Source organism: Weizmannia sp. FSL K6-3076 (assembly GCF_038007245.1).
GTDB lineage: Bacteria > Bacillota > Bacilli > Bacillales > Bacillaceae_C > Weizmannia > Weizmannia faecalis.
Genome location: NZ_JBBOWU010000001.1, coordinates 1,037,395 through 1,095,065 on the forward strand (window position 1 = coordinate 1,037,395; position 57,671 = coordinate 1,095,065).

The following is a 57,671-nucleotide window of genomic DNA, read 5'->3' on the forward strand; positions in this document are numbered from 1 at the left end:
AAATGCAGAAATGTCCTTCATCAGGGTAATGAAGGACAAAACCCAGGCCGAAAAACGCCAAACTGTCCTTCACCAGGTTGATGAAAGACAAAACAAGTGCCATGAAACATCAAACTGTCCTTCATCAAAGCACTGGCTGTAAATCAAGCTTGTGCACCGGGAAAATGCACTTTTTTGCAATGAAAAATTCCGGCTAACACGTTTTCAATTGAAAATCCACTTTTGTACTGTCAATCCGGCTTCTTTTTTCATACGATAAAACAGCTTGAAGAGAGGAGCGACGAAGGTGGATCATCAGTTTTTCAAGAATATCGAAAAGAAGACAGGCGTTAATATGAATGACATTTTCCAGCTTGCAAATTCCCTGCAGAACGCGAATTTTAAAGATGAAAATACCGTCCGTGGCATCATCCAGCGCGTCTCGCAAATTGCAAACAAACGGGTACCGAAAGAGCTGGAAGATAAAATTGTTGAATCAATTGTCAAAGATGGAAAAAAGCTCGATTTTAACACGATCAACAAAATGATGAACAACGGAAAGTAACCAAAGCGGGCTTGCAAATCAGATGCAAGTCCGCATTTTTCTGTTTAAAATGAAAGAAGAGAGGGAAAAGAATATAGAAATCATTTAAAGGGGTGACTGCCATGAGTTTGATCGCTCCAATTCCAGACTATCAGGCAAGCCAGTACCGGCTTTATGACGGAATGTCCTTACGCCAGCTTGAAGTGGAAAAAGCAGATGCCGTTTCGAGGGCTTATCCTGTTAAGCGGCAAAACGGCGTCACGGGCGGAACAGAATACCATTTTAAAGCAAATGAACAACCGGGAAGAAAACCGGCAAAAAGCCGGATCATCGCAAAAATCACCGGCCTGGGGCAATATATTGATCTTTCGGTTTAAATCTTTCCCGCTGAATTGTGGATTTTTTCACAAGATAAGCAGCAAGGTTGAAAAAGCGATTATATAAAATAAACAAAATTGGTGCAAAAAAATAAGGCCATTCTATAGACAAAGCGGCGAGACACAACTCCTTCTCGCCGCTTTGTCACGGATTCTGCAGCCCCAGTTTCCGGATGCTATTTGATCGTTTTCTCCATTGCTTTATGCGGAATGCCGGCATCGAGAAATTCACCGGAAACAACACGGTATCCGAGTTTTTCGTAAAAAGGAATCGCGTGTGTCTGTGCGTTTAATTTGCATTTTTGCACGCCTTGTTCTGCGGCATAATGTTCAATTGCCAGCATCAGTTCCCGGCCGGCCCCTTTCCCGCGCACGGACGGAAGGATGCAGATGCGTTCCACTTTCCCGTACCCGTCCACCATCCGAAAACGCCCGGCGCCTGAGGGTTTCCCTTCATCATCGTACAGCAGAAAATGCGTGCAGTCCTGTTCCAATGCGTCAATTTCTTCTTCAACCGGGACGTGCTGCTCTTCTACAAATACTTTTTTCCGGATTTGAAAAGCCGTCTCCAGTTGTTCTTCATTTTCTACAATTATTACGTCCACATTTGTTAGTCCTTTCCGAGATGATAGGTCTCATAAACGGTCCAAACCCCGTTTTCCAGCTGATATAAAAGATGGAACCGGTTTACCTTTTCTTCGTGGTCAATGCCAACCATTTCCAGCTGGCGGAACACATCGGCATGTTCCTCTTTAGACAACTCCTGGCCGATGGTAATATGCGGCACAAACGGGTACGGAGGCGGCCCGCCCGGCAGACGGTCCCTGAAATCTGCGAAAAGCCCTTCCAGTTCAGGCGTCGGTTCAACTTTAAAATAAATCGTATTGCTGACGGGTTCAAAAGATTTCACTTTTGTTACTTTCAACAAAAACGGGTTGTATTTTTTGGCAATTTCCTTCAGTTGCCCGCGAAAAACTTCCGCCTCTTCTTCGGATGCCTCGAACGCTGCTTTTAGCGTAATATGCGGCGGGATTAGCGCGTATTTCGGATCATAGCGCTTCCGGTAGGAGTTAACAAGGTCCTGAAGTTTTTTTGATGGAAAGACAACAAGCGCATAATTCATAAAATGGCCTCCTCTTTCTGGATATTAAGCCGTTATAATACAATTTTATCAGAAAAATTGCCGAAAATTAATCTTTTTTAAACAGGTACTTGAGGGCACGTGGCAAATCTTTTTGCCAGTACCTCCAAGAGTGATCACCGTCAAATTCGTCATAAAATCCGGGGACCCCTTTTTCTTCCAGAACTTGATGCAGGGTGCGGTTCGGTGTGATAAAATTCTGGATCTTGCCGTCAGTCGTTTTCACTTCCGTCTCGCCTTTTCCAGCAATATGGTAAATGTCCAGCAACTTTGGATCCGTACATTGTTTTGCGGCTTCCATCACTTTTTCATTCACGAGCGGCGACATTAATGCGGCTTTTCCAAATGTATGGGGGTACTTGAATGCCGCCATGAGCGAGACGGTTGCCGCCAGTGAGTCTCCCGCCAGTGCTCGGTCCGATGCCATTTGCGCAGTCGGAAACTCACGGTCAAGGAAAGGGACAAGTTCATGCGCCAAAAACCGGATATAAGCGCCATGTTGCTCGCCGTCAGGATGGTATTTCCGGCGCCTGTCCGGAATATCCGCATAAGGGATCCCGACAATAATCAAGTCTTCAATTTCGCCTTTTGCAAGCAGTTCATCCGCCGCACGTGCAATCCGGCCGAGCTGGAAGAAGTCTTTTCCGTCCTGGCATATGCATACGGCATATTTATAAAGCGGGGAAAAACGCGCCGGCAAGTATACCCAGAGATTGAGCGTTTCCCCGAGTTCCCTGCTTTCAAACGGGACATCTTTAATCGTGCCTCTTTCAATTTCCATATGTTGAAAACCTCCTTCTCAAGATGGGGGCTGCCTCGCCTTCCCGGAAAAAATGGCATTCAGGAAAAAATTTACACACCCCGCTGCCTGTAAATTCAGTTTACCAGCCCATGCGAAAAACATCCAGAATCCGGCAACGCTTGATATGGATAAACCAAGCACCTTTGATGAAGAGAGCTGATTACAGCATGGATAGATTTGGAAAAACGAAGACGTGAGGGAGATCCTAAATTTGAATGTGATATCCATCCGGATGGGAAAAACGGAGCTCATTTTATATGAAGAAAAATTCTCATTAATTTTTTGCCGAACCTGTCTGCATCCTTGCCAAATCTAGGAATTTTGCTTATTTAGCAAGCCCTACTTAAAAATTTTTATTGTTTTCCTTCATTCTCTTTTTCAACATTTCGCGTATAAGTCTTGTCGTTTCAATATCTTTCTGTCGTTCTTCTTCAGAAGCATAATGCTTAGTTCCGCTTACAATAGCAGTGAATTTACCATCGGATGTCATTCCTGGTGGTTCTGTCCATCGTTTGTCAGAAAATAGTTTTTTGCTGCTCATTTACATTTCCTCCAACTCAAACAAAATTTTACCGGATTGAAACTTTTGATTTAAGATTTTAAATTGACTCTCTTAAATAATACTTTGGCCTCCTGATCATTAATTCCTTTCAAATCTCTACCGATTGGGCAGCATCATTCTATCCTTCAAAGATATATATTCTTTAAAAGTAATTTTGGTTTTTAATATGTCGTTGGAATCCATGGAATGGATCATAATATTCCAACGACAAATTCTATTTATTGTTTTTATGGCGTTCTTTTAGCATTTTCAAAAATTCTTTTCGAATCTTCTTACCTTCTTCGATATCTCTTTGTCTTTCTTCTTCTGATGCATAATGTTTGGTTCCTATGGAAATAGCGCTGATTTCCCCATCTTCTGTTATTCCAATTGGATCCGTCCAACGACGGTCGGAATATGGTTTATTATTTTTATCCATAGGATTTCCTCCAATTCGAATATAACTCTACCATTCATAAATTGACTGGATAAGATTTTATAAGCTGTATTACGTTTAAATAATACTTCTTGCTCCTCGTCATTAAATCCTTCTAAATCATGACCATTTTTATAAGGTGAGATTGACCATTTACGTCGTGATCATTCTTCTGCTTTTTGGTTGCAGGTACCTTTTATCTCATGATTGTTTTTTAACGCTTTCAATCATAGGCAAAAGAAAAAGTACCCAGCACAAGGTACTTAAAAATTTTTATTGTTTTCCTCCATTCTTTATTTCAGCATTTCACGTATATATCTTGTCGTTTCGATATCTTTCTGTCGTTCTTCTTCTGTTTCATAGTGCTTTGTCCCACTACTAATTGCACTTGGAGATCCATCAGATTTTAGTCCTATAGGTTCAGTCCAACGAGGAGCAGAAAATAATTTTTCTTTTTTTCCCATATTAAAATGTCTCCATTTCAAAAATAATTTTTCTATCCTTAACAGTTTGGATCGAAATTTTAAATTTGGAATTCCTAACAAAAAATACTTCTTGCTCCTCGTCATTAAATCCTTCTAAATCATGACCATTTTTATAAGGTGAGATTGACCGATTACGTTATAATCATTCCTCTGCTTTTTGGTTGCAGCACCTTTTATTTCACGATTGTTTTTTAACGCCTTCAAACATAAAGACTCCTTTTAACGCCTTGCTCAGGGCGAGATAAAGAGAGTCCGCATCCCCATTCCGCCAAAATAAAAAGCAACCTGATTAGAGGAAATATCTTGCTGTCAATTCGGTTTATTTAGGGGACACATCAGTTATTTTTTCAATGTCACTTTTTCTAACGGGTATCGTCCATCATTTTCTGGTATTCCACCCTCAATAAGATAAAATCTTTTTGAGCCGTTTTTAAAAACTTCAAAAATCCATCTTTTAACCCCCACATCCAATTTTTGGGGGACTCATTTATCAACCCCCCTTGCTACAGCGACGTTAGGCATGGCTGCGGACACAATACAGGAGTTGTACACCCACTTGGTCCTATCAAATCCATAAAATGCAAATTCTAATTTGTTCAGCAAGCCCTTTTAGCTGCAGGAATATGTAATACCCGGCCGCATGCTGAGGAAAATCCAGCCGAAAGCCAGGGACGCTGTTTTCCACAAAAAATGGAAACGGCAATCCGGCGCGCTTTTTTTTCGGAAGCGGACGCATATTAAAAGAAAGGAGGCGATCCGTGTGAAATGGAATGAACAAGCGGCACCCAATAACCATCAGGCGTCCGCTGATTTGCTTGCGGCTCAAAGTGATGAGACAGAATTTCAATACGAAGAACTTTCAGACGGCGGTGAGCGGAATAAAGTGATACAAGAACAGAAAAAACGCCGTACGCACTTGTAATAGAGGTGGGGCTCCATGGAAATCAAAATCGGACAAGTATATAAAGAAAAGCAGCATGAAACACTTGCCATGGTGGTCGCAGTCCAAAACGAAAGCATTATGCTCGGCACCGGCAATCTGGTATCGCCGAAAACGATTGAAGACCGCTATGTTCTTGTCCGGGATGCCGAATAACGGTGCCCCGGACTATTTTTTTGCAGCAATCTTAAAAATATAGCCTACAATGGCATATCCGGCTAACAGACAAAATGAAAAAATCAGAATCGGGATAAAGATCGCACCAGCCCCTTCTTCTGGAAGATAGTAGGCAAATATGTGGGAGATCAATTGATTAATAAAATAAGCCAGTACGAGCTCCCTTCGTTTTATTTTATATTGCGGACATGAAGACAAGGTCATCCATTTGCATGATAATGAGCCGGCAACAAAGTAGCAAAAAATAAAAAAACCGGCAAAAGCCGGTTTTTAAGGGGGTATTGCTAGACAACAAAAAGGGGGGGTTGTCTAGTTGGTATAGGGTTTTGTAACTTGTCCTTGCTACAGGTATAATAGTACGGGTTTTTTCCTAAAAGATCATGAAAGAAAAATAAGTTTTTGATGAGAATTGTCGATTTTTGTTGAAATCTTATTCCTTGTCTTTGTGGGCCGCATCGTTGCTGTCGCCAGCCCGCGCCTTGTATTTTTCCACGATCTGCGCGATTTCTCCTTTATCTCCTTTTGCATTCATCATTTCAAACCATCCGTTTAACCCTTCAGAAATTCTTTTATCATCGTTTTTCATGGCTTGCCTTCTTTCCTCTTTTCCAAATATTTTTTGATTTCGGGCCGGCAAATCAGGGCTGCGATGGCGGGCGGCACAGCAAACATAAAAAATACAAAGTATAACGTGTTCATCACATGGAGATAAAACCAGGTTTCCAAATCGTCCACCCCCGGGTTTGCTTCTATGTATATTTTTTCGCCCGGCCTTTTTCTTATACCGTATAAATTGGTTTTAACCTGTAAATCCTATAAGGAAAAAGAAGGGAGACGCCACAAATGTTCAAGCGCCTGTTAGATTTGTTCAAACTGGACACAACAGGGGATTGGGAAGATTGGGACCTGGACGATGAAAATTTGGAAGACGACTGGGATGAAGAGGACGATGAGGAGATGTAAAGCAGACTTACGGGCCGGGGCATCAAGATTGCGCCGGCTTTAATGCGAAAAAAAACCGGCACAATGCCGGTTGGTAAGGGGAGTTTTTTCTAGACATTAAGGGGGGTATCTAGAAACTTAAGGGTTTGTTGCTTTTTCCTTGCTACACCTAAAATATAACCCTCTTACACTAAAAAGTCATGAAGAAAAAATGAGAAAAAAATGAGAAACAAATTTGTCACATTTTATGCGGGTTCCGATATATAAACACTTAACTCAATTGAAGAAAACGGTATACTAGAATGAGAGATATTTACCTCTCCATTATGAACGGAGAGGCCATTCAAACCAATTTTATTGAGGGGGAATCACCATGCTTTTTGGCGGAGTGGAAGCAGGCGGTACAAAATTTGTTTGTGCAACGGGAGATGAAACAGGGAAAATTCAGGAAAGGGTTGAGTTCCCGACGCGCGATCCGGAAGAAACGGTGAAAGATGTAATCGCGTTTTTTTCACAGTTCGAGACAAAAGCAATCGGCATTGCCTCATTTGGGCCGATTGACGTCAATCCGGAAAGTGATACATATGGATACATTACAACAACACCGAAAACGGCCTGGCAAAATTATCCCATTAAGCAAACGATAGAGAAAGCATTGGGCGTTCCGGCCGGTTTTACGACAGATGTGAACGGGGCGGCGCTCGGGGAGTCGGTGCTTGGCGCGGCCAAAGGGCTAGACAGCTGCCTGTACATCACGGTCGGTACCGGTATCGGAGCTGGAGCCGTTGTAAAAGGCAATCTCCTTGAAGGATGGTCGCACCCGGAAATGGGGCATATTCTTTTGCGCCGCCACCCGGATGATCATTTTGAAGGGGCATGCCCTTTCCATCATGACTGCCTCGAAGGACTCGCAGCCGGGCCGGCAATCGAAGCGCGGTGGGGGCAGAAAGGAAAAGAACTCTCGGACCGTCCGGAAGTCTGGGAAATGGAGGCAGATTATCTGGCACAGGCGCTCATGCAATACATTCTAATTGTGTCGCCGAAAAAAATCATCATGGGCGGCGGCGTGATGCACCAACAGCAATTGTTCCCGCTGATACACAAAAAACTGACCGAGCTGATCAACGGTTATATCAAGCTGCCTGAACCGCTGTCCGAATATATTACGTCCCCGGGCCTTGGCAACGACGCCGGCATTACAGGGGCGATTTTGCTCGGAAAACAGGCATATGAAACAGGTAAATTATAAAACAAAATTTAGCTGAGTGCTGGCTGCTTCTCCGATTTTTCGATTTAAATCGGCATAAATCGAGGGAGTGGCTGGCGTTTTTTTATGTATATTTTCTTCATAAAGACGATGAAGTTTTATTTGGAGCCTGCATAAAGACTGAATCAAAAACTTTTGCCAGGTCCCTGTTCTGTTCGTGCCGCGCTACCAAAAAATAAATCTGAAAACCTAACAATACGGTGAGGTAGCTGAAACCTAGAGTTTCTCGACCGGAAAGAATGAATAAGTTATAATAAATATGATTCTGAATTTTCGTCTAATACAGGGGGAGTCTTTTTGATAAAGAAACGGAAATATGTGTTAACTTTTGTTTTACTGCTATTGCTGGCTGCAGGGATCTATGCCTTTGCTTTCCGGCAATCAGCAAAGTTTTTGGTTTTCCTATTCCTGTAAGCGCAAAGCTTGTAAAGGATAAACAGTCCGTAGAAATGTATAAATGGTGGGAAGCAAGTGAAGTGAACGGGCTCCCCTATGTTTATCGGAAGGAAATCCAGTGGTGCGGATGGAAGCAAATTGACCGGGAAGGTGCTATGACCATCTATGAAAAAAATGGGAAAAAAGTGTCTGTCATTTCATTTGATAATACTTTTTCTGTCGCAGAAGAAGACTAATCGAAGCTACCTTCTAGTCTTTCTGCAAGGCAAGAGAAGTACCTTGGTTCTTACCCGATATTACCCAAAGTTTGGGGGAATTTTTCAATTTTAACTTCTATTTAACTTTCACAACTTAGGTTCATCTTTAAAGTTGGAAGATGAATAGTGATAGGATATAATATTTGTGAGCGCATTCACGAATACTTGAAAGCGCATTCAGAAAGGAGAGGGGATTATGGCAAAACTGGATGGAAAAGTTGCGGTTGTAACAGGCGCTGCCTCTGGTATGGGCAAGGCGATTGCAGCGCTTTACGCAAAAGAAGGAGCAAAAGTGGTGGCATCCGACCTCAATTTGGAAGGTGTGCAGCAGACGGTTGCTGAAATAGAAGCTGCAGGAGGCAAAGCTCTGGCAGTCCAGGCCAATGTGGCGAGCGAAGAAGATGTGCAACATTTGATTGATACCGCCGTGAAAGAGTATGGAACACTCGATATTCTTGTCAATAATGCGGGGATCATGGATAATATGGTGCCGGCTGGGGATCTGACAGACGCCCTGTGGGAAAAAGTGTTTGCTGTCAACACAACCGGGCCGATGCGCACGATCCGGAAGTCACTCCCGATCTTTATTGAAAAAGGAAACGGCGTCATTGTCAATGTTGCTTCTGTCGGCGGGCTGAACGGATCGCGGGCTGGCGCCGCTTATACGGCGTCCAAACATGCGGTGATCGGGTTGACAAAAAACGTCGGTTTTCAATATGCACTGAAAGGCATCCGCTGCAATGCGATTGCGCCAGGCGGGGTGGAAACGAATATCGGCACAACCATGAGCGAGCCAAATGCTTTCGGGCTTGAGCGGGCAATGTCCGGGTCGGCAATCAACCCGAGGAGCGGAAAACCCGAAGAAATTGCGACTATCGCCCTGTTCCTTGCTTCAGACGATGCTTCCTTCGTAAATGGTGCCGTGATTACGGCAGATGCTGGGTGGACGGCTTATTAATTTCAAAAAAGCGGCGGGAAAATATAGAAAAACCCGCTGCTTTTTTTGAAAACACTGTTTGGCAAATGTACAAAGCCAGCTATATAAAAATGAACTTAAATTTTTCGCACCAAAATCAGCTGAACATTGCTTCTGGCTATACATAAAGAAGTAGTAATATTAGTTCAACTTATATATAAAATGAACTTCAGTTTGCATCAAGCCCGGGCACCAATTTGCATGATGATGAGCGGTAATTTTTCTTTATATGACTGAAAATTTATAAAAACTCATCCATCAAATGGGTAGTAACAAGTCATTGAAAAAGCTGCTTTTTTAAAATGTATGGATCATCAGGGGAAATTTCCTGCAGACTTTTGAAACTTTTCCTGCCGGTTTGCGTAAGTACGAACAAAGGAGGGGAAATCATGTCCTTGGTGTTGGAACATGTGACGAAAAAATTTGGCGCGTTTACAGCGGTAAACGATTTGTCGTTAATGATCCCGGAAAAGGAGCTGTTCGGGTTTTTAGGGGCAAACGGAGCAGGAAAAACGACGACTTTCCGGATGATCCTTGGTCTATTAAAGCCGAATGAAGGAAACATCTCCTGGAACGGGCGCAAAATGGATTACACATTGAGCCCAGAAATCGGGTATCTGCCGGAAGAACGCGGGCTGTATCCAAAATTAAAAGTAAAAGACCAGCTTGTTTATCTTGCACGGCTGCGCGGGATGGGCAAGCAGGATGCGGTGAAAGAACTAAAATACTGGCTTGGCCGTTTTCATGTCGAAGAATATTTGGATAAACGGGTGGAAGAACTGTCAAAAGGAAACCAGCAGAAGATCCAGTTTATCGCTGCTGTTCTACATAAGCCGAAGCTGCTGATTTTAGATGAGCCCTTCAGCGGCCTTGACCCGGTCAATGTGGAAACGTTAAAAACAGCGGTCGCAGAACTGCGGGATCAGGGCGCGACCATTGTGTTTTCAAGCCACCGGATGGAACATGTTGAAGAACTTTGTGAGCATTTGTGCATTATGCATCATGGCAGCCCGGTTGTGCATGGTGAACTGAGAGCGGTCAAACGTGCATTTGGGAAACAAAATGTCGTGATCCATGCTGATTTTGATCTGGCATTTTTACGTGCCTTCCCGGGGGTCGTCCGATTTAAGAAAACGGCGCTCGGGGCAGAGCTGCAAATTGACCGGATGGAAGCGGCGCAAAAAATTTTAGATGAAATCAACGGAAAAGGTTTCATCCGCAAGTTTGCGCTTGAAGAACCATCTCTAAACGATATTTTCATAGAAAAGGTGGGGGCTTCCTATGAATAGGTTCGGCATTTTAATCGGTCATGCCTACATGTCAAAACTAAAAACAAAATCCTTTGTGATCACGACGGCTATTTTGCTTGTTGCTGTCCTGCTGATGGGAAACATAAACCGGATGATCGATATGTTTGCCGGCAGCAAGCAGAAAAAGGTTGCGGTTTTGGATGAGACGAACACGCTGTACGGGCCGCTTAAGCAGCAATTAAAAACCGTTGATAAAGATATCCGGCTTGTGCAGGCCGAAAAAAGCGAAAGTGCGTTGCGGAAAGAAGTATTAAAGGAAAAATATGAAGGGTATGTTGTTTTATCGCTTGACGCAGCTGGCATGCCGAAAGCAGTCTATAAAGCCCCGAATCTTGCCGATACCGGGACTACGGACAGTTTGGAGCAGGCGCTGCAGGCTGTAAAAAGCAATATGGCGGCAGGAAAACTGAAGCTTTCTTCTGCAGAGCTTTCACTTTTAAACAGCCCCGCATCCTTTAAGAGCATCAATCTGGAGCGGGATGCAAAATCCGAAGCAGAACTGGCGCAGGCGAGGGGGCTTGTCTATATTTTGCTGTTTGCGATTTATTTCGCGGTCATTTTTTACGCCAGTGCAGTCGGAATGGAAGTGGCGACTGAAAAAGCTTCACGGGTAATGGAAATCTTAATTTCGAGCGTCCCGCCAGTGCAGCAGATGTTTGCGAAAATCATCAGCGGCGCCCTGCTCGGTTTGACACAGATGGCGGTGCTCCTTGCCGCAGCATACGCGACCATCAAACAAAATATCAATCACTTGACGGGCGGCTTTTTTTCTGTATTTGGATTTTCGGATATAAAGATGTCAACGATTGTGTACGCTGTGGTGTTTTTCCTGCTCGGATATTTGCTGTATGCCACTTTGGCAGCTTTTCTCGGCTCGCTTGTCAGCCGGATTGAAGATGCCCAGCAGATGATGATGCCGATGACGTTTCTTGTCATGATCGGGTTCTTCCTTGCGATGGCCGGGCTTGGAAATCCTTCTGCCAGCTATATTACCGTTCTGTCGTACATTCCGTTTTTTACACCGATGCTGATGTTTTTGCGGGTGGGCATGCTCGACTTGCCGGTGTGGGCCGGGCTTTCGGGCGTTGCGGTCATGGTTGTCACGATTGTGTTCATGGCGATAGCAGGTGCGCGCATCTACCGCGGCGGCGTGCTGCTTTACGGCAAAAGCAATTCGTTGAAAAACATTCTGAAGGCGCTGCAAATGTCAAAAGAAGGCTAACCCTGCCGTTTGAATTCTCCCCTCGATGGGTAAACTGAATGTAACTGAAAGTCCGTGCAGAGGGGAGCGTTTTATTTTGAAATCAAAAAGAGTCGTCTTTGGTACCATTGTGCTTTTTCTTATCGTCGTGGTGCTTGCCGGTTACTTTATTTGGTTCAGCAAATAAAGCCGTATTACATAGATGAGCGATAAAGGTCCGGGCTGCCCAAAATTTTTTATGACTCGGCGGCAAGGATTGCGTGTTGAAAGACAAGATACGCACCGGAACGAACAGGCGCTTCTGCTTGTGCTAAGGCCCCATCCGGATGTGTATGCAACTCTTTAAAGACGTACGGAAACGTCCGTGAATTTGGGTGAATTTTCCGAAAACAGAACGCTCACAGCCATGCTGCGAAATAGGAAGACGGGAGCGGTTTATCTCTGCGAATGGCGATTTTGATGCAGCTGAATTTGCGTAAATCATTCCGACTGCCCCGGATGCTAAATTGAAGAAAGCGGATTTCCCATTTGCAGGAAGTCCGCTTTTGCCTGTTAAATGCTCTTTTTCATCCCGCATCTCCGGCATTCACGCAAAAACACGCCATGTTTGACCGATGACTTGAAGTGGCTGTAACCACAATTGTCACAGCGGCCCGGATGGACGTCGGGCATTTCTTTATAATCATAAACAATACTTGTATCATAACCTTTTGTTTTATAATCCTTTTCTTCACTCATCTGCCATCACCCCGTTTGAGTCTTTCTCGTAAAACAGCATACCATAATTTCGAAAAACGTGTGAAAGAAGCGGACGAAAAACCCTTCCTCACCGCACAGCGGAAATGCAAAGGAAAAATCACCGAACCGTGTCCCGTTTCAGAAAGGCATGCTTTTCCAAAACGCAAAATTGTCTTATCTGATTGAAAAAGGCGTATAATAAAAAAGAACTTAATGGAAAGGAAGATTTAAATGGCAAAAGACATTACACGGGAAATGGCGGAGCGGTTTTCCCGACAAATCCGCGAACTGCCGCAAAACAAAGTGATTCAAAATGCAATGATGAAAAACGGGATAAAGGCCGCGGCAATCAACAATGATGCTGTTGTTTCTATGAATCACGTATTCTCCCACGAAATTGAAACGGGGAAAGTATCAAACCAGAAACAAAGCGGGCGCTGCTGGATGTTTGCCGCCTTAAACACGTTTACGCATAAGTTGAATGCCAAATTCAGATTGAAAGACTTTGAGCTTTCACAAAACTATACGTTTTTCTGGGACAAATTTGAAAAAGCCAATTACTTCCTGGAAACAATGATGGAAACCGCAGACGAACCTGTGGAAGGACGGCTCATTTCCTGGCTGCTTGAAACCCCGCAGCAGGACGGCGGACAGTGGGATATGCTCGTCGCGCTCATTAAAAAATACGGCGTTGTGCCGAAACAGGTCATGCCGGAAACGTATAACAGCAGCAGCTCACGCGAACTTAATTCGCTTTTGAATGCCAAACTCCGCGAAAACGCGGTGAAACTGAGAAAATTGCACGCAGCAGGGCAGCCGGAAGAAGAATTGCGGCAGGCGAAAGAAGGCATGCTTGCAGAAGTTTACAAATTGCTGGCCTTTGCACTCGGTGAGCCGCCGAAGACGTTTGATTTTGAATTCCGCGATACCGACAAACTGTTCCATCGCGAGCAAAACATTACACCACAGGCATTTTTTGAGAAATACGTCGGATTTGATCTCGACCAATACATCAGCATTATCAATGCGCCAACAAGCGACAAACCGTACGGCAAAACGTATACGGTGCAGTATTTGGGCAATGTGGTTGGCGGCAAACCGGTCAAATATTTAAATGTTGATATCGAAACCTTTAAATCGCTGGCCGTAAAACAGCTGAAGGATAACCGTAGCGTCTGGTTCGGCTGTGATGTTGCCGCGTCATCAGACCGGAATGAAGGCATCATGGATACCAGCCTTTTCGATTTGGAAAAAGCTTTCGGATTTTCGTTCAGCATGACCAAAGCGGAACGGCTCGATTATAAAGACAGCGTGATGACGCACGCAATGGTATTGACCGGTGTCAACCTCGTTGACGGCAAACCGGACAGATGGAAAGTGGAAAACAGCTGGGGTGAAAAAGTGGGCAAAGACGGTTATTTTGTCATGAGTGACGCCTGGATGGATGAATATACGTACCAAATCGTCATTGACAAAAAATATTTGCCAGAGGATTTGCAAAAAGCATGGGAACAAGATCCGATCGCCCTGAAACCTTGGGATCCGATGGGGTCTCTTGCCTGGATGCATTAAACAAAAGGCGCGGTTGATATAGCCGCGCCTTTTAAGTATGCAAATGCCCACTTGGCGTTTTAAAAATGCAAAACATTCCCCCAAAAAAAGATCCGGCCCTGAAATTTTTTACCGTGATTGTAAATATATTGGTATTTTGTGCGGTACCCTGTAAAATGGAAGAAAGAAAGGAGTTGCAAATATGAAATATAAGAATACTTGGGATCTGGATGCCGTTATTCCGGGCGGCACAAAATCGCCGGAATTGCAGGAAAAACTGCGCGGGCTGAAAGAAGAAATCGGGCAATACAAAAGCCGACTCGACGGATGGGCATTTTCGAAAGACCCGTCTCCGGAGCCGTTTAAAGCCATCCTGAAAAAACAGGAAGAGATCGAAAAAGGGCTCAGCCAGTCTGCGACATTTGTGCAAATGTGGCATGATGCCTATATGGATGATGACTATGCAAATGTCGTGATGGGCCAAATCATGGATTTGTACAGCGAGATGCAAAAGCTCGGGACCACTTTTCAGAAAAAACTGGTGGCCATTTCGGACGAAGACTGGAAAAAGTTTTTACAGGACAAGGAATTGAGCGAAGTCTCCTTTGCCCTCAATGAAACGCGCGATGAAGGAAAACGGCTCTTGTCGGAAGAAGAGGAAAAGCTGATTGCCGATCTCAACCAGGACGGGCTGGCCGGCTGGAGCAGATTGTATGACACAGCTGTTTCCGTTATGACAATCCCGTTTACGGACAAAGAAGGCAAGACGGTATCCTTATCCGTCGGCCAGGCGATGAACCGGATGTATGCCGACCCGGATCCGGAAGTGCGCAAACAGATGTTCGAAAACTGGGAAGCGGCATGGGAAAAATATGCGCCGGTTTTTGCCGATACGCTCAACCACCTGGACGGGTACCGGATTACGCTGCAAAAAGCCCATGGCAGGAAGTCTTTTCTCGAAGAGCCGCTTGAATACAACCGGATGTCTGAAGACACGCTTCATGCGATGTGGAAAGCCGTTTCTGAAAACAAGCAGCCGTTTGTCGACTTTCTCAACCAAAAAGCAAAAATTTTCGGGATGGAAAAACTCGGCTGGCAGGATGTTGATGCGCCGGTTGCACTCGGCGATATGAAACCGGCCCGATTTACATATGATGAAGCGTGCGATTTTGTCATCCAACATTTTGCTTCTTTCGGGCCGAAACTGTCTGCATTTGCGAAACACGCCCTTGAAAACCGCTGGGTAGAGGCGGAAGACCGGCCGAATAAACGCCCGGGCGGCTATTGTACCAGTCTGCCGGAGTTTGAAGAGTCGCGGATTTTTATGACATTTACCGGCTCCACAAATGATGCAAGCACGTTGGCGCACGAACTTGGCCACGCCTTCCACAGCCATGTCATGCGCGATTTGCCGCGTTTGAACCGCGAATACGCGATGAACGTGGCCGAAACGGCGAGCACCTTTGCAGAAACGATCATCGGCAATGCGACTGTCGCCAATGCAAAGTCAAAGGAAGAAAAAGTTTCTTTATTAAATGCAAAGCTTGAAAATGCAACGGCTATGTTTTTAAACATCCATGCCCGCTTCCTGTTTGAAAAAAGTTTTTACGAAGAGCGTTCAAAAGGCATTGTGTCCGAACAAAGGCTCAATGAACTGATGGAAAAGGCGCAAAAAGAAGCGTATGCCGGCAGCTTGTCCGGCTACCACCCGCATTTCTGGTGCAGCAAGCTCCACTTCTTTATTGACGATGTGCCGTTCTACAACTTTCCGTACACATTCGGTTATTTATTCAGCCTTGGCATTTACGCCGAATTTTTGAAGAATCCAGATGGCTTTGAAGACAAATATATTGCCCTTTTGCGCGATACCGGCCGGATGAAGGTGGAAGATCTTGCTAAAAAACATCTTGGCGTTGATCTGACAAAACCGGACTTCTGGGCAGCCGGCATTAACCTTATGGCAGAAGATGCCCGCGAATTTATCCGGCTTTCGGACGAATTGCTCGGCAAGTAAAGGCGCACGCCAAAAAAGCCGCACAGTTGGCAAAACTGTGCGGCTTTTCAATACGGGGCATGATGAATGTATTCAAAAATGCGGAGAGGATTTTTAAATATACAAATGAAAAGCGGAAGAACACAAAAATATTTTTGCTGCCGCCGCACGGGAATTGACGTGTGCCAAAAAGATATCGGCTATTTCAGTAAAACCGGGAGACATGATACAGAAATCAACCGGATTCTCAGCACCATTATAAAATAAAAAGCATCCGTCTGCGGCCGGGGAAAAAACATGTTTTTTCTAAAATCAGATGGGTACGATAAAAAAGAGGGAGGTGTTAACCATGGCTGTAATAATCGGTGTAGAAGAGGCTTTGACAAATGTCCAGGAAGCGCTGCGCGATAAAGGATATGAAGTGAAAACCATTAAGAACGAACAAGATGTACAAGGTTGTGACTGCTGTGTTGTAACCGGCAGCGAGATGAACGCAATGGGGATCAATGACACGATGACAAAGGCGCCTGTCATTGATGCAAAAGGCATGTCTGCTGAAGATATTGTAAAAGAAGTGGCGAGCAGAATGTAAAAGGCCGGGATACCCCCGGCCTTTTACATTTGCAAAAAGCGCCCATTTCCCGGCACTTTTTATTTTTTATTGTTTTGCGATCCGCCCGTCACATTGTTGACTGCATTTGAAGTTGCATCCACAGCGTTCATCGCCACATCTTCTGTCGTTTCCAGCCCTTTATGGACAGCATGAAAAGCGGCACCTGCCGTATTTTTTACATCTTCCGCAATGTTATTTTTGTTTTGCTGGTTGTTGTTCTTCTGATTTGCCATAAAATCACCTCCTGTACAGCCAATAGCATATGTATCCGGGAAGGTTTTATACAGCCGCTTGTCCAAATGGTGGCGGCCGACCTTTTTCTGTAAAAGGAAAAGCGAAGCGTCAAGAACATTGCCGTGTGCACCAAAACGAGACAAGAAGCGTACCGGGCTTTCTCCCATCTTCTTCAAACCGCCTTTTCATTCGTTGACGAAATATTTCATGTCTTGGTAAAATAGTAAAAGATAACGCTTACAAAATACATCACGCAGATGGGGAGGAACTCGAGTGAAGACGGTCACAGAAGGGGCATTATTATGGCAGCCGTCAAGGGAGCGGATTGAAAAAGCAGGGGTTACCCGTTACCGTAAATGGTTGGAAAAAGAATACGGTTTAACATTTCAGCACCACCAGGATCTTTGGAAATGGTCCGTGGATCAGCTGGAACCGTTTTGGAAAAGCATTTGGGAATACTGTGGTGTCATATCCCATACGCCGTATGAACAAGTCTTGAAATCGAGGACAATGCCTGGCGCCGAATGGTTCACCGGGTCTACGCTCAACTACGCCGAGCACGTTTTCCGAAACAGCAGAAAGCATAAGCCTGCGCTCATTTTCCAATCGGAAACCGTCCGCCAAAGGGAAGTCAGCTGGCAGGAACTGAAGGAAAAAACAGCAAAGACGGCGCAGTACCTGAAAAAACTTGGCGTCCAAAAAGGAGACCGGGTGGTGGCATATATGCCAAGTATGCCGGAAACGGTGATCGCTTTCCTAGCATGTGCCTCCATTGGCGCGGTCTGGTCATCGTGTTCCCCGGACTTTGGCAATGAGAGCGTCATTGAGCGGTTTAAACAAATCGAACCGGCTGTTTTATTCGCGGTTGATGGCTATTCCTATAACGGAAAAATTTTTGACAAACGAAAAAACATCACGGAACTTCAGGCGGCCCTTCCAACGTTAAAGAAAACAATCGTGGTGCCTTATATGGATTTTGGCGAGATAAAACCGGACAGCAGCACGATCTCCTTTAAGGAAGTGCTGAAAGAAGAAGCTGAACTCGCGTTTGAACCTGTACCGTTGGATCACCCGCTGTGGATTTTATTTTCATCCGGCACAACCGGCCTGCCGAAACCGATCGTCCAGGGACAGGGTGGCATCCTTTTGGAACACTTGAAAATTTTAAAAGTCGAACAAGGGGTGGAGCCGGATGATGTGTATTTTTGGTTCACCACAACCGGTTGGATGATGTGGAATCTTGTAATCGGCAACTTGCTGGCCGGGGCTACGGTTGTCCTGTACGATGGCAGCCCGGCATACCCGACTATGGATGCATTATGGGACTTGGCGGAAAAAACCGGCATGACCCACTTCGGTACAAGTGCCGGGTACATTAGTGTGTGCATGAAATCCGGCATCAAGCCGAAGGAAAAACACGATTTATCCCATCTCAAGGCAATTTTGTCAACGGGATCCCCGCTTACGGCGGAAGGTTTCATTTGGTGTTATGAAAATGTCAAAGAGGATTTATGGGTCGTTTCGACAAGCGGGGGGACGGACCTTTGCACCGCATTTGTCGGCGGCTCGCCTGTTTTGCCGGTTCATGCCGGCGAAATTCAGACGCGCGGGCTGGGTGCAAATATTCAGGCATTTGACGAGGAAGGCAAACCGGTTGTGAATGAAGTCGGGGAACTGGTAATTTGCGATCCGATGCCGTCAATGCCGCTGTATTTTTGGGGGGATGAAGGCAACAAACGTTACTTTGAAAGTTATTTTGATGTCTATCCTGGGGTATGGCGGCACGGGGACTGGATCAAAATCGACGAAAAAGGCAGATGTGTCATTTACGGCCGCTCCGATTCCACAATTAACCGCCAAGGCGTTCGCATGGGCACGAGCGAAATTTACCGGGCGGTCGAAGGCATTGATGAAATTATCGAGAGCCTTGTCATCGACCTTGAACATCTCGGCAGGCAATCGTTCATGCCGCTATTTGTCGTCCTGAAGCAAGGCCGGCATTTGGATGATACGTTAAAAAACCGCATCAAAACCGAAATCCGGGCGAAAGTTTCGCCACGCTTTGTCCCGGATGAAATTTATGAAGTTGAACAAATCCCAAAAACATTGAGCGGAAAGAAACTGGAAGTCCCGATCCGTAAAATTTTGCTCGGCTTCCCGGTCGATAAAGTGGTGAACAGGGGTTCAATGGCCAATCCAGAAGCACTTGACTTCTTTATTGAACTCGCCCAAACGCTAAACGATCAGAAAACTGAAACAAAGTAAAAACCAGGATGCCTGCTTCATCAGGCATCCTGGTTTTTTTGGCGCATCTTCTCCTTATCCCGTTACACAATATGCTGAAGCACGATGCCACCATAGAGAAATGCCGCGCAAATCACAAGGGCGGGGTGGATCTTCCGGATATGCATGGCCCAGAAAGCGACGACGGCGATGCCAAGCGACTGCCAGATGCCGATCTGGCCGAAGGAACTTTTTGCCATCTGCCATGTCAGCACAACCATCATGATGGTAATGACCGGCTGCACAAGCAGAGACATCCCTTTCACAACCGGAGACTGGCGGTATTTGTGCAATACTTTCAGCAACACAATCAATGCAACGGCAGACGGCAATATCGTTCCGGCAAGAGCCGCTAACAGTCCTGTCCACCCGCCCGCTCCATAGCCGACGAATGCGGCAATTTTTGTCGCGATCGGGCCTGGGAGTGCATTGCCGAGTGCCAGCATATTGGAAAATTCGCTGTCGTTCAGCCATCCGTAATGCGTCACAATTTCATGGTACATCAATGGAATGGAGGAAGGCCCCCCGCCGTAGCCAAGGATATTTGCAATGAAAAAACCGAGCATCAATTGGAACCAGATCATCCCGCTTCATCCCTTTTCTTCTTTTTTTCATCTCTCCTCCATTTTGCAACGAGTCGAAAGTGGATGCTTCCGTACGCAAGAAAAATCAGAATGACAATAGCCGGATGGAGATGGATCGTTTCAAGCAGGAGAAAGGAAATAACAAACATCGCGATTCCGAAAACCTTCCCAAGGCCCTTGACCGTTTTTTCCCCGAAATCGTAAGCCATCTGGCCAAGCATAACGGCAACAACCGGCATGACCCCTGCGATCATTCCGGCCACAATCTTTGAATGGCTTAATACCGATACAAGCGACAGCAACGCAATCATGGCGATGCTGCTCGGAAGAATATGGAATAAAATGGCGAACACGGCGCCGGTTGTCTTTTTCAATTTGTAACCGAGGTAAGCGGCCATTTTTGTTGCAAACGGGCCGGGGAGCGCGTTTGCGATTGCCAATGTTTCCCCGAATTCGTCGTCATCCAGCCATTTGTACCTTGTCACCGCCTCATACCGGAAAAGCGGCATGACAGACGGGCCGCCGCCATAGCCGAGAATGCCGGTCCTAAGCATCGCCATGGCAAGCTGGGCATAAGCATTTTGCTGTTTTTCCATAGTGCAACCCCCTTACAGTTTCATTCCTATTCGGCTTTTATAACGTTTGAGTAAAATCTGGCAATCGACGCTCATAATGCCAGGCAACGGATATAACCGTTCTTTAAGAAACAGTTCCATTTCCTCGTTGTCTTTAAATAAGCCGTGCATATGAAGTTTGCTGGGGCCTGACATATGATAAAGGCTTGAAACCGCCGGATCTTTGGCCAATGTTTCGGCCACTTTCTGTAAATGTTTCGGTTCTACTTCAACATTAAAAAAAGCGGACTGGTGAAGGCCGATTTTTTCAGGGTTCACGACAGCGGTAAAACATTCAATCACACCATTTTCAACGAGGGAATGGACGCGTGATTGAACAGCCACACGGGAAAGTTTGATTTCCTTTGCCAAATCTGTAAACGATATTCTGCCATTTCCGTTTAAAAGCTGGATAATTTGGCGGTCAATTTCATCCAGCTGAACGGCGGCACCATCATATTGCCTGGGCATAGACCCCTCTCCTTTATTTCAAAATGTAAGCCATTCTTATCTATAAGTATCTATATGTATTAATATACTGAAACTGCGAACGAAATACAATCCATTTTACAAAATGAATGACAAAATGAAAAAAGCCGTTTTGAAAGGGAGAAAATGTTCACTACGGCACTCCGGCCAATCCTGTTCTGAAAGATCGTATTCCCGGAGGATCATCCAGCGGTTCCGCAGCCGCTGCAGCAGCCGGGTGCACAGATTTTGCAATTGGGACAGACACAGGCGGGTCTGTTCGGATTCCTTCCGCCTATTGCGGATCTTTGGTTTTCGCCCCTCTCATGGTGTGATTAAAATGGAAGGCATTATTCCGCTTGATGCCGGCCTGTTCGGCAAACTTGCCGAGCCGTTTTCGGAAGTGATCGCGTGTAATCTGCTCGCCATAATTTGCAAGAAAAACGTATTCGCTTTCGAAGTCCGTTTCGTTTTCGGCTATCAGCTCCTTAATCAGCCGGCATGTGCGATGTTCTAACGGAATGGTTCGGGTTTTCCGGTTCTTGGCAACGGATGCCCGAATGGTTACCGTTTGACCCTTGTAATCGAAGTCAGATTTCCGCAGGTTGATCGCCTCACTAATCCGCATCATACCGTCAATAAGCAAGACCATCAGTACATAGTCGCGGAAGTCTGTGAATCTCCTTTTATTCGGAACGTCAAACGCTTCATTTCTTCCGGTGTTAAGATTGTGATTTTTTCCTGCGGCTCCGGTACGTTAGTAACGCCGTGGGTCGGGTTGGTGTCGAGTAAACCTTCGCTGACAAGGCAGCGGAAGAACACTCGAAGCGTTTTCAACCGTGTGTTTATCGAGCTAGGCGAAAGCCCTGCTGTTTGTTGTGCTTCCGTCTTGAACCGGTGGCCTTCGTATTTAATGACTTCCGTTTGCATGTAACGGATATAGTCGCGTATGGTATTACGGGTGATATCGGTAATGTTACGAGGAATACCGCGTTTGTCCAAAAAAACAGCAAAATATTGGTAATTCTCGCGGTATTGTTTTAATGTGCCAGGCGCGCGGCCTTCCGCAGTTTTAATCGTGTAGAAAATTTCGAACAGGTTATCGAGGTTTGTTGCCATCTTGCGATCATCTGTTTTGCGGTTATTTTTACGCATCAAAAACACGCCTCCTAAATGAAGCGTGTAACATACCGGGTGACGGTAACCGTAACCGTTCGGACAAGTCACCGACTATGTCAGCGGTCATGAAAAAAGCGCCAAACCGTTGATACGTACGGATTGACGCTAGCAGGATGATTCCGACTGGTCTCGAACCAGCGACCTCCACCCTGTCAAGGTGGCGCTCTCCCAGCTGAGCTACGGAATCGTATTCATCTCTGTCGGACAATACTTAGTATATAAGGAACGGGGTGCCTTGTCAATCAGTTTTTTTTAAAAAAAGAATAGAAATCCTATCTCGAAAAAATGGGATTCTCCTTCATGCCGCGCACGGTCATCCTTTCTTACGGGACATCGCCCTGTAGCTGGTCGGGGTGGTTTGGTAATACCTTTTGAACACTTTACTGAAATAACTGATCTCCCGAAAACCCAGGCTGTGCGCAATATAAGAAACCGGCAAGTCATCGTTGGCAAGCATGTCTTTTGCCAGATTCATTTTTTGACGGTTGACAAAAGAAACAAAAGTTTCGCCGGTTTCCTTTTTGAAAAGTTTGCTGAAATAATACGGACTTAAATACACATGGCCGGCGGCTTCTTCCAAAGTGACAGGCTGGTGAATGTGTTTCTGAATATATTTAAGGGCTTGTTTTATTTCTTTTTTGGAGCTGGCATGTTTTTTCACTTGAGCGGTTGATTCCTTCGCCGGTTTTGCTTCTTCATTTAAAACGGAAGACAAATAGTATTCTGACAAAGTACCCAGCACTTCGGCAGAAGCAGATAATTTTTCTAAAGAAAAAACCGGAAGTTTGTTATAGGCGGCCGCAAAATCACGGTGGGAAGACAGATCAAGCGGTTCTTGCTGCAAAAAATCTTTCACTTGAGTTTCATCGTCTTCCAGGCGCACCTGACCGCCAATGATAAAACCATAAAGCGTGTTTTCCCGGCTTTTTACCGGTACCGCAAAATCCGCGAGGCCAGCATGGCACCTGTAAATGCAGGGTTGCCCGTTTTTCATTGTTTCAAAACCGCCGAATTTCGCACATGTTTGGCAGTGTTTCCGGAGATGCGGAACTTGCCGGATGATTTGACAGACAGGCGGGAATTGATCATCATCAGAAATTTCTTTTCCGTCAATATCCACATAAACCGCTGTGAGCCCGGTCGCAGAAGAAAACATTTCCATTACTTTTTCAATTTGTTGTTTGTTTTCCATTTCACAAAGCCCCCGTTTTCAAAAAGCAATCGTTAAAGCGATTACAAAATCTTGTTCAAAGCTGAACAAAAAAAATACAAATGAATCTTTTACCATGCAAAAAGGCGGGAAAGCGCAAACATTGATTTCTAACCTCATTATAAATGAAAGCGCAACAAAAAAATATCATTTTCTCTATTTTTAGCTGAATTTGACGCCGGAATAGGCAAATTTGTTACAAAGCGTTTCTTTATACTTGTATTATAAGGAAATGCATATAGTTATTTGTGAAAGAGATCACATAAAATGTTGCGGATAAGATTGTTATCTTTCGGAGGGATATAAAATGAAAAAAATAATGGCCATTAATGCAGGCAGTTCTTCATTAAAATTTAAAGTTTTCAATATGCCGGATGAAAGTATTTTAATTGGAGGGGTGTTTGAACGAATCGGATTCGACGCCCCTGAAGTTTCATATAAAATCAACGGTTTCCGCCAAAAAGAAAAACCGCCGATTCACGATCACCGTGACGCTGCGGATTATTTGATTGAAATTCTTTTAAAAAACCATATTGTCGATGATTTAAATGAAATTTCAGCTGTCGGACATCGGATCACACATGGGGGTTCAGACTTTTCGGATTCTGCCGTACTCGACCGTATAGTGATTCAAAAAATTGAAAATTTATGCGAATTGGCGCCTTTGCATAATCCGGCTGGGTTACTCGGAATCAGGACTTTTATGAAAAGGCTTCCTAAAGCATGTGCTGTAGCCGTGTTCGATACCTCTTTCCATCAAACACTTGCACCTGAAACATATTTGTATCCGGTGCCTTTGAAATTATACAACCAATATCATATCCGGAAATACGGCTTCCATGGAACCAATCATCAGTATGTTGCCAGTGAAGCGGCCCTGCTTCTTGAAAAACCATTGAAAGATTTGAAAATCATTTCCTGCCATTTAGGGAACGGTTCCAGCATTTGCGCAATTCAAGGCGGAAAGTCTGTCAATACTTCAATGGGCTTTACCCCGCTGGCCGGATTGATGATGGGAACGCGTTCCGGCACGGTTGATCCTTCCATCATTCCATTTATCATGAAAAAAACAGGGCACACCATTGATGAAATGATGGATATGTTCAATAAAGAGTCCGGCTTGCTCGGCATTTCCGAGATTTCAAATGATTTCCGCGACGTGGAGCTGGCAGCAAAAGCCCATAATGAGCAGGCGGAATTGGCAATCAAAATGTTTGTGAATCGTGTGACAGAATGTGTCGGCGGTTATGTTGCATTGATGGGCGGTGTGGATGCCATTGTGTTCACGGCAGGGATCGGGGAACATTCTGCCTCCGTCCGGCAAGCAGTGGTGTCCAATTTAGCCTATCTTGGGGCAAAATTGGATTTCCAGTCAAACGAAGAAAACGGGCCGTATATTCATACCCCTGATTCAAAAGTGTCTTTACTGGTCATTCCGGCAAACGAAGAATTGATGATTGCACGGGATACCTGGCGCTTAAGTGAAGGGCAAGCCGCGCGTTTGTCCGAAAAACAAACAGTGAGGGTCTGAAAAAGCGGCAATTTAAAAAAGGACGATGCGGTAAAACGATCGGCGCATCGTCTTTTTTTGCTGGAAAACAAACGGGACTTGCCCGGCTATCCCCAAACTTCCCCGGCAATCTTTACCACGTGTGATAGTTTTGCCCATTGTTCTTCCTCAGTAAGCAGATTGCCTTCTTCTGTGGAAGCGAAACCGCATTGCGGACTGAGGCAAAGCTGTTCAAGCGGGACATACTTGGAGGCTTCGTCAATTCTGCGCTTCACATCGTCCGCATTTTCGAGCTCGCCGAATTTGGAAGTGACAAGGCCGAGCACAATTTGCAGGTCTTTCCTTTGTACATGGCGCAAGGGTTCGAATCCGCCGGCGCGGTCGCTGTCATATTCCAGGAAAAAGCCGTCAATATTGAGGCCGTTAAATAGCGTTTCGGCGACCGGTTCATAGCCGCCGGAAGCAATCCATGTCGAACGGAAATTGCCCCGGCAAATGTGTATCGTAACTGTCAAATCATCGGGCCGTCCGCTGACTGCTTCATTTATGGTGCGGGCATAAAGTTTTTCCAGATGGCCCGGATTCACCCCGCGGGCTTTCAACTGTTCTTTTTGTTCATCGGAGCAAAGGTATGCCCATGCTGTATCATCGAGCTGCAAATAGCGGCAGCCGGCATCGTAAAAAGCGGCAATCGCTTTTTTATAAGCTTTTCCAAGATCGTGGAAAAACAAATCTTCATCCGCCTGGTAACGCCCGTATGCAATCTTGCCTCGGAAATGCAGCATGCTCGGGCTTGGAATGGTCATTTTGGGCAAATGGTCCCCGGCAACGCTATGTAAAAATTTATAATCGTCAATCATCGGATGACCGGAAAAATCCAGATCCCCGATGATCCGGATGGAATGCGATTTCGTCTGCTTTTCTTTAAACTGGATGCCGCCCCCGGATTCGTATCCTTCCACACCAGTAAGATTTTCGAGAAAATCAAAATGCCAGTAAGCCCGGCGGAATTCCCCGTCCGTTACAGACTGCAGGCCGATTTCTTTCTGCTTTGCCACAATCCTTTTGATTTCCTCATTTTCTAATTCACGCAGCGCTTCTTTTGTGATTTCGCCTGATTCTTGCCAGCGGCGGGCTTGTTTCAACTTTTCCGGCCTGAGCAGACTCCCGACATGATCGGCGCGGAATGGGGGTGTTGTCTTTTTAGCCAATTGCATCTTCTCCTTTTCTTGTAAATATTTAGAATGATAGCAAAAAAAGGAAGAAAAGTAAACCGCTTTTTGGCAAATGAATGTGCCAAGTGATGTACTGCAAGCAAAAGATCAAAAACAAAAACGGGCCAGGAGCCGACCAAAATGTCTTTTTACACCGGCTCAAAAAGACAAAACCGTCGCAGCTTTCCACTGAACTGTCTTTTACACCGGCTCAAAAAGACAAAAGCGTCCCAGCTTTCCAGCGAACTGTCTTTTACAACGGCCCAAAAAGACAAAAGCATTCCAGCTTTCCAGCGAACTGTCCTTTACACCGGCCCAAAAAGACAAAAGCGTTAGCCCCGTCCAATAGCCTCATCACGAAAATAGGAAAAAAGAACGACAAAATGTAATATTTGTAATATAAATTCCAGAAAATGTATTTTTATAGGCTAATATTCCCATATTTCCACCTCTAATATAGATAAAAAGGTGGATGATTTACTTAAAATTAAATACAAAAGTACGACAAAAGTCCCAATTAATAATTCGGAAAAAATATAAAACAATTTGACTAATGCACAGAAAATGGGGTGATTAGTATATAGAGCAACTTTGTGTTTGCATGATGTTTAAATGATTAAAGGAAATGATGGTGGCAGGACAAATTCGAATGACGCCTGAAGAACTCAAGGCAAAGGCACAGCGCTACGGCAATGCCGGGCAGCAAATTGAACAATTGTTGAGGGACCTTACCAATCTGCAAAATGAATTACGTGGGGAATGGGAGGGCCGTGCGTTCCAGGGCTTCGATGACCAGTTCAACCAGCTGAAGCCGAAAGTACAAAATTTTGCCCAGCTCATGCATGACATTAATACGCAGCTGAACAAAACGGCGGATGCAGTTGCGCAGCATGATGAAGAATTGTCCCGGAACTTCGGGCTTCAATAACACATCTGCAGTCTTTTTCCACAAAGAGCCACGCGACAGCCGTTGTGTGGCTTTTTCTCTATTGAAAATGCAAGACGGAAGCTATCTATCTCTGAAAGATGCGCTTGTTCATTTTTATTCCTTTGATGGTGCTGCATTCATGCCGGCATGGGCAATGAACCTGAAATATGCACCTATTATAAATGAACTTAAGCTCAGCTGGGAGAGCGCCACCTTGGGGGGGGAGGTTGCTGGTTCGAGACCAGTGGGAATCATCCTTGAAACCCTTAGTTTTTACATTGAGACAAGGTCATCCATTTGTATGATGATTCCTTTTTGCAGCCGGCAACAAAGTAGCGATGGTTCATTCATTTTATAGTTTTGAAAGAAAAATTCAGCATAAAACGTGTATTGAACGAATGAAACTACGTTTTCTCGCCATATCTGAAACTTCCATATCGGTTTTCACGCGGCATACAGCTATAGAAACATCCATTTTAATTCCAATCAAAAAGGAACGAGGGGAGTGGAAAAGTTTTGAGAAGATGGTTAGCAGGGGGAGCCGTATTTCTTCTATTTATACTTGTCCTGACATCTGGCAGTTCTTATTTTGGGTTAGACGCGGCAAAGCAGGGAACGACGAGCGATGATGACAGGAAAATGGCAGTGGCGCTCGTCAATGAAGACGAAGGCGGCCAATTTAATGGAAAAAAATACACATTTGGAAATGAGTTTGTCAAAAGTATTGAAAAAGACAACAGCCAGGACTGGTATGTTGTAAGCCGCGGGGTGGCGGAAAATGGACTGAATAACAATACATACAATATGATGATCGTCATCCCAAGCGATTTTACAAAAAGGGCATTATCCATTGATTCCAAAAATCCGCAAAATATTGTGCTCGATTATAAAGTCAATGCATCGGACAGCTCTGCTTTAAAGGCAAAAGCTGAAAAAACAGCCGGCTCCTTTCTCGAAGATTTTAACCGGCGGATTATCGATGTTTATTTTGCCAGTGTCCTTGGCAATCTGCATGATGCACAGGACAATGTATCCGCCCTTGTAAACGAAGAAAAAAAACATACATCAGATTACATTCAACATGTGAAGGCGCCGATTGCCGGATACACCGGGCAATTTGCAACGGTCCAGGACCAGTCGCAGCTTTCAAAAGAGGCATTTAAAGGATTTCAGGATCTGCTGAAAAGCAACAGCAGTGTACTGGCAGATGGCAAAAAGGAAGGGGACTCACTCCAAAACGATTATTTGGATTATGTCAAAATGAAAAATATGACCGACTCCCTTGCCAAAAATTTCAGCGACCGCCTTCTTTCTTTAAATGACGCGCTAACGAGCGAAGCCGTCAAACAACAGCTTGATGGCCTTAACCTTGCGAATGAAGCGGTGCGCGCCCAGTTCAGCAATAAAACGGGTGAAGATGCGAATATCCGCTTCGAATCCGATACAATCCGGCAATATCTGGCTGATACGGCGAATGCGCTCCGTGCGCAGCAGAACGACCTAGAAACGACTCTCCAATCCGACCTGCAGCAGTCGATTAGCGGGCAACTGCAAAAAAATTTCAACGCGGGGGATCAGAAGGTCCCGTTAAACCGGTTTTTTGAAGGGCCTGACAAAGCAATCCGGGCTGCTATTGAGCGCGAAATTGAAAAACTGCCGGCACTGAAATTAGAGGAAATTGAAAATGCCGGTTTGGATGAATCAGTATCTTCTGGCTTAAAAAACGTCATTTCCGTTACGAACCAATATGACGAAGAATTCGGATACACCCCTCTGGCAAAAAATGAGACGCTGCCGATTGTGGAACAAGTGGAGGATATCAAGAAAAATCTTGAAGAAAATGGGCTTGTCTTATCGGATGAAGTCGCAGACCTGCCGGAAATGAAGAAAGACGGGCAAATTTTTACGCTTCAAATCCCGGATGCTTTTACGTTGGAAAAACTGACCCTCGTTCTCCCTGGCGGCGAAGAGAAAACATATGGGGCGAACGATGTAAAAGATAACGGGGTCACGCTTCCAAAAACGGCTCAAGGACCTTTTTCAGTCAAAGCAAAAGTCATTTTGAAAAAGGATCGGGAAGACGTAAAACTTTTTGAGCCGGTTGCCTGGTCCTGGAAAATTAAACAGGAAGATGCGGGAGACAGCAAAGGAAAAACCGGTGATGACGGGAGTAGCCAAAAGAAAAATGGAAAAATGGAAAAAAGCAGCACGGCTGGTAACACCCGCACCAATGCAGCACATGCAAGTAAGGGCGAAACAACCGTTAGCGGCACCCCGAAGAGCACTGGCGGAAACGCAAACAGCGGGGCTGGCGATAAAGGAGACAGCGGTTCTAAAGGAAGCGGATCCAGCAATGGCGGCAGTCCAGCAAATAGCAGCACGGAGACCGGAAACAAGGCCGGCAACACGGATAATGGCACAGGAACCGGAAATGAAGCCGGCAATACACCGGGGAATGGCTCTGGAACTAGCACAACAAATGACAATCCGGGTAACGGCTCCGGTACCGGAAATGGGGCTGGCAACGCGCCGGGGAATGGCTCCGGAACCGGCACAGCAAACGACAATCCGGGGAATGGCACAACAAATGACAATCCGGATAATGGCACAGGAACCGGAAATGGAGCCGGCAATACGGATAACGGCACGGGGACCGGAACAGGTACGGATCCTCAAAATCCCGGAAATGGTGACGCCGGAAACGGGGGACCGGGGACACAAGCGGAAACGCGGGCGGCACACAGCAGCCAGAACCGGTCACCACTGTCAACAATACGATTTCACACCAAGCGATGACGATGCTCACGGATGATCCGGAAAACAAACTGATGAAGAGTTTAAATGAAACAATCCGGGAATATCAGAAGACCGCAATGTTGTATGAACTGTACTTTGGAAAAAATGCAGATGATTTGGCAGGTGCCGGCAGCTTAAAAGATGCTGCAACGGAAGACTCGCTGTACTACCTGTTTAACAAGCAGAATATCGCGGATGTGCTTGCCGCTTATATTGCCGGGCAGATTTCAGAAGATGTCCGCGCACAGACGGCAGCATTGAAAAACAAAACGGGCGGCTGGCTCGAGCTTGTGGAAGAAACGCAAAGCCATGCCGATCAAATGGCATCGCAAATCCAGGCTGCCATGGCACAGGCGGAAAATATGAATACCGCCATTGCGGCAACGCTCCAGCAGCTGGATGACTGGCGGCAAACTTCGCTCGATCTTCAAAAAGACAACGGGCAAATGACTGAAAGCATGGGAAAAGAAGGAACAACGGTCGTTTCCCTCGGGGATCGTCTGACAACGCTGCTTGCAACAAGCGAATCATTAAAAGAAGTATCCGAGCATAACCTGCATGCTGCGGACACCGTTTTTACAACCTTTGATGAGATTGACAAGCAGGCCGGGGACATCAAAACGAGCGGGCAGACTTTGGTTAAACGGGCCAATTCGCTTTCTGACAATCTGCTCAACAAGCTTTCGGGCGATGAGAAATTCGCGAAAAATTTCGCAGGTGTATTGGCAAACAGCCGTATCGGCAACCGTCCGAATGAAGATTTGCTATACTTTTTGTCCAATCCGGTGCAGACGAAAAACAGCGGGACGATCGTTGCAAAAGACAGTTTTGTGCCGTACTATCTCGTGCTGATTTTCTTCATTTCCGCGCTGTTTACGGCCTATGTCCTATCAACCTTTGAAAAACGGCGCGCTTCCGGCAGTTCTTTCGAAGAAGAAAAGCCGTTGTATGCGGCCAATATGCCGGCGGCTGTACTGACTGCCGGCACAGGAATTGTGGAAGGCCTGCTGATTGGCGCAATTTCAGCTGCCTATTTGCATATCGCAGAGGATAAATATTTGCCATGGATCGGATTGTCCGTTGCCATCAGTTTTTCAATGGTGGCTGTTGCCGTATACTTATTGCGGCAACTGAAGATGGCCGGCATGTTTCTTCTGTTGATGGTGCTTTGCCTGTATTTGTTTCTCACGGATACGCTCGGCATCCACTTTGATCCGGCCTCGGCAGCTGCAATGTGGCAGCGGGTTTCGCCTTTACAGTATATCCAGAACTTGCTTGCTGGGTTTGACAGTCACAATGTGGATTCCGTGCGCTACCTGATTGTACTCGTTTCTGTTGGCTTATTGGCAGAAATCGGCCAGCTGTTTGTTCTGAACCGCTTTACAAAAGCAGGGGAGGCGGAAGATGACGATGTCCATCAGGCACTTTAATGTGGCAATCGCGGCTTTGTTTGCCGCGTTTGCCCTCCATGCTATGCCGGCAAAACCCTCAATTAAATACCGTTATTTTCAACTAATTTAACAAAATTTATCAAATGGGATTTGTAGCTATGAATATTTCAGGTTAAAGATAAATTTTTTAGAAATGAAATATAACATTCAAAAGGCAGTTCCTAGGTTAATATTCCGGGAACTGCCTTCTGTTGTTTTATCTAGTTGTTTTTAAACCGAGTAGTTCACTTCTATAGGTCTTTAACTACTTCTTCATCTAATATTGCCTTTCTCTTTTCCCAATCGGGCATTAGAGAATACAGCATTTTATAAAAGTTGTCGCTATGGTCGTTGTATTTAAAATGAATCAACTCATGCAGTACAACATAATCAATACAATATTTTGGGGCTTTTATCAGATCGGTGTTTAATAAGATTGTGTTTTTTTTTGTTAAAGCTGAGCCCCATCGTGCTTTCATTGACCGCAAATCCATATTTGGCTTATCGACTCCATATTTTTGAACCAATGGAAACATTTTAGCAAGGGATTCATGGAATGTTTTTTGAGCTTTTTCACGATACCATTCATCAATTAGTTTGGCTTTACGATTGACATTTTCTGTATCTTTAACGTAAAGATAGATAAACCCCCGAAAATATTTCACCTTCTCTTCCTCTTCTTGCATGACCCGTAAGCGATATTGCTTTCCTAAATACTTAAAGGTTTCGCCGCTTACATATTCTCTTTCACTTTGCCTATATGGCTGAATATCTTGAAACGTCTTGACATTCTTTAATATCCATGCACCCTTCGTTTTTACAAAATCACAAATAAAGTCTAGCGGCACTCTGTCATTCGCAGTGACTTCAATCGTCATATCCGGTTTGATATTAAGGTTTACATTTTTTACTTTTTTACGTTTCACTACGAAATCAATGATTTTATTGGCGTACTCGATTTGATGTTTTTCCATGGCTGTTTCGTCCTCAGTATCGTCTTAGAGCAACCGTTTTAATTTGCTCAATGATTTTATCAATCGTATCAAAGTCGATATCCAAGTGATGCTTTTCTTTAAAATCAAAGAGTAGATCATCCAACTCTTGAGCAATTCGATTGTGAATCTCTACATTATCATGCCAATCGACTTTTTGGTGTTCTTGAATGATTTCATCTACTTTTAAGGCTAAATCTCCAAGAGTATTCGTGTCATAATTTGCGGCCGTTTCCTTTGTTTCACTCAAAATATCTTTCGTTACTCCGTAAAAGGCCTGTGCATTCCGGTTTTCTTTTATTATTTCAGGATATCTTTCTGATGATTCACCCCGACGATAATCATTCATGATGTCCTTCATTCGGTTTAAATACTCTGCTTCCGAAATGCGTTTATCTTTGTATTCTTGAATCGCCTCTTGTATGCGCTCAGAAAACTTTTTATAGTAGGATGGATTTTCATCCCACTTTGCATGAATGCTCTTCGTTAAACGAGTACGAATCGCATCCGCTTTGGCTCTCTTTGACTCTAAGCGCTCCAATTCCTCTTCAAAAGCTTTTGCGTTTAAAATATCTACAGGATTCGTAATGCGGATAACTTCCTCAGCAGCGATATAGTTATCCATTAATTTCTGCATTTTCGCTTCATACTCTTTATGGTCAATGGTATCCGAATAACGCAGCTTCACACTTTTCCGCAAATCTTGGAAAAACTTGAAATCCTTTTTGTACTTTTGAAGTTCTTCAGGTGGTAAAGTATTATAGATTTTCTCCGATTCTAACGCAATCCCAAGGTTTCTGCCAAAATTGCTTAAAACGCTATAAAACTCTTCTCTGCGCTCCTCGTCCTCCAACCATACTTCATACTCTTCTCTATCGTTCTTGTTCTTAATTGGTGCAAAAATTTGCCATAAATCGGAATAATATTGCCGTAATGATCCAATTACGCTTATGACATCGTAAATAGCACCTTTTAAATCTTCCGGATCAAAGTTTTCCAAACCTGCGCCGGAATACATCTGCATGGCTTCATCCAGTTTATCCAATAAACCGCGGTAATCGATGATTAAACCATAATCTTTTCCTTCATAAAGACGATTGACCCGGGCAATCGCTTGTAACAGTGTATGTTCTTTCATTGGCTTATCGACATAAAGCACCGTCGCTCTTGGCGCATCGAAACCTGTCAGCAATTTATCCACGACAATCAGCAAATCCAGTTCGTCGCCGTTTACAAATTCATCTTTGATCGCATCCTCATATTTTTCAGGCGTTCCGTAGCGATCCATCATTCGCTTCCAAAACCGCTGAACTTTATCTTTTGATTCCTGATCTACTACTTCATGTCCTTCCCGTTGATCAGGTGGGGATATGACAACGGCACAATTCAAATCACTAAGTTCCTCGAAAGCCTCAAGATAGCGTATCGCTTCAATTTTACTATTGGTGGCCAACATCGCTTTGAATTGGCTTCCTTGTGTTTTATAGTTTTCTACAAAATGTTTGTTAATATCTTCCGCAATTAAATAAATTCTCTGTTCCGAAGAAGCAAGTTTTTCATATTTACTCCATCTTTGCTTTACTTCCTCTTTTTGCTTGTCATTCAGATTGCGTGTAATCATTTCTAAACGATGATCGATCGCCTTTTGATTCACCGATTGTTCCACCATTTTTCCTTCATATAAAAGGGGAACGATCGCTTTATCCCGAACACCATCGGCAATTGTGTATTTATGTATGAGTTTGCCAAATTTGATCAATGTGTTCTTTTCTTTTTTCATTAATGGTGTCCCTGTAAAGCCGAGATAACAAGCATTTGGGAATACTTTCTTCATTTTTAGATGAAGCTCGCCATATTGAGTCCGATGTGATTCGTCCACTAAAACAAAAATATCCCTTGATTCAATTGGCTTTTGTTTGGAAGACGCCGTATCAAACTTATGAACTAAGGTCGTAACAATATCAGAATGGTTATCATTTATTAAATCTACCAAATGACTTCCTGAAGTTGCACGACTTGCTTTTAATCTTGTATGACTGAATGTTTTATGTATTTGTTTATCCAATTCAACCCGATCTGTTACAACAATAATTTTCGGATTGTAACCGCGCAGCTCAGATAATATATACTTGGCTAACATCACCATAGTTAGTGATTTACCTGAACCTTGTGTATGCCAAATCACGCCGCTTTGACGATTGCCGTTTTCATCTCGTTCTTCAATCGTTTTTATAATTTCTTTAATGGCAAAGTATTGTTGATAACGGGCTACTTTTTTCACGTCTTTATCAAATAAGGTAAAGAACTGGGTTAACTCTAACAAACGCTCGGGGTGAAACAGTGAAATAATGTTCTTATCTTGCATGGTTGGCAGTCTGCCTTCCACTGTTTTATCCAGCCAGTTCTGCAGCCATTCCGCTTTTTCTTCTTTCCAAACAGACCAAAACTTCTTCGGAGTATTGCATGTTGCGTATTTGGTTTCATTTTTATTCGTAGACATCACAATTTGAGCAAACTTAAACAATTGTGGCGCATAGTCTTTTCCTTGATTGCGAATCATTTGACTGATTCCTTGATTCATAGAAATTGACGCTTTTTTACATTCAATGACCGCAAAAGGAATCCCGTTCACAAACAACACAATATCCGGTCTTACAGTACCGCGCCCATCCATTCGTTCCACTTCAAATTCTTCCACTACATGAAAGACATTATTTTCGATGTTGTTCCAGTCGATATATTGAATGGTAAAAGATTTTTTGGATCCATCCGGCAAAAACTCTGTATAGCTTCTTCCGTTCATGATGGTCTCATAAATCACTTCATTCGTTTTCACCAATCCATTGGTCAAAGGCTCATCTAAATCACGAATGGCTTGGCGAATATTGGATTCGCTAAAGTTATAAATTTGACCTTGATACTCATAAGAATTCAATTCTTTTAGCTTTTCCTCTAAAACGGTTGTCAACAATACATGATGTAGGTTTCCCCGCATTCTTTCTGCTTCTTCCGGTGATAGGTATTGATATCCTAACTTCTGCAACACCTCAATGGCCGGACCCTGGCTTATATATCGTTCATCATAACTCTTCTCCCTTGCCATCCTCACGCCTCCTGTTGAAAAAATAAGGGAAGAGTAAAGGGGGTTATACCTTTACTCGGACTTTTCCGGTTAAAAGCAACTGCATAAGGCCTTTTTTTTGTTGTTTTAACCCATTGAGTTCTTTCTCTAGTAACTCTATGTTGTTATCAATATTCGATAAAATATTAGCAATCGCTTTTTGTTCTTCAATAGATGGTAGTTTAACAACCATTTTTTTAACTATATCAGCGTTTAAATTAGGTTGACCACCTTGAGTATATTTTTTTGTTACCTTATCCATATGATTTTCCAAATAATAAAACAAAAAATTATTATCGCAGTTATCATTTGGTACTATAGCAAGAATAGCTTGGTTTATAGAAGCCCTTATTTTACTCATAGCAACTACACCAGCAGTAGCTCCATAAAGCGCAAGTAAAATTGTTTCTGGATTGACTAATTTTGCAGTTGAATTAGCCAACGCTTTCTCTGTAATGTATTCTTCTGTTTGTGTTACTTTTCTGGAGTTTAATTCCCCTGACTTTATCCAAGGAATTGTTCCATTCTCATAAAACTCTTTTCTCGTTCGAGATGGTGTCCCGCCAGAATATGTATTACAGAAGTTTAATATTCTTAAACTCCGCCATTTTCCTTCAAACCCAGGCAATCTCACTTCACCCGTCAACAACTTCTGCATTAACCCTTTTTTTTGCTGTTTTTTCTGCTCGATTAGCTTTTCTTTTAACTCAATTGCCTTGTCCCAAGTGGAGAGAATTGATGCAATTTTTTGTTGTTCTTTTATTGGAGGTGCTGCTACTGGAACATCAAAAAAATCAGTAACGTTTAAATTTAGTAGACCATCATTTCTCACACCTGTATTTATTACCCTTGCTAAAAATTTATTCAATTTTCCGGCTATAAAATAGTGCTTGTAAAACTCAGTAACCCCTTCTCTTATTTCAAAACAATAATATACATTTGGAACTAACGCCTCTTCATAATCTTCAAGCCTATATATACATCCATAGGGATAAGTCTTTGAATTTCCTTTGTTATATGCAAACTCATTTTTTCTAAGCAAAATGTATTTTGCAAGATTTTCCCCTGCAATTACCTTGCTAAATCTTTCAGTTTGATTAAGGAATCCTCCTTTTGAGGATATGGTTAATACATTATGAGACTTACCATCATTCTTTCTCTGGACTCTATTTGATATATCTTTTAACTTTTTCACTTTCCAATCCTTTGGAATAGTACCTATTTTTGTTTTCTGATATCCTATAGAATTTTCTATAAACTTAGCTTCGGCATTTATTTGCTGTAAAATATTTTGACTATTCATTTTCACACCTACAATCCAAGCTCTTTCAAATACTGTTCCATCTGCGCTTCGACTTCTTGAATCTCTTTCTTAATATTGGCGATATTTTCTTTCACCGCTTCCATATCGACCAGTTCTTCTTCTTCGAATGTATCGACGTAGCGAGGGATGTTTAAGTTATAGTCGTTTTCGCGAATTTCATCAATGGTAGCGACATAGGAGTATTTATCAATCGTTTCCCGTTTCTCATAAGTTTCCACAATTTTTTCGATATCTTGTTCTCTTAATTTGTTTTGGTTTTTGCCTTTTTCATAATGTTCTTCACCAGAAGCATCAATGAAGAGGACGTCTTTTCTTGTTCGGTCTTTTCGGAATACCATAATACAAGCTGGAATTCCGGTACCGTAAAATAAACCTTCCGGAAGCCCGATGACAGCATCCAGCAGATTCAGCTCAATAATTTGTTTGCGGATTTTTCCTTCACTCGCTCCTCTGAAAAGAACACCATGAGGCAGGATCGTCGCCATTCTTCCGTTTTCCGCTAATGAATACAGCATATGTTGAACGAACGCATAGTCCCCTTTTGAACTTGGCGGAACGCCCCATTCAAATCTTCTATATGGGTCAAGGCTTGCTTCCATTTTAAATTTTTTATCTGTGTTTCCTTCACCGGCAAATCCCATGGCCCACTTGTCTAATGAAAATGGGGGATTCGCTACAATGACTTGGAACTTCATTAACTTGCCATCTTCCAAATGCAGTGGATTCGCTAATGTATCTCCCCATTCAATTTTTGCATCATCAATGCCATGCAAATACATATTCATTAACGCTAACGAGTGTGTTGCACCATTCCGTTCCTGACCGTAAATCGCCACTTTTTTACTTGGTACTTGTTTTGCCACTTTAATTAATAATGAACCTGAACCACACGTCGGGTCATAAATACGATCGTTTTCTTGCGGTTTTACTAATCGTGCCAAAAGTTCTGAAACTTCGGCTGGCGTGTAAAATTCTCCACCCTTTTTCCCTGCATCTGAAGCAAAAAGCCCGATCATATATTGATAAGCATTTCCGACAATATCTTCATTTCCTAATTGCGACGGTCTTAGAGATAATTGATTAAAATCCTCTAACAAAGAACGGAGCATGGCATTCCGTTCTTTTGCTTTCCCTAGAATCGCCTCTGAATTAAAATCAATATTGCGGAAAACGCCACGAAGTTTCCCCGAGTTTTCATTTTCAATTCGTTCCAACGCTTTGTTTATGATCTCCCCGATTTCCGGATCATTTCTTTTACTATATAAATAGTCAAAGGTGGATGTTTCATCCAATACAAACCGTTCTCTCGATAATGCACGTTGAATGCGTTGTTCATCTCCATTGTAGCGCTTTGTATATTCTTCTAATTTCTCTTTATACGTATCACTCAGATACTTAATAAACAACATGGTTAAAATGTAATCTTTATAAGTTGATGAATCGATTTTTCCTCTAAACGTATCGGCAGCTTGCCATAAAACGCTGTTAATTTTCTCTTGTGTTGTCTGTTCAACCATTATTTCTCCTCCTGATTCTTACCACTTAAAATTTGTTGAGCAATGCCTTGAAATAGCAGCTCTTTTTCTTCAATCAGCTTCTTATACAATCGTTTTTCTTTTTGATGGAGCTGATATAGTTCTATTAGTGCTTTTTGTTTGGAAAGTGATGCAGCTATAATAGGAATGGTTTTTAAAACATGTTGATTCGTACTCGGTATCCGACTTCCCGCTTGAGAACGCTCCAACTCTTTTTTCACATTCCACGTGTTAAGATACCATGCTATGTATCGGGGCATAACTTTTGACTGATCGACTTTGATAATGGCAAAGTAAGATGGAATCAATAAGCCGCTGTACTCTTTATCGATACAGACTGCTGTATACGGCTGACTTAACCGCATCAATACATCGCCTTCTTTGGTAAAGTAATGATCTTCTAACTCATCATTACTAACAAACTCTTCAAACGAATCATTTTCGAGGAATCCATCTTCGCTTATATTTTTAAGAGACAGCAGTTTATATGTGGCCTTTGCCGTATATTCGATCTCCGCTTTTTTCCTGCTTAAAACTAGACCCGTCTTTATGTCAGCAATTTCACCCAGCAGCATGTCGCACCTCCTCCAAATGTCAAATTTAATATTTAACAAATTCGTTAAATAAAGTATATGACTTTTTTACTCTGCGCGTCAATTGTTTTTTTCAAATACGCAACTATAATCCCAATTTTTTCAGAGATATACAGGATATGCCTTGCCACGTCCCAAAATTTCAAGATGGATGGTGCCAGAGAAGCGCCTTGACTCTCTGTCTTTTTTGAAAGCGGGGGCAAAACCTCGAGGTGTTCTTGTTCTTTAAAGAACTAACGTCAGAATTTCTTCATCGGTTCATCGACCAATCAAAATGAAAGCAGATAGGTTCTAGAATTACTGTCGCCAATTCACTTGGATCCTCTTTGATTATGCCGCTAAGCCGGGAATTCAGCTAATCTGTACAACTAGCGAGCATGCCCGCGACTCCATGTAAAGTTTCAAGAACAGTCACTTATGATTAGTGTGCAGCATACACTTAGCGCGGTTGCTTGACCTTAATTTGTTGTCCGGTTAAGTGTAGACGATTCATACTATTAGCGAATGAAGTTCATAATACATTTCAGAACGGAAAAACTTTAGCTGAAGGACGGATTTTTTGGTTTTCATCTTTATCTTATAAAAGTATTCAAAACATGCACTATTTTATCTAACATAATGTACTTTTTTACTCGTTTCGCGTATAATAATATATAGAAGTATATAAAATAAAATGAATACCAAAAAACTTGGAGGTGTGATGATGAGCGAGACCAAAAAAATAATCGGAGAAAATATACCCTGAATTATTCACAGAAATTCAGAAACTTATTATAACTTATGGATTACCAAGCCTTTTCGGCTTTATTGTAATTCATTAAAAAAATGAAAAAAGAATCCATTTCTGTTAAAGTTAAAGTAACCAAAACAAAAACCAAACAGAAAGGACTCTTTATATGGTTACTTTAACGCAAAAAACACTTGATTTCAATCATAAAATTAAATTGTCAAATGATGGAGGTTCTCTTTCCTCCGATACAGGTGAGTTTCTTTTTAGAGAATTCGATGAAAAAATTGGTTTTTCAAAGACTTTAGTTAAGTACTTGAGACTTAACGATTCAAGGAAATATTATCTTCATTCAAATGAAAACTTGTTACGTCAAAAAGTCTATCAACTCATTGCCGGGTATGCGGAAGATGATGCGGCTGATCAGTTGACTCATGATCCTGTGTTTAAGGAAATCATTGAAACTCCAACACTTGCTTCCCAGCCCAGTTTGTCTCGCTTTTATACACGATTTGATAAAGATTCAATTGAACAATTAAATCTGGCTAACCAAGAAGTGCTTGATAAGATTCATTGTTTTCGACAATCGAAAGAGTTATTTATCGACTTGGATTCGACTCATTCGGATACATATGGGGACCAAGAATCTTCGTCATATAATACTCATTATGGCACGATGGGTTTTCATCCATTAGTCGCCTTTGATGGTGCGACTGGTGACTTTTTGAAAGCACAACTCCGTCCCGGAAATGTTTATACATCAAATGGTGTGGTGGAATTTATTCGGCCTCTCATTAAACATTATAACGAAATGTTTCCGGAAACTACCCTGTTTCTTCGTGGAGATAGCGGGTTTGCTGTTCCGGGATTATACGATCTGTGTGAAGAAGAATCTGTTTTGTATATTATTCGGTTGAAATCGAATTCACAACTACAAAGTTTAGCGAAGGAATACCATCCTTCTTCCGCACCTTTAGATGTTTCCAAGACGGAAACCTATTATGAAGAAACGATTTACCAAGCAAAATCATGGTCAAAACCAAGAAGGGTGATTATTCAATCGGTACGTCCTGCAGGTGAGCTGTTCTTTACCCATTCCTTTTTTGTTACTAACTTTGAATTAGCTTTTCCTCAAGATATCGTCCGAGCTTATCAAAAAAGAGGGACGATGGAAAACTATATCAAAGAAGCAAAAAATGGCTTTTACTTTGATCATATGAATAGCCACGCTTTTCTAGTGAACGAAGTAAAAATGATGTTAACACTTCTTGCATATAATTTGACCAATTGGTTACGAACTCTTTGTTTTCCGGAAGGTCAAAAAACTATGCAAATTGATACGATACGTACTCGGTTAATTAAAGCGGCAAGTAAAGTCGTGAAATCAGGCAGATCCCTTTACTTCAAACTATCATCGAGTTTTGTGTATCAAAATTTCTTTTGGGATGTACTGAATCGAATTCAAAAGCTACAATTGGAATGACCAATAGAATACTTCTCATAGCTGAAAAAATAAATTTTTCAGTCAAGGGGCAAGTATGCCCAAAATACCAGAATTGTTCTATTGAAAATTCAGTTATTTTATGAATTGGCTACGGTTCTTAATTAAATACCGTTATTTTCAACTAATTTAACAAAATTTATCAAATGGGATTTGTAGCTATGAATATTTCAGGTTGATTTGTCTCAGTAGTTGAAATACTGACTACTGAGTTTATAAGCATGTCATTATCTTGACCAAAATATTCGCAAAGCGGAAGAAAACCGTATAGAGGGGGGAGATGGCGATCATGACAATCATGATGATGAAGGAAACCATCCTTCTAACCCCGGTTTGGAAAGTCACAGTGAATCCGGTTCTACTGCAGAAAAGCAGAACAAAGGGAAACTGATCCTGGATGTCAATTGTGCGTCGGCTGACATTGCTTACCCTATGAATAAATAATTTAAAAATCATGTATTCAGTCTATGATTTCTATGAATAATTGCTTAAAATAAATCTATCTAAGAGCTCTGCATCGATCCGATTATTCAGTTATTTTTCCTGAAGAAAGGTGATTTAGATGACAACCATTCGGGATATTGCGAAAAAAGCAAATGTCTCCGTTTCGACTGCTTCACGGGCTTTGAATAATAATCCGCGCATCAGCGTAAAGACAAGACAGCGCATCCAAGCCATCGCAGCCGCGGAAGGTTATATGCCGAACTATAATGCCAAAAATTTAACGCTTGGTGAGGCAAACGTCGTAGGGGTTGTATTTCCGGCAGCTGAAAACAATGTACAGGGGAATCCTTTCTATATTGATATTTTACGGGGTATCAACAAACAGCTGGCCCCTCGCCACTACGTTCTGTCAGTTGCGATTGGTGATCACACAGAACAAGTTTTTGAGAACGTGAAATCTATGGTTGAACAGGCGAAAGTAAAGCGATTTATCTTACTGTATTCCTATGCAGGCGATCCGGTAACAGAATACTTGCGAAAAAAGGCATTGCGCTTTGTCATTATCGGCGAGCCGGTTGAAGATAAAAATGATTTTTATGTAGACAATAATAATTATCAAGCTGGTATTGCTGGAACAGAATACTTGCTTGGGCATTTAGGGGCGAAACACCCGGTTTTTATCGAATCTTCCCATGAATGGCCTTATGAGCGCAGCAGGCGGGAAGGCTTTCAGGCAGCCATTTTAAGACGTGGCGTTTCCCCACTGATTTACCGCCTTCAAAAGGAAAACAATGACGGCATAACGGAGGAGTTTATCCGGCAGCATCCGGAAATTGATAGTATCATGGCGACTGATGACATGATCGGTTTTGAATTTTACCATCATTGGCAGTGCGCCCATCCTGGCAAAAGCATACCGGCTGTAAGCTTTAATCATTCTTTTATTTTACAATTGGCAAATCATCAGTTTCATTCGATCAATTTATTTCCGGAAAATCTCGGTTCTGCAGCTGTCGAGCTGCTTTTTACAGATAAGGAAAATAAGGGGGGCGAAGAGCCACCGCGTAAAATCATTCTGCCATTTGAAATCAGTTAACGGCAGTGTTTTACATGCAGCAGATTCCAATCTTGCAACCGGTTTATGGATATTGTGTGAAACCGGTTGCGCTGATCCGGTAAAATCATATATAATAAAGATGTTCGATGCAGAAGACCCAAAATGATGAACATGTTCATTTTTTATTGCCTGTAATGCAATCGATCGCGCAATCCCCTGCCATGAGGTTTTAATAAGATTAAATCTATAACTACTAGCAGGAACTAAGAAATCTGGAAGAAAATTTGTTGGGGCTTCCAATAAATATGGAAAGCGATAGTACATTGGTGGCAAAAATGCAACCGGTTGCGCATTGAAAAGGGGGAATTACGATGAGGATTACCCAAAAATAAGGGAATAAAACTTATGCTGGAACGAACCAATATGGATCTTCAAAGTCTGTAATAAATATGGAAGGTGTCTCTGCGTTTACGGGGGAATGCAACCGGTTGTGAACGCAACCAGAAATATCCGGCCTGAGCGCAGGCTCTTAAATAGAATGGAGGAATGATCATGCGAGCAACGGTGAATACCGACGAAAAAAGTATTGGACGGGTAAAATCATCTGCAACTGTTAAAGGCGGCAAGAAAATTGGCAGCCACCAATTGCCGGCGCTGCCAATCAGCACGATTTGGATGATTAGTTTTGGTTTTTTAGGTGTGCAAATGGCCTTTTCGCTGCAAAGTTCGAATATGGGGCGCATCTTTCAAACGATTGGCGCCGATCCGACAAAATTAGGTTTCTTCTTCATCCTGCCGCCGCTTGCTGGACTTGTTGTCCAGCCGTTGGTCGGTTATTTCTCTGACCGGACATGGATACCGAAACTGGGCCGCCGGATCCCTTATTTGTTGGTAGGGGCCGTTGTGGCTGTGATAGTTATGTGTTTGCTTCCGAATGCCGGAAGTTTTGGCTTTGGGTTCGGATCAGTGACAGCGTTGACATTTGGAGCGGTGACTATCTTGTTTATGGATTTATCTTCCAATGTAGCCATGCAACCGTTTAAGATGATGGTCGGCGACATGGTAAATGAAGAACAAAAAGGTTTTGCTTATGCTGTCCAAAGTTTTCTCTCTAACAGCGGTGCAGTACTGGCCTGTATTTTTCCGTTTGTTTTAACGGCATTGGGCGTTTCAAACAGTGCACCAAAAGGCGTGGTGCCGCAATCGGTTGTGGTCTCGTTTTACAGCGGAGCCGTTATTTTAATTGTGTGCAGCCTGTTTACGGTTTTTAAAGTCAAAGAATATTCCCCGGATGAGTATGCCGTTTATCATGGCATCCAAAATCAAGCACAAAAAGAAAAAATGGGCATGTTTCAATTGCTCCTCAATGCGCCGAAAGAGTTCTGGACGATTACTGTCGTACAATTTTTCTGCTGGATGGGTTTTCAATATTTGTGGACGTATGGAGCGGGGGCAGTGGCCAAAAACGCTTGGAATGCAGTGGATCCGTCAAGCACGGCCTATCAGGAAGCAGCCAACTGGTTCGGCGTTTTATCAGGTGTGTATTCCCTTGCCGCGGTATTTTGGTCTCTTGTGTTAACAAAGGTATCGAAAAATAAACAGAAACCGGCTTATGCGTTCAGCCTAGTGCTTGGCGGGGTTGGTTTCGGTTCAGTTTTCTTTATCCACAACCCGGGCACATTACTTGTTTCGTTTATCCTGATCGGCATTGCATGGGCTGCGATGATGGCATTCCCGTTCACGATTCTGACCAATGCATTATCAGGAGAGAATATGGGAACCTATCTCGGGTTGTTTAACGGCAGCATCTGTTTGCCACAAATTGTGGCTTCCTGCTTAAGTTTTGTGATATTCCCGGCGCTCGGGTCCTCTATGCCGGCGATGATTTTGTTGTCAGGCGTGCTGCTGGTTATTGGGGCGGCTTCTGTTTCGCTGATTAAAAAAACGCAAACAAAGTAATTTTTTATGGAAAAGGGGAATGAATATGAAACGTATTTTTGAAGTACAGCCATGGAATGTTGTCAGCCATGATTTTAACCGGGCAGAAAAAAGGCTGCAGGAATCCATGACCAGTTTAGGCAACGGCTATATGGGCATGCGCGGGTTTTTCGAGGAGAACTACAGCGGAGATACTTTGCCGGGCATTTATTTAGGCGGTGTATGGTTTCCGGACAGGACCCGTGTAGGGTGGTGGAAAATCGGTTATCCTGAATACTTCGGCAAGGTGATTAATGCCATCAATTTTATTAAAATCAATATTGCGTTAAACGGAGAATTTATTGATTTGGCTAAAGATGAGATTACCGGATTCGAACTGAATCTCGATATGAAAAACGCACGTCTTACCCGTTCTTTTACTGTGGAAAAGGGTACGGTAAAAGTTGTGGTTACCTTTGAACGTTTCTTGAGTGTTGCCCAAAAAGAATTGTCAGTCCAGCGGGTTCGCCTAAAAAATCTCGGATCAGATGATGTGGACGTTAAGATCATTTCAGCCATCGATGCGGACGTTAAAAATGAAGATGCAAACTACGGCGAACGCTTTTGGGAAGTATTGCAAACTGATCAAAAAGAACAATCCGGATCACTGGTTGCCATTACGAAAGCCAACCCGTTCGGAACCCCGCGCTTTACGGTCGGGGCGGAAATGCACCATCGGACAGCTTTGCAAGCGAAAGTAGCTGCACCGGCTCATGATAAAGAAGTTGTAAATGGATTTAGCGGTAAATTGGTAGCCGGTTCGGAAATCGATTTTGAAAAGCGCGTGATCGTGGTTACCTCTCGGGATTATCATACTCAAAATAATTTGGTTTCTGCGATGAACGCGATCAGCGAAAAAACTGACAATCTATCCTATGATGAATTATTCGATGCCCATCGTGCGATTTGGGCAGAGCGCTGGGAAAAGTCGGACGTCAAAATTGAAGGCGATGTTGCAGCACAGCAGGGGATCCGTTTTAACCTCTTCCAGATGTTTTCAACGTATTATGGTGAAGACGCCCGCCTTAACATTGGCCCGAAAGGATTTACAGGTGAAAAATACGGCGGTGCCACGTATTGGGATACTGAGGCTTTTGCCCTGCCGTTTTACTTGGGGGTGGCAGAACCAAAAATTTCCAAAAATCTGTTGAAGTACCGTTACCAGCAGCTCGATGGCGCTTATCATAATGCTAAAAAGCAAGGATTAAAGGGCGCTTTGTTCCCTATGGTCACTTTCGATGGCATTGAGTCCCACAATGAATGGGAAATTACGTTTGAAGAAATTCACCGGAACGGGGATATTGCCTTTGCCATTTATAACTACACCCGCTATACCGGAGACAAGTCCTATGTTTTAAACGAAGGCAGCAAAGTGTTGACAGAAATCTCCCGGTTCTGGGCTGACCGCGTGCATTTTTCCAAACGCAAACAAAAATATATGCTGCACGGCGTCACCGGTCCTGACGAATATGAGAATAATGTGGATAATAACTGGTATACCAACTACATGGCCCGATGGACTTTGGCATACACTTTGCAGGTCCTGGAGGAAGTTTCTCAGGAACAGGCAGCTGTTTTAAATGTGACAGAGGAAGAAAAACAGTTGTGGCAGGATATTGTAGACCGCATGTATCTTCCGGAAGATGAAGAACTCGGCATTTTTGTCCAGCATGACGGTTTCCTTGATAAAGATATTAAGCCTGTGAGCGAAATTCCGGCTGATGAATTGCCAATCAATCAGCACTGGTCATGGGATAAAATACTGCGTTCGGCGTATATCAAACAAGCGGATGTATTGCAAGGAATCTGGAATTTTATTGATGAATTTACACCGGAACAGAAAAAACGCAACTTTGATTTTTACGAACCTTTAACCGTGCATGAATCGAGCCTGTCTGCTTCTATCCATGCGATTCTGGCTTCCGATCTGCACGATGAAAACAAGGCGGTGGAAATGTATGAACGGACATCACGCCTTGACTTGGACAACTATAACAATGATACCGAAGACGGGCTGCATATCACTTCAATGACGGGGAGCTGGCTGGCTATAGTGCAGGGATTTGCCGGCATGCGTGTCCGGGATGGCAAGCTGCACTTTGCCCCGTTCCTGCCGAAAAAATGGGACAAATACCAATTCCGCCTGTTGTTCCGAGGCCGTCTGATTGAAGTAGGTGTGGATACAAATGGAGTGTCACTTGAATTGCTGGAAGGCGAACCCTTGACGGTCGGTTTGTATGGAAAAGACGTTGAACTGGTTGCACAATCTTCGGTTTTTGTTTAAATGATTCTCCTTTATGCGAAGATATCGGAGGCATTTTTCCAAAATATTTTCATCCTAATGCTCGGTTAAATATTATTGTTGATGGCCGCGGGAGACTCCTGCGGGATAAGCGGGCCAGGCTGGCTCCCTCTTGCTGAGGTATCGGGCAAGAATTGGCAAACGGGCGGATATCGCGGCCATCAACATTGTACACTAACGTAAAAATAGAAAAAGTCTGGGAGATTCCAAATGAGAAGTTTTCATGATATTAAAGGATTTGCTTTTGACCTTGATGGTGTGTTGACGGATACCGCCCGTTTCCATGCACAGGCATGGAAGAAAACGGCAGAGGAAGTCGGCACGAAATGGACAGATGAACTGGCTGCGGGTTTAAAAGGAATCAGCCGGATGGATTCCCTGGAAATGATCCTGAAGGCCGGAAACTGTGAGCATTCTTATACACACGAACAGAAAGCACAATTGGCAGATGAAAAAAATGAGTATTATAAAAAGCTGATCGATACATTAACGCCGGAGGATATTTTGCCGGGAATGGCTGAATTTTTAATGGAGGTCAAGCATAAAGGGTACAAGCTTGCCGTCGCTTCGGCTTCCAAGAACGCACCCATCATTTTAGAGAGATTGGGCATCGCTGATATGTTTGATGCGGTTGTTGATCCGGCTGCTTTAAAATCCGGTAAGCCTGACCCTGAAATTTTTGTCCGCGCTGCAGAGTTGATGAATCTGCAACCTTGTGAAGTGATCGGCTTGGAAGACTCTATCGCGGGTATCAAGTCAATTAATGGTGCGGGGGAAGTATCGGTCGGGATCGGGGACAAAGATGAACTTTATGAAGCGGCTATCCACTTTGCCTCAACCGCGGAGGTCAGCCTTTCTGCCATTCAAGGTGATCCATATTTTTCTAGATCAAATTTGTAAAATATCCATTGTTCATCTAAGAAAAAGAAATGGATATTTTTTCAGAAAAAGGGCAGTCCCAAAGTCCTTTTTAAACAAGAAAACCCGTTGAGATATTAATTTTTCTCGACGGGTTTTTTCATTTAAAGCAAAATTTCCCCTGTGGAAACGGTCCTGAGAAACTATGTCACGACCGTTAGAGCAAGGGTGTCTATCGTGTGATGGAATCTGAAGGAAGCTGGAGGCAAAATTCTGATCCGAGGAACGAACATCATTAGGCGTACTTTCACAGGGTGAGGCTGCTAAACAAGTCAAAGCCCAAAAGCTATTCGGACGTGAAAACGTAAATGGTGCGGATGCATGGGATGAAAGTGAATCACCTTACCACGGTAAGCGTAAAATAATACCCATCTACTAACATAGGCGGATATTATTTTACGCTTACATAATAAAGAAATACGAATTCCAATGTAGTCCAATTACACAACTGACCATGATGCACGCTGTTTTTCCAAGCTTTAGCCACATTGTAAATAGGAATAATGACGTTGACAAACAATTGCCTCCGTCAAATTCATTACATTTTAAATGATATCAGAAAACTTGACGAAATTTTTCACTTCACGCTAAACCCATTCACATGCTTTTTTTGAGCGGACAAGAAAGCATGAAAAAACAGGATGAGCCATTGAAAAAGAAGGCAACACGAAGAATCCGAACCGTCATTCAGAATATGATAACGATGGCTTCTAAGCTGGTTACGAGGGCCGGGAATGGTAATTTTAAGGTCACAGGGGACAACAAACGACTGCTGACTTTTGCTCACTTATATAATACCTTAATACTAGAAATCCTGGGTAATAAGCGATAAGAAGAAAACCGAAACAAACCAATAAGTATGCAAAAATAAAAATTTGAAGATCTATTTGTTATGATCTAAAATAAGTGAAAAAAGAGAAATATTTATCTATCAAAGCAACAAAAGTGCATTATCGAATAATCAGATAATATTAGAGTTTCACTCTTGGGAAACTGCTTACCACCAGTGTTTACTAGTTTTTCATCAGGGATTCAGGTCTATTTTATGAAAGAACTCGTATCGACTGCCCGTATCGGCCGGTCACTCGGCATCCATTTGATTTTGGCAACGCAAAAACCGAGCGGGGTTGTCGACGACCAAATCTGGTCCAACTCGAAATTCAAACTGTCGCTCAAAGTCCAAAACACAAGCGATTCCATGGAAATTTTGAAAACGCCGGATGCTGCAGAGATCACCTTGCCGGGCCGCGCCTACTTGCAGGTCGGCAACAATGAAATATACGAACTGTTCCAAAGCGCATGGAGCGGCGCCAACTACGTCCCGGACCAGGACGACCAGGACATGTTGGACACTACGATTTATGCGATCAACGACCTTGGCCAGTACGAACCTATTTCTGCAGACTTAAGCGGGCTTGCTAACCAGAAAGAAATTACCAAAGTCCCGACCGAACTCGAAGCCGTCGTCGATTGGATCCATGCCCGCGCCAAAAAACTCGGCATCGCCCAACTACCAAAACCGTGGCTGCCGCCGCTTGAAGAGCGGATCTATCTGCCGGAATTGCATGCGGTGGATTTTAGGGAAAGTTGGCAAAATGAAAAAACAGATCTTGAGCCGGTGATTGGTTTTGCGGATTTGCCTGAAATGCAAGAACAAAAGGTGCTGCAGCTCAATATGGCGAAAGATGGACACATCTTGATTTATTCAAGTCCGGGGTACGGAAAATCTACATTTCGCCAAACAACGGTAATGGATCTGGCAAGAGTGAACAACCCGGAAAACTTGCATGTGTATTTGCTTGATTTTGGTACAAACGGCTTGCTTCCGTTAAAGGAACTGCCGCATGTTGCTGATACGATAATGATTGATGAAACCGAAAAAATTTCAAAACTGATCCGGCTTACTTCATCGGAGATTAAAAAGCGGAAAAGGCGGCTTAGCCAGTACGGGGTTGCAAACTTGAAAATGTACGAGAAAGCAAGCAAAGAACATGTTCCTGACCTGCTTTTTGTCATAGATAATTACGATGCTGTCAGGGAAGCGGATAATTCGGATGCTTTTGAGAAAATGATTACACAAATTGCCAGGGAAGGAGCAAGTATCGGCCTGCATCTTGTTATCAGCGCCAGCCGGCAAAACGCAATGCGGATGCAAGTATTATCAAATATTAAAATACAAATTCCGTTGTATTTAATAGACCGTACAGATGTCCGTGCCATTGTAGGGAAAACAGATATTGAAATTGAGGAAATACCGGGAAGAGGGATCGTAAAGTTGGATAATCCGATATTGTTCCAAACCGCATTGCCAGCGAGCGGAACGGATACCCTTGCGATCATAGAAAATATTCAAAAAGAAGCAAAGGAAATGGACCGTTTCTGGAGCGGAAAGCGGCCAGCCCCAATTCCGGTGATGCCAGAAGTCCTTGAATTTCCGCAGTTTGCAGCAAATCCTGCTGCAAAGGAATATGCTGAAAAAGGATGGATTCCAAGCTGGAGTTTGAAAATGTAACGCCCATTGCAATTGACACGAATGCCAGCGGGCTCTTTCTCTTGATGAGCGACCGGCTGGATGAATTAAGCCGATTGAGAGAATCGGTCACGAAAAATTTGTCACTTATAAAAAATAAGAAGCAAATTATGGTCATTGATTCGGGTGAACAATCTTTGTCACGGATAGCTTCACAGCTCCATGCCTATATTTCGGAGCAGGAAATCATCTCCAGGGTGAAAAATGATCTGCTGGTTGAAATAGAAAAAAGAATGAAAACCGGTTTACTTGATCCCAATTGGATAATCTTTATTTCCGATTTAAAAGACTTCTGCCGGCGGACAAATCTCACAGCAGAAGAAATGAATAAGCTGCTGAAGAATGGACCCAAAACAGCCATTCATTTTATCATCGGATCAGAATATGCTTATGTGGGCCAAAGTTTTGAAGAAGTGCCAAGACTTGTACGTGATTATGTGGAGACAGGGCTGATTAGTATGCGTCTAAGTGATCAGGATGTATTTAAACAATCCTATATTTCTAATGAAAAGTATCCAAAACCGTACGAGGGTTATTTTGTTCGTGACTATCAATATGAAAGAATTAAAATTCCTCAATAAAAGGATGGATGTATGATGGATGAAATGGTGCATACTTTGATGAATCAGAAGTCCAGGCTCTCAAGCCAAAAAATTCACATTCGCAGGATCTGGCAGATATAAACGCAAAGATTAAGAGATTAAAAAGTGCTTTAGGAGAACTGGAAAAGGAAATTTCCAATTTACAGGACAAAGCAAAGCCAATTTTAAGTTTTGAAATCGACGGCAGCAAGTGGAAAGGTGAAAAAAAGGGGGAAATTTGAGGAGGCTTATGATGTTTACCAGAAAAGTATAAATAACTATTTAAAAAAAAGCGGAAAATAAAAAGGAGCAGTTGAGCGACGAAATCAGACGTGAAGAAAGCAAACGTTCCATGTACCAAGACAGCCTATCTAGTATTGCCGCATAGATTTCAAACGTGTCAAACCTCATTGAGACTGCGCAAAACAAAAAATAGAGGTGACTTTACATGGGAGAAATTAAACTGAATGTTGAATTGTTCAATTCAAATATTGAACAACTGCAGGCAGCCGTGTCAGACATGGAGACCAATCTCATCAAAACAACGTCTTTTGACCAGACGAACATTAACCCGTTTAAAGAAGAGCTAAAACAAGTGACAAAGGCGATGGAACTGCTCAGTAAATATAAATCGATTTTGGAAGCAGATATTCAGACCCTTAAGAACACCGGGGAAGCCATCAAGAAACTCGATGAACAAATTGAAAAATCCTATGATAATTATCGAAATTTGCAACAGTAAAGGAGGCAAACCATTGGCAACAAAGTTGAGATGACTGAAGTCGTTTCTTTTTCGGATGAATTGAAATCGGCGGCAAGTTCGTTGAAAAGCCAGCTCGATGCTATTAAGAAAAGCGCAAATCAAATTGCAGAAATGGATTCCTTTACTGGATTACAGCAGATGCTGCGAAAGATTATCTCAAAGATTTTCATATGAAAACAACGGAAAACTTTATTTGAAAGCTTGAGTGTACAATTCTCCAGTCATATTTTATCGGTCCAGTCAGAAGTAGATTCAAGCAACGCAGTGCTTTTAGACAGCGACTATCTAGAACTTCCTGAATAAACAAAAATTACAAATTTGACAAGGATTTCTGCCACTTTTGTCGAATAAAAAGTGTAGGGGTTTTATAGGAAACACGTAAAATCTTTGCTTTTGAAGCCGTTACGATGTATAAAAAGACCGGACGATCGTTCACTTTGGCAAAAATGAAATAGAAAGAATCGCTGATCCGTCTTGTTGGATTGGGCATGGGTATCTTGTCGCTGGCCTGGTAAAACCAGGCTTCTGGACACCGGAATCCAATTGGAGACATGGGGAGGAGATGGGTTTATTGCGGGCGTGGTTAATGAAGCCATGCGTAGTTTTTAGCATGATCAAAATGAATGGAAAGGAAGCTGTCGTATGAGAAAAGTTGTTGCCTATGAGACGAGGGCGGATGAATTCCCCTTATTTCAAAAGTTTGCGAGAAAATTTGATTTGGATATCAAGTATGTGGATGATGTGTTAACCCCTGAAACGGCAGTGGAAGCAAAAGGGGCTGAAGCGGTGACGATCCTTGGGAATTATCCGGTGGGCGCCGAAACTTTTATGGCTTTAAGAGATGCCGGTGTAAAATATATTGGCTTGAGGACTGCAGGGTATAATCATATCGATCAGGAAGCCGCCAAAGCATATGGCATTCGTTTTTCGAATGTGGCGTATTCGCCCTATTGTGTTGCCGATTTTGCAACGATGCTGATTTTGATGTGTGTAAGGAAAGCAAAACAGATCTTAAGCCGTGTGGAGGCACAAGATTTTTCTGTGGAAGGGATTCAGGGCAGGGAAATGCATAACTTAACGATCGGGATTATTGGCGCCGGCAGAATCGGCAGTATTGTTGCGAAAAATTTGTCCGGTTTTGGCTGCAACATCATTGCACACGATACCGTTGAAAGAGATGAATTGCGCGGCATTTTGAAATATGTATCTTTGGATGAACTGCTGAAGGAAAGCGATGTGATAACCATCCACACACCCTTATTTGATCGTACATACCATATGATTAACCAGGATCGGATTGCAAAAATGAAGGACGGCGTTTGCATCATCAATTGTTCCCGTGGTGCCGTAGTGGATACGGATGCGCTTATCGCAGGGATCGAGGCGGGGAAAGTCGGCGCTGCCGGGATTGATGTACTGGAAGATGAGGAAGGGATTTTTCATTATGACCGCCGCACGGATATTTTGGCCCACCACCAGCTGGCTATTCTGAGATCTTTTCCCAATGTGATCGTCACGCCGCACACTGCGTTTTACACCGATCAGGCGGTTAGCGATATGGTGGAAATGGCGCTAACATCGCTTGTATCCTTTATGGAGACGGGGAAGAGCAGGTGGGAGATAAAATCATGAAGAGGATAAGCAGCTTTTTTATCATTGCAGGACAAACATAGAGATATTTAAGCACAGATTGAATGACCATTTTACAGCATTACTGTTGGCCTGATCCGTTGAAATAATGGGGTGGAAGCTGATTTTTTGCGTTAACACTTCGATTATGGTAAACTAATCAATGAACCGTTCAAAAAAGCTGTTGAGCGTTGTCCGATTGTTCATCTGTAATGCGTTCCGTCTTTAACGGCATATAACCCGCTTTCACTATTTGAGGTATAAAGAAGATAGGTGGGGAACCAGCTGCCCGTAAAAATCTTTAGAGGCGCCTTAAGCCTCCGTTTCCTGTCCGCCTCCGCCCATTTTAAGCCCTTTTTCACTTTGCTAACTTGCACTCTTGCCCGCTATCTTCGAGTAGTTGATCAATTCTTGCACTACATATGCCTGCCATCTATTCGGTGGTTTTTCTGGAAATATTAGCAGAAATGCTGAAGTATCAACGAGTGGTTTTTAATTTCAATGATTCCCATTTCCATTCGCCTGCGGGTTTTTGAAAAAGAAAGCCAAAACAAATGACGGCTGATGAAAAAATCTTTTATCAATGTAGGTATTAAAAATGAATCTTTATAGAAGGGAAGACAGGTGCCGAAAACTATCAAATAAGGAGTAGATTTGAAAAATGGTATTTAATAAGAAAAAAATTAACATCGTTAATATTCGACAAACGAAAAAAAGCGTGTTTGCTACAGGAGTAGGAAACGCGATGGAATGGTTTGATTTTGGCTTGTATTCTTATTTAGCTGTCATTATCAGCCGGAACTTTTTTAGTGCCGTGGAGAATGACGAGCTGAAATTAATGTTTACATTTGCCACATTTGCGATTGCCTTTTTAATGCGCCCTTTAGGCGGTGTTATATTCGGCAGAATCGGAGATAAATATGGGAGAAAAGTCGTTTTAACCATCACGATTATTTTAATGGCTTTTTCCACACTCCTAATCGGTTTATTACCTACGTATGACCAAATTGGAATATGGGCCCCGGTGCTCTTATTAGTAGCCAGAATTATTCAAGGATTTTCAACTGGCGGCGAATATGCCGGCGCCATGGTCTATATTGCAGAATCTTCCCCGGACAATAAGCGTAATGTGCTTGGAAGCGGACTGGAAATTGGTACGCTTGCCGGCTATATATTAGCTTCACTCCTTGCCAGTACGCTCTTCATCACGCTAACTGACCAGCAGATGGCCACATGGGGTTGGCGAATTCCATTTTTGCTTGGCTTGCCTTTAGGGCTGGTAGGGTTTTATTTAAGAGCCCATTTAGAGGAAACCCCCATTTTCGAAAATGAACTTTCTGTGGAGGGTGTCCAGGAGGAAAGCTTCCTTTCGATTTTAAAAAACCATAAAAAAGACATTCTAGTATGTTTCGTATCTGTCGCATTCTTTAATGTTACAAACTATATGTTATTATCCTACATGCCATCGTATTTGGATGAGGTGATTGGTTTATCCAGTACGGCAGGGACGGTATTAATTACGCTGATTATGGTGATTATGGTGCCGCTCGCTTTATTGTTTGGGAAGCTCAGCGACCAAATTGGAAACAAGACGGTTTTAATCATGGGTTTAGGCGGATTAACCTTATTATCTGTCCTTGCATTTTACTTCATCCATTTGAATACAATTGCATTCGTATTTTTAGGTATTCTCATTTTAGGTATTTTGCTTTCAACTTATGAAGGCACGATGCCTGGTACTTTGCCAACCATGTTTTACACGGATATTCGGTACAGAACACTGGCTGTGACTTTTAATGTTTCTGTTTCATTATTTGGCGGCACTACCCCGCTCATCTCAACATGGCTGGTTCACCAAACCGGGAATGCCCTGGCGCCTGCTTTTTATCTGACATTCTTCAGCCTTATTGGCTTTTTCGTCATCTTGTTCTTGTTCACCAGTACTTCCGGAAAGTCTCTAAAGGGTTCGTACCCAACAGTGGCGACGAAGACGGAGTATAAGGAAGCTATAGAAAATCCAAGACATTCATTATGGTGGCTGATGGAAAAACAAGAGGAAAATAAGCGTCTGTACAATTAAACGGCTGTGCAAAATTTGTGCCGGAGATGGCAGGCTTGCCGGCCTTTCCGGATCCCAGCTCAGCCTTTAAACAGAAAAAGCGCCAAAAGATTTGGCGCTTTTTCTGTTGATAAAGTGAAAGTTTCCGCTGCTTATGGTTTTGAAAATGCCTGCAGTGCCTGGTAGCAGGCAGCGACGGGATGGTAGTCGGTTTTCGGCGAAGCGCTTTTCGGGCCGGGCAAGCGTTCATTTTTCCGGTTGAGCAGTTTATACCAGCCGCCGTATTGGTGGTCGATCAAGTAGTTGGAAGCATAAGAAAACAGCTGATTGTACCGCTCGGAGTAGATACTTTTTCCGGTTTTTGCGGCAAGAAGCGCAGAGGCTGCGATCGCTTCCGATATCACCCAGTAGTTTTTATCCGTATCAATGACTTCGCCTTGTGGAGAGAGTGCAAAAAAGATGCCGCCGAATGTTTCATCAGCGCCTTTCTCCCAGGCTTTTCCGTAAAGTTCTTCAGCTGTCTCAACTATCCACGGTTCAGAGAGATGGCGGTCAAGCCACATCAGCAGTTTGCTTCATTCCAGCTGATGGCCGGGAATAAAGCCGTATGGGCGGAACTCATCTTTTGTTTGGTGAAGATGATAGGTCCAATCCGGCTGCCAGTCAGGTGTGTAGTTTTCCCAGATCATTCCGCCGGATCTCTCTTTTAATGTGCGGCAGACGCTTTCTGCTAGTTTATATGCCCGGTTTAAGTATTTCTTTTCGCCGGTTGCTTCGTATGCCGTAAGCATGGCTTCACACATATGCATATTTGCGTTTTGCCCGCGGTAGGAAGAAAGTGTTGACCAGGATGCATCCCATTCATCCCGGTAGAGCCCGTCGTCCGGATCCCAGAAATGCTGCTCTGTAACATGGTACAGATCCTCGATCAGTTCCTTCGCACCCCGGATGCCGGCTTGATCAGCAATGGCGGCTGCCAACAGGGCGAATGCATGGCCGTATGTCATTTTTGCGGGATCTTTTACACTCTGCCCTTTTAATTCAAAAAAGTAGCCGCCGTATTTTTTATCACGATGGCGATTTTTCAGAAATTCAATACCGTGGGCAGCGGCCTGTGCACACCACTCCGGCCCGCCAATCAGGGAGCCAATGCTGAAATTGTAAATAAACCGGCTTGTACCGACCAGATGCTTTGTTTCCCGGTCATTGATGGAGCCATTATCGAGAAAACCGTTTATATACCCGCCGTTTTCCGTATCTATGCAGGCAGGATAATAAAATTCAAGAATTTGAATGATTTGCTGTTTTAAAACGTGAGGGTCTTTAAAGTCCATATCATCGCATCCATTTGTTCATTTGGGTGGAAGAGTTAAAAAAACTGCAGAAAAGATTTTCTGCAGTTTTTTTCCATCAGATGACATTGCCATGCCGCCGTTAACATGGATGCACTGACCGGTAATATAAGCCCCTTCATCAGAAGCTAAAAGCACATATGCCCCTGCATGGTCGGCCGGCTGTCCCGGGCGTCCGAGCGGGGTTTTAAGCCCAAAGCTTTCCACTGTCTTTTCGTCAAAAGTGGAAGGAATAAGCGGTGTCCAAATCGGTCCTGGTGCTACCATATTGACGCGTATCCCTTTTGAGGCGAGATTTTGTGCAAGGCTGCGCGTAAATCCGACAATGGCCCCTTTTGTAGCAGTATAGTCTAGGAGTTTCGGATTGCCTACATAGGGATTAATAGATGCCGTTGAAATGATGGCACTGCCTTGTTTTAAGTGCGGGACGGCATATTTGCACATATAAAAGACGGAATAAATGTTGGTACGGAAGGTTTTGTCCCATTGTTCATGGGTAATATCTTCAATCTTTTCAGTAGGGAACTGCACGCCTGCATTATTGACCAAAATATCGAGTTTTCCAAACTCTGCTACCGTTTTTTCAACGAGCTGTTTACATGTTGCTTCTTGGGAGACATCCCCCGGTAGCAGCAGACATTGGACGCCTTCTGCTTCAACAAGGCTCTTCGTTTCTTCAGCATCGTTTTGTTCATTTAAATAGTTTATGGCTACGTTCGCGCCTTCTTTTGCATAAGCGATCGCAACAGCACGTCCGATACCGCTGTCTCCACCAGTAATGAGCGCCACCCGTCCTTTTAATTTTTCACTGCCTTTATAATTCAGCGGTTGGACAGGCCGCGGATTCATCAGCGATTCAATGCCCGGTTGTTCCGGCTGGGTTTGGGCAGGTTGTCCGTTTTTTTGCTGTTCGTAAATATTCATCGATGCATCCTCCTCCTTCATATTGCATACAGTATTTGTATAACCTGTAAAAAATCCAATAAACCTCAAAACAAAAACGGCAACGGTTTCAATTTTTGATGGCCAATGGGCGGCAACGGTTTCTGATTTGGCCCGTATTTTGTGCCACGGCCCGGTAGCGTGGTATTCTTTGCAAGATGCCGACTTGCCGCGCCCGCAAAAAAACATGCCGGCAGCAAAAGAGAAG

50 protein-coding genes, 1 tRNA gene and 3 pseudogenes are annotated in these 57,671 nt (G+C 43.3%); 30 read left to right on the forward strand and 24 right to left on the reverse strand.

Going from position 1 to position 57,671, the window contains the following annotated elements:
• Positions 1 to 286: 286 nt before the first annotated feature.
• Both NSS95_RS04640 and NSS95_RS04645 read left to right on the forward strand, forming a co-directional pair.
• On the forward strand, positions 287 to 544 hold the full coding sequence (locus NSS95_RS04640) for a stage VI sporulation protein F (RefSeq protein ID WP_014095701.1): 258 nt from the start codon (positions 287 to 289) through the stop codon (positions 542 to 544).
• A 101-nt stretch (positions 545 to 645) separates the two neighbouring features.
• Complete coding sequence (locus NSS95_RS04645) at positions 646 to 900, forward strand: hypothetical protein (protein ID WP_014095700.1); 255 nt, start codon at positions 646 to 648, stop codon at positions 898 to 900.
• Positions 901 to 1,076: 176 nt separating this feature from the next.
• On the opposite strand, the gene NSS95_RS04650 is transcribed toward NSS95_RS04645, so the two are convergent.
• The 6 genes from NSS95_RS04650 to NSS95_RS04675 form a co-directional block, all read right to left on the reverse strand.
• Positions 1,077 to 1,505 (reverse strand): GNAT family N-acetyltransferase, encoded by a 429-nt coding sequence (locus NSS95_RS04650; protein WP_014095699.1) that lies wholly within the window; start codon positions 1,503 to 1,505, stop codon positions 1,077 to 1,079.
• A 5-nt stretch (positions 1,506 to 1,510) separates the two neighbouring features.
• Positions 1,511 to 2,023, reverse strand: coding sequence for a 2'-5' RNA ligase family protein (locus NSS95_RS04655; protein ID WP_014095698.1), 513 nt, complete (start codon positions 2,021 to 2,023; stop codon positions 1,511 to 1,513).
• A 67-nt stretch (positions 2,024 to 2,090) separates the two neighbouring features.
• A complete protein-coding gene (locus tag NSS95_RS04660; RefSeq protein ID WP_014095697.1) occupies positions 2,091 to 2,822 on the reverse strand; it encodes an alpha/beta hydrolase in 732 nt (243 codons plus the stop codon).
• A 364-nt stretch (positions 2,823 to 3,186) separates the two neighbouring features.
• Positions 3,187 to 3,384 carry a hypothetical protein gene (locus tag NSS95_RS04665; RefSeq protein ID WP_014095696.1) on the reverse strand — a complete coding sequence of 66 codons (198 nt, stop codon included), beginning with the start codon at positions 3,382 to 3,384 and terminating at the stop codon, positions 3,187 to 3,189.
• 235 nt (positions 3,385 to 3,619) lie between these two features.
• Positions 3,620 to 3,823, reverse strand: a complete 204-nt coding sequence (locus NSS95_RS04670; protein ID WP_014095695.1) for a hypothetical protein — start codon at positions 3,821 to 3,823, stop codon at positions 3,620 to 3,622.
• A 290-nt stretch (positions 3,824 to 4,113) separates the two neighbouring features.
• Positions 4,114 to 4,284, reverse strand: coding sequence for a hypothetical protein (locus tag NSS95_RS04675; RefSeq protein ID WP_164931345.1), 171 nt, complete (start codon positions 4,282 to 4,284; stop codon positions 4,114 to 4,116).
• A 781-nt stretch (positions 4,285 to 5,065) separates the two neighbouring features.
• Between NSS95_RS04675 and NSS95_RS04680 the strand changes: the two genes are divergently transcribed.
• Together NSS95_RS04680 and NSS95_RS04685 are read left to right on the forward strand one after the other, a co-directional pair.
• Positions 5,066 to 5,227 (forward strand): hypothetical protein, encoded by a 162-nt coding sequence (locus NSS95_RS04680; protein ID WP_225620978.1) that lies wholly within the window; start codon positions 5,066 to 5,068, stop codon positions 5,225 to 5,227.
• A 15-nt stretch (positions 5,228 to 5,242) separates the two neighbouring features.
• Positions 5,243 to 5,401: a hypothetical protein gene (locus NSS95_RS04685; protein ID WP_019721857.1), complete on the forward strand. Its 159-nt coding sequence runs from the start codon at positions 5,243 to 5,245 to the stop codon at positions 5,399 to 5,401.
• A 451-nt stretch (positions 5,402 to 5,852) separates the two neighbouring features.
• On the opposite strand, the gene NSS95_RS04690 is transcribed toward NSS95_RS04685, so the two are convergent.
• Entirely contained in the window at positions 5,853 to 6,008 is a 156-nt protein-coding gene (locus tag NSS95_RS04690) for a hypothetical protein (protein ID WP_199772167.1), read from the reverse strand.
• Between the two features lie 729 nt (positions 6,009 to 6,737).
• Between NSS95_RS04690 and NSS95_RS04695 the strand changes: the two genes are divergently transcribed.
• The 6 genes from NSS95_RS04695 (at position 6,738) to NSS95_RS04720 (ending at position 11,958) form a co-directional block, all read left to right on the forward strand.
• Positions 6,738 to 7,613 (forward strand): ROK family protein, encoded by an 876-nt coding sequence (locus tag NSS95_RS04695; RefSeq protein WP_014095690.1) that lies wholly within the window; start codon positions 6,738 to 6,740, stop codon positions 7,611 to 7,613.
• A 467-nt stretch (positions 7,614 to 8,080) separates the two neighbouring features.
• Positions 8,081 to 8,263, forward strand: a complete 183-nt coding sequence (locus NSS95_RS04700) for a hypothetical protein (RefSeq protein ID WP_225620979.1) — start codon at positions 8,081 to 8,083, stop codon at positions 8,261 to 8,263.
• A gap of 217 nt (positions 8,264 to 8,480) precedes the next feature.
• On the forward strand, positions 8,481 to 9,242 hold the full coding sequence (locus NSS95_RS04705; RefSeq protein ID WP_026684067.1) for an SDR family oxidoreductase: 762 nt from the start codon (positions 8,481 to 8,483) through the stop codon (positions 9,240 to 9,242).
• A 407-nt stretch (positions 9,243 to 9,649) separates the two neighbouring features.
• Entirely contained in the window at positions 9,650 to 10,549 is a 900-nt protein-coding gene (locus tag NSS95_RS04710) for an ABC transporter ATP-binding protein (RefSeq protein WP_014095687.1), read from the forward strand.
• Positions 10,542 to 11,792, forward strand: coding sequence for an ABC transporter permease (locus NSS95_RS04715; RefSeq protein WP_014095686.1), 1,251 nt, complete (start codon positions 10,542 to 10,544; stop codon positions 11,790 to 11,792). Before NSS95_RS04710 ends, NSS95_RS04715 begins: the two co-directional genes overlap by 8 nt.
• A gap of 76 nt (positions 11,793 to 11,868) precedes the next feature.
• The gene (locus NSS95_RS04720; RefSeq protein WP_017554202.1) at positions 11,869 to 11,958 is read left to right on the forward strand and encodes an archaellin/type IV pilin N-terminal domain-containing protein; all 90 of its coding nucleotides are present in this window, start codon (positions 11,869 to 11,871) and stop codon (positions 11,956 to 11,958) included.
• A gap of 365 nt (positions 11,959 to 12,323) precedes the next feature.
• On the opposite strand, the gene NSS95_RS04725 is transcribed toward NSS95_RS04720, so the two are convergent.
• A complete protein-coding gene (locus tag NSS95_RS04725) occupies positions 12,324 to 12,509 on the reverse strand; it encodes a hypothetical protein (RefSeq protein WP_340713814.1) in 186 nt (61 codons plus the stop codon).
• A gap of 231 nt (positions 12,510 to 12,740) precedes the next feature.
• Between NSS95_RS04725 and NSS95_RS04730 the strand changes: the two genes are divergently transcribed.
• The 3 genes from NSS95_RS04730 (at position 12,741) to NSS95_RS04740 (ending at position 16,645) form a co-directional block, all read left to right on the forward strand.
• Positions 12,741 to 14,081 (forward strand): C1 family peptidase, encoded by a 1,341-nt coding sequence (locus NSS95_RS04730; protein WP_340713815.1) that lies wholly within the window; start codon positions 12,741 to 12,743, stop codon positions 14,079 to 14,081.
• A 181-nt stretch (positions 14,082 to 14,262) separates the two neighbouring features.
• Positions 14,263 to 16,074: a M3 family oligoendopeptidase gene (locus NSS95_RS04735; RefSeq protein ID WP_340713816.1), complete on the forward strand. Its 1,812-nt coding sequence runs from the start codon at positions 14,263 to 14,265 to the stop codon at positions 16,072 to 16,074.
• 328 nt (positions 16,075 to 16,402) lie between these two features.
• Positions 16,403 to 16,645 carry a YkuS family protein gene (locus NSS95_RS04740; RefSeq protein WP_014095682.1) on the forward strand — a complete coding sequence of 81 codons (243 nt, stop codon included), beginning with the start codon at positions 16,403 to 16,405 and terminating at the stop codon, positions 16,643 to 16,645.
• A gap of 59 nt (positions 16,646 to 16,704) precedes the next feature.
• On the opposite strand, the gene NSS95_RS04745 is transcribed toward NSS95_RS04740, so the two are convergent.
• Positions 16,705 to 16,899, reverse strand: coding sequence for a hypothetical protein (locus NSS95_RS04745; protein ID WP_026684074.1), 195 nt, complete (start codon positions 16,897 to 16,899; stop codon positions 16,705 to 16,707).
• 274 nt (positions 16,900 to 17,173) lie between these two features.
• Between NSS95_RS04745 and NSS95_RS04750 the strand changes: the two genes are divergently transcribed.
• Entirely contained in the window at positions 17,174 to 19,165 is a 1,992-nt protein-coding gene (locus NSS95_RS04750; RefSeq protein WP_104851330.1) for an acetoacetate--CoA ligase, read from the forward strand.
• Positions 19,166 to 19,227: 62 nt separating this feature from the next.
• On the opposite strand, the gene NSS95_RS04755 is transcribed toward NSS95_RS04750, so the two are convergent.
• The 3 genes from NSS95_RS04755 to NSS95_RS04765 are packed head-to-tail and all read right to left on the reverse strand — an operon-like array spanning position 19,228 to position 20,852.
• On the reverse strand, positions 19,228 to 19,767 hold the full coding sequence (locus tag NSS95_RS04755; RefSeq protein WP_014095679.1) for a chromate transporter: 540 nt from the start codon (positions 19,765 to 19,767) through the stop codon (positions 19,228 to 19,230).
• Positions 19,764 to 20,363 (reverse strand): chromate transporter, encoded by a 600-nt coding sequence (locus tag NSS95_RS04760; RefSeq protein ID WP_340713817.1) that lies wholly within the window; start codon positions 20,361 to 20,363, stop codon positions 19,764 to 19,766. The genes NSS95_RS04755 and NSS95_RS04760 overlap by 4 nt, the downstream gene beginning before the upstream one ends.
• A 12-nt stretch (positions 20,364 to 20,375) precedes the next feature.
• Positions 20,376 to 20,852 (reverse strand): Lrp/AsnC family transcriptional regulator, encoded by a 477-nt coding sequence (locus tag NSS95_RS04765; RefSeq protein ID WP_035181990.1) that lies wholly within the window; start codon positions 20,850 to 20,852, stop codon positions 20,376 to 20,378.
• Positions 20,853 to 20,989: 137 nt separating this feature from the next.
• On the opposite strand from NSS95_RS04765, the pseudogene NSS95_RS04770 reads away from it, so the two are divergent.
• A pseudogene (locus NSS95_RS04770) lies at positions 20,990 to 21,210 on the forward strand (amidase family protein); the annotation flags it as partial.
• A 27-nt stretch (positions 21,211 to 21,237) separates the two neighbouring features.
• On the opposite strand, the pseudogene NSS95_RS16975 reads toward NSS95_RS04770, so the two are convergent.
• The 4 genes and pseudogenes from NSS95_RS16975 to NSS95_RS04790 form a co-directional block, all read right to left on the reverse strand.
• Positions 21,238 to 21,501: pseudogene (locus NSS95_RS16975) on the reverse strand (tyrosine-type recombinase/integrase); the annotation flags it as partial.
• Positions 21,501 to 22,004, reverse strand: a complete 504-nt coding sequence (locus NSS95_RS04780) for a tyrosine-type recombinase/integrase (RefSeq protein WP_225621019.1) — start codon at positions 22,002 to 22,004, stop codon at positions 21,501 to 21,503. The gene NSS95_RS04780 and the pseudogene NSS95_RS16975, both read right to left, overlap by 1 nt.
• A gap of 138 nt (positions 22,005 to 22,142) precedes the next feature.
• A tRNA-Val gene (locus NSS95_RS04785) sits at positions 22,143 to 22,215 on the reverse strand.
• A 126-nt stretch (positions 22,216 to 22,341) separates the two neighbouring features.
• On the reverse strand, positions 22,342 to 23,220 hold the full coding sequence (locus NSS95_RS04790; protein WP_340713818.1) for a PocR ligand-binding domain-containing protein: 879 nt from the start codon (positions 23,218 to 23,220) through the stop codon (positions 22,342 to 22,344).
• A 325-nt stretch (positions 23,221 to 23,545) separates the two neighbouring features.
• Here NSS95_RS04790 and NSS95_RS04795 point away from each other — a divergent pair, with 325 nt between their 5' ends.
• Positions 23,546 to 24,769: an acetate/propionate family kinase gene (locus tag NSS95_RS04795; protein WP_340713819.1), complete on the forward strand. Its 1,224-nt coding sequence runs from the start codon at positions 23,546 to 23,548 to the stop codon at positions 24,767 to 24,769.
• A gap of 86 nt (positions 24,770 to 24,855) precedes the next feature.
• On the opposite strand, the gene NSS95_RS04800 is transcribed toward NSS95_RS04795, so the two are convergent.
• On the reverse strand, positions 24,856 to 25,965 hold the full coding sequence (locus NSS95_RS04800) for a 5-methyltetrahydropteroyltriglutamate--homocysteine S-methyltransferase (RefSeq protein WP_061577276.1): 1,110 nt from the start codon (positions 25,963 to 25,965) through the stop codon (positions 24,856 to 24,858).
• Between the two features lie 628 nt (positions 25,966 to 26,593).
• Here NSS95_RS04800 and NSS95_RS04805 point away from each other — a divergent pair.
• The 4 genes from NSS95_RS04805 (at position 26,594) to NSS95_RS04820 (ending at position 31,116) form a co-directional block, all read left to right on the forward strand.
• Positions 26,594 to 26,890, forward strand: coding sequence for a WXG100 family type VII secretion target (locus tag NSS95_RS04805; RefSeq protein ID WP_035181994.1), 297 nt, complete (start codon positions 26,594 to 26,596; stop codon positions 26,888 to 26,890).
• Positions 26,853 to 27,248 (forward strand): hypothetical protein, encoded by a 396-nt coding sequence (locus tag NSS95_RS04810; RefSeq protein ID WP_168985958.1) that lies wholly within the window; start codon positions 26,853 to 26,855, stop codon positions 27,246 to 27,248. Before NSS95_RS04805 ends, NSS95_RS04810 begins: the two co-directional genes overlap by 38 nt.
• A 158-nt stretch (positions 27,249 to 27,406) precedes the next feature.
• Positions 27,407 to 29,686 (forward strand): type VII secretion protein EsaA, encoded by a 2,280-nt coding sequence (gene esaA, locus NSS95_RS04815; protein WP_340713820.1) that lies wholly within the window; start codon positions 27,407 to 27,409, stop codon positions 29,684 to 29,686.
• A gap of 32 nt (positions 29,687 to 29,718) precedes the next feature.
• Entirely contained in the window at positions 29,719 to 31,116 is a 1,398-nt protein-coding gene (locus tag NSS95_RS04820) for a hypothetical protein (RefSeq protein WP_233896690.1), read from the forward strand.
• A 251-nt stretch (positions 31,117 to 31,367) separates the two neighbouring features.
• Here NSS95_RS04820 and NSS95_RS04825 read toward each other — a convergent pair whose 3' ends face one another.
• From NSS95_RS04825 to NSS95_RS04845, 5 genes are read right to left on the reverse strand one after another with little or no spacing between them, the layout of a single operon-like run.
• Positions 31,368 to 32,090 carry a YgjP family zinc-dependent metalloprotease gene (locus NSS95_RS04825; RefSeq protein WP_104851334.1) on the reverse strand — a complete coding sequence of 241 codons (723 nt, stop codon included), beginning with the start codon at positions 32,088 to 32,090 and terminating at the stop codon, positions 31,368 to 31,370.
• A gap of 13 nt (positions 32,091 to 32,103) precedes the next feature.
• A complete protein-coding gene (locus NSS95_RS04830) occupies positions 32,104 to 35,211 on the reverse strand; it encodes a type I restriction endonuclease subunit R (protein WP_104851335.1) in 3,108 nt (1,035 codons plus the stop codon).
• A 43-nt stretch (positions 35,212 to 35,254) separates the two neighbouring features.
• On the reverse strand, positions 35,255 to 36,532 hold the full coding sequence (locus tag NSS95_RS04835; protein ID WP_061565383.1) for a restriction endonuclease subunit S: 1,278 nt from the start codon (positions 36,530 to 36,532) through the stop codon (positions 35,255 to 35,257).
• A gap of 8 nt (positions 36,533 to 36,540) precedes the next feature.
• On the reverse strand, positions 36,541 to 38,070 hold the full coding sequence (locus tag NSS95_RS04840) for a type I restriction-modification system subunit M (RefSeq protein ID WP_061565384.1): 1,530 nt from the start codon (positions 38,068 to 38,070) through the stop codon (positions 36,541 to 36,543).
• Positions 38,070 to 38,663 (reverse strand): restriction endonuclease subunit S, encoded by a 594-nt coding sequence (locus tag NSS95_RS04845; protein ID WP_014095661.1) that lies wholly within the window; start codon positions 38,661 to 38,663, stop codon positions 38,070 to 38,072. The genes NSS95_RS04840 and NSS95_RS04845 overlap by 1 nt, the downstream gene beginning before the upstream one ends.
• Positions 38,664 to 39,577: 914 nt before the next feature.
• On the opposite strand from NSS95_RS04845, the gene NSS95_RS04850 reads away from it, so the two are divergent.
• From NSS95_RS04850 to NSS95_RS04895, 10 genes are all read left to right on the forward strand, one after another.
• On the forward strand, positions 39,578 to 40,891 hold the full coding sequence (locus NSS95_RS04850) for an IS1380-like element ISBco1 family transposase (protein ID WP_014097406.1): 1,314 nt from the start codon (positions 39,578 to 39,580) through the stop codon (positions 40,889 to 40,891).
• Positions 40,892 to 41,471: 580 nt separating this feature from the next.
• The gene (locus NSS95_RS04855) at positions 41,472 to 42,449 is read left to right on the forward strand and encodes a LacI family DNA-binding transcriptional regulator (RefSeq protein WP_046721183.1); all 978 of its coding nucleotides are present in this window, start codon (positions 41,472 to 41,474) and stop codon (positions 42,447 to 42,449) included.
• A 513-nt stretch (positions 42,450 to 42,962) separates the two neighbouring features.
• Positions 42,963 to 44,369, forward strand: coding sequence for an SLC45 family MFS transporter (locus tag NSS95_RS04860; protein ID WP_061565325.1), 1,407 nt, complete (start codon positions 42,963 to 42,965; stop codon positions 44,367 to 44,369).
• Positions 44,370 to 44,388: 19 nt separating this feature from the next.
• Positions 44,389 to 46,671, forward strand: coding sequence for a glycoside hydrolase family 65 protein (locus tag NSS95_RS04865; protein WP_272864720.1), 2,283 nt, complete (start codon positions 44,389 to 44,391; stop codon positions 46,669 to 46,671).
• Positions 46,672 to 46,899: 228 nt separating this feature from the next.
• Positions 46,900 to 47,589 carry a beta-phosphoglucomutase gene (pgmB, locus tag NSS95_RS04870; RefSeq protein ID WP_013858479.1) on the forward strand — a complete coding sequence of 230 codons (690 nt, stop codon included), beginning with the start codon at positions 46,900 to 46,902 and terminating at the stop codon, positions 47,587 to 47,589.
• Between the two features lie 1,063 nt (positions 47,590 to 48,652).
• Positions 48,653 to 50,119, forward strand: coding sequence for an FtsK/SpoIIIE domain-containing protein (locus NSS95_RS04875; protein WP_061565324.1), 1,467 nt, complete (start codon positions 48,653 to 48,655; stop codon positions 50,117 to 50,119).
• Complete coding sequence (locus NSS95_RS04880; RefSeq protein ID WP_052042097.1) at positions 50,089 to 50,718, forward strand: hypothetical protein; 630 nt, start codon at positions 50,089 to 50,091, stop codon at positions 50,716 to 50,718. Before NSS95_RS04875 ends, NSS95_RS04880 begins: the two co-directional genes overlap by 31 nt.
• Positions 50,719 to 51,166: 448 nt before the next feature.
• On the forward strand, positions 51,167 to 51,460 hold the full coding sequence (locus NSS95_RS04885) for a TIGR04197 family type VII secretion effector (RefSeq protein WP_035189578.1): 294 nt from the start codon (positions 51,167 to 51,169) through the stop codon (positions 51,458 to 51,460).
• Positions 51,461 to 52,123: 663 nt separating this feature from the next.
• Entirely contained in the window at positions 52,124 to 53,113 is a 990-nt protein-coding gene (locus NSS95_RS04890; RefSeq protein WP_035181978.1) for a D-isomer specific 2-hydroxyacid dehydrogenase family protein, read from the forward strand.
• A gap of 658 nt (positions 53,114 to 53,771) precedes the next feature.
• Positions 53,772 to 55,190: an MFS transporter gene (locus NSS95_RS04895; RefSeq protein WP_014095657.1), complete on the forward strand. Its 1,419-nt coding sequence runs from the start codon at positions 53,772 to 53,774 to the stop codon at positions 55,188 to 55,190.
• 131 nt (positions 55,191 to 55,321) lie between these two features.
• Here NSS95_RS04895 and NSS95_RS04900 read toward each other — a convergent pair.
• Together NSS95_RS04900 and NSS95_RS04905 are read right to left on the reverse strand one after the other, a co-directional pair.
• Positions 55,322 to 56,503 (reverse strand): annotated as a pseudogene (locus tag NSS95_RS04900) (AGE family epimerase/isomerase).
• 18 nt (positions 56,504 to 56,521) lie between these two features.
• Positions 56,522 to 57,445: an SDR family oxidoreductase gene (locus NSS95_RS04905; protein WP_014095656.1), complete on the reverse strand. Its 924-nt coding sequence runs from the start codon at positions 57,443 to 57,445 to the stop codon at positions 56,522 to 56,524.
• Positions 57,446 to 57,671 lie beyond the last annotated feature (226 nt).

Excerpts from the sequence above, each read along its gene's own strand:
- NSS95_RS04645 (WP_014095700.1), top strand. The coding sequence starts at position 646 with ATGAGTTTGATCGCTCCAATTCCAGACTATCAGGCAAGCCAGTACCGG.
- NSS95_RS04655 (WP_014095698.1), bottom strand. The coding sequence starts at position 2,023 with ATGAATTATGCGCTTGTTGTCTTTCCATCAAAAAAACTTCAGGACCTT.
- NSS95_RS04660 (WP_014095697.1), bottom strand. The coding sequence starts at position 2,822 with ATGGAAATTGAAAGAGGCACGATTAAAGATGTCCCGTTTGAAAGCAGG.
- NSS95_RS04665 (WP_014095696.1), bottom strand. The coding sequence starts at position 3,384 with ATGAGCAGCAAAAAACTATTTTCTGACAAACGATGGACAGAACCACCA.
- NSS95_RS04670 (WP_014095695.1), bottom strand. The coding sequence starts at position 3,823 with ATGGATAAAAATAATAAACCATATTCCGACCGTCGTTGGACGGATCCA.
- NSS95_RS04675 (WP_164931345.1), bottom strand. The coding sequence starts at position 4,284 with ATGGGAAAAAAAGAAAAATTATTTTCTGCTCCTCGTTGGACTGAACCT.
- NSS95_RS04685 (WP_019721857.1), top strand. The coding sequence starts at position 5,243 with ATGGAAATCAAAATCGGACAAGTATATAAAGAAAAGCAGCATGAAACA.
- NSS95_RS04690 (WP_199772167.1), bottom strand. The coding sequence starts at position 6,008 with ATGAAAAACGATGATAAAAGAATTTCTGAAGGGTTAAACGGATGGTTT.
- NSS95_RS04695 (WP_014095690.1), top strand. The coding sequence starts at position 6,738 with ATGCTTTTTGGCGGAGTGGAAGCAGGCGGTACAAAATTTGTTTGTGCA.
- NSS95_RS04700 (WP_225620979.1), top strand. The coding sequence starts at position 8,081 with ATGTATAAATGGTGGGAAGCAAGTGAAGTGAACGGGCTCCCCTATGTT.
- NSS95_RS04705 (WP_026684067.1), top strand. The coding sequence starts at position 8,481 with ATGGCAAAACTGGATGGAAAAGTTGCGGTTGTAACAGGCGCTGCCTCT.
- NSS95_RS04710 (WP_014095687.1), top strand. The coding sequence starts at position 9,650 with ATGTCCTTGGTGTTGGAACATGTGACGAAAAAATTTGGCGCGTTTACA.
- NSS95_RS04715 (WP_014095686.1), top strand. The coding sequence starts at position 10,542 with ATGAATAGGTTCGGCATTTTAATCGGTCATGCCTACATGTCAAAACTA.
- NSS95_RS04725 (WP_340713814.1), bottom strand. The coding sequence starts at position 12,509 with ATGAGTGAAGAAAAGGATTATAAAACAAAAGGTTATGATACAAGTATT.
- NSS95_RS04730 (WP_340713815.1), top strand. The coding sequence starts at position 12,741 with ATGGCAAAAGACATTACACGGGAAATGGCGGAGCGGTTTTCCCGACAA.
- NSS95_RS04735 (WP_340713816.1), top strand. The coding sequence starts at position 14,263 with ATGAAATATAAGAATACTTGGGATCTGGATGCCGTTATTCCGGGCGGC.
- NSS95_RS04740 (WP_014095682.1), top strand. The coding sequence starts at position 16,403 with ATGGCTGTAATAATCGGTGTAGAAGAGGCTTTGACAAATGTCCAGGAA.
- NSS95_RS04745 (WP_026684074.1), bottom strand. The coding sequence starts at position 16,899 with ATGGCAAATCAGAAGAACAACAACCAGCAAAACAAAAATAACATTGCG.
- NSS95_RS04755 (WP_014095679.1), bottom strand. The coding sequence starts at position 19,767 with ATGATCTGGTTCCAATTGATGCTCGGTTTTTTCATTGCAAATATCCTT.
- NSS95_RS04760 (WP_340713817.1), bottom strand. The coding sequence starts at position 20,363 with ATGGAAAAACAGCAAAATGCTTATGCCCAGCTTGCCATGGCGATGCTT.
- NSS95_RS04765 (WP_035181990.1), bottom strand. The coding sequence starts at position 20,852 with ATGCCCAGGCAATATGATGGTGCCGCCGTTCAGCTGGATGAAATTGAC.
- NSS95_RS04780 (WP_225621019.1), bottom strand. The coding sequence starts at position 22,004 with ATGCGTAAAAATAACCGCAAAACAGATGATCGCAAGATGGCAACAAAC.
- NSS95_RS04790 (WP_340713818.1), bottom strand. The coding sequence starts at position 23,220 with ATGGAAAACAAACAACAAATTGAAAAAGTAATGGAAATGTTTTCTTCT.
- NSS95_RS04795 (WP_340713819.1), top strand. The coding sequence starts at position 23,546 with ATGAAAAAAATAATGGCCATTAATGCAGGCAGTTCTTCATTAAAATTT.
- NSS95_RS04800 (WP_061577276.1), bottom strand. The coding sequence starts at position 25,965 with ATGCAATTGGCTAAAAAGACAACACCCCCATTCCGCGCCGATCATGTC.
- NSS95_RS04810 (WP_168985958.1), top strand. The coding sequence starts at position 26,853 with ATGATGAAGAATTGTCCCGGAACTTCGGGCTTCAATAACACATCTGCA.
- NSS95_RS04820 (WP_233896690.1), top strand. The coding sequence starts at position 29,719 with ATGAAGAGTTTAAATGAAACAATCCGGGAATATCAGAAGACCGCAATG.
- NSS95_RS04825 (WP_104851334.1), bottom strand. The coding sequence starts at position 32,090 with ATGGAAAAACATCAAATCGAGTACGCCAATAAAATCATTGATTTCGTA.
- NSS95_RS04830 (WP_104851335.1), bottom strand. The coding sequence starts at position 35,211 with ATGGCAAGGGAGAAGAGTTATGATGAACGATATATAAGCCAGGGTCCG.
- NSS95_RS04835 (WP_061565383.1), bottom strand. The coding sequence starts at position 36,532 with ATGAATAGTCAAAATATTTTACAGCAAATAAATGCCGAAGCTAAGTTT.
- NSS95_RS04840 (WP_061565384.1), bottom strand. The coding sequence starts at position 38,070 with ATGGTTGAACAGACAACACAAGAGAAAATTAACAGCGTTTTATGGCAA.
- NSS95_RS04845 (WP_014095661.1), bottom strand. The coding sequence starts at position 38,663 with ATGCTGCTGGGTGAAATTGCTGACATAAAGACGGGTCTAGTTTTAAGC.
- NSS95_RS04850 (WP_014097406.1), top strand. The coding sequence starts at position 39,578 with ATGGTTACTTTAACGCAAAAAACACTTGATTTCAATCATAAAATTAAA.
- NSS95_RS04855 (WP_046721183.1), top strand. The coding sequence starts at position 41,472 with ATGACAACCATTCGGGATATTGCGAAAAAAGCAAATGTCTCCGTTTCG.
- NSS95_RS04860 (WP_061565325.1), top strand. The coding sequence starts at position 42,963 with ATGCGAGCAACGGTGAATACCGACGAAAAAAGTATTGGACGGGTAAAA.
- NSS95_RS04865 (WP_272864720.1), top strand. The coding sequence starts at position 44,389 with ATGAATATGAAACGTATTTTTGAAGTACAGCCATGGAATGTTGTCAGC.
- pgmB (WP_013858479.1), top strand. The coding sequence starts at position 46,900 with ATGAGAAGTTTTCATGATATTAAAGGATTTGCTTTTGACCTTGATGGT.
- NSS95_RS04875 (WP_061565324.1), top strand. The coding sequence starts at position 48,653 with ATGAAAGAACTCGTATCGACTGCCCGTATCGGCCGGTCACTCGGCATC.
- NSS95_RS04880 (WP_052042097.1), top strand. The coding sequence starts at position 50,089 with ATGGATTCCAAGCTGGAGTTTGAAAATGTAACGCCCATTGCAATTGAC.
- NSS95_RS04885 (WP_035189578.1), top strand. The coding sequence starts at position 51,167 with ATGGGAGAAATTAAACTGAATGTTGAATTGTTCAATTCAAATATTGAA.
- NSS95_RS04890 (WP_035181978.1), top strand. The coding sequence starts at position 52,124 with ATGAGAAAAGTTGTTGCCTATGAGACGAGGGCGGATGAATTCCCCTTA.
- NSS95_RS04895 (WP_014095657.1), top strand. The coding sequence starts at position 53,772 with ATGGTATTTAATAAGAAAAAAATTAACATCGTTAATATTCGACAAACG.
- NSS95_RS04905 (WP_014095656.1), bottom strand. The coding sequence starts at position 57,445 with ATGAATATTTACGAACAGCAAAAAAACGGACAACCTGCCCAAACCCAG.